At 67.3% G+C, this 43,385-nt stretch carries 51 protein-coding genes; 34 read left to right on the forward strand and 17 right to left on the reverse strand.

The window, feature by feature from the left end:
* Nucleotides 1-244: 244 nt before the first annotated feature.
* The 4 genes from ACLBYA_RS30520 to ACLBYA_RS30535 are packed head-to-tail and all read left to right on the forward strand — an operon-like array spanning nt 245 to nt 3,148.
* Nucleotides 245-1,864: a PucR family transcriptional regulator gene (locus tag ACLBYA_RS30520; protein ID WP_447713219.1), complete on the forward strand. Its 1,620-nt coding sequence runs from the start codon at nt 245-247 to the stop codon at nt 1,862-1,864.
* Between the two features lie 28 nt (nt 1,865-1,892).
* Nucleotides 1,893-2,087, forward strand: coding sequence for a hypothetical protein (locus ACLBYA_RS30525; RefSeq protein ID WP_447713220.1), 195 nt, complete (start codon nt 1,893-1,895; stop codon nt 2,085-2,087).
* 1 nt (nt 2,088) lies between these two features.
* Nucleotides 2,089-2,349 carry a hypothetical protein gene (locus ACLBYA_RS30530; RefSeq protein ID WP_447713221.1) on the forward strand — a complete coding sequence of 87 codons (261 nt, stop codon included), beginning with the start codon at nt 2,089-2,091 and terminating at the stop codon, nt 2,347-2,349.
* A complete protein-coding gene (locus ACLBYA_RS30535) occupies nt 2,339-3,148 on the forward strand; it encodes a dienelactone hydrolase family protein (RefSeq protein ID WP_447713222.1) in 810 nt (269 codons plus the stop codon). Before ACLBYA_RS30530 ends, ACLBYA_RS30535 begins: the two co-directional genes overlap by 11 nt.
* Before the next feature lies 1 nt (nt 3,149).
* Here ACLBYA_RS30535 and ACLBYA_RS30540 read toward each other — a convergent pair whose 3' ends face one another.
* Entirely contained in the window at nt 3,150-3,470 is a 321-nt protein-coding gene (locus ACLBYA_RS30540) for a DUF2218 domain-containing protein (RefSeq protein ID WP_447713223.1), read from the reverse strand.
* A gap of 163 nt (nt 3,471-3,633) precedes the next feature.
* On the opposite strand from ACLBYA_RS30540, the gene ACLBYA_RS30545 reads away from it, so the two are divergent.
* Together ACLBYA_RS30545 and ACLBYA_RS30550 are read left to right on the forward strand one after the other, a co-directional pair.
* Nucleotides 3,634-3,756, forward strand: coding sequence for a hypothetical protein (locus ACLBYA_RS30545; protein WP_447713224.1), 123 nt, complete (start codon nt 3,634-3,636; stop codon nt 3,754-3,756).
* A gap of 14 nt (nt 3,757-3,770) precedes the next feature.
* On the forward strand, nt 3,771-4,022 hold the full coding sequence (locus tag ACLBYA_RS30550) for a hypothetical protein (RefSeq protein ID WP_447713225.1): 252 nt from the start codon (nt 3,771-3,773) through the stop codon (nt 4,020-4,022).
* A 3-nt stretch (nt 4,023-4,025) separates the two neighbouring features.
* Here ACLBYA_RS30550 and ACLBYA_RS30555 read toward each other — a convergent pair whose 3' ends face one another.
* Nucleotides 4,026-5,099: a diguanylate cyclase gene (locus ACLBYA_RS30555; protein WP_447713226.1), complete on the reverse strand. Its 1,074-nt coding sequence runs from the start codon at nt 5,097-5,099 to the stop codon at nt 4,026-4,028.
* A gap of 115 nt (nt 5,100-5,214) precedes the next feature.
* Between ACLBYA_RS30555 and ACLBYA_RS30560 the strand changes: the two genes are divergently transcribed.
* The 11 genes from ACLBYA_RS30560 (at nt 5,215) to car (ending at nt 18,241) form a co-directional block, all read left to right on the forward strand.
* On the forward strand, nt 5,215-6,129 hold the full coding sequence (locus ACLBYA_RS30560; protein ID WP_447713227.1) for an SDR family NAD(P)-dependent oxidoreductase: 915 nt from the start codon (nt 5,215-5,217) through the stop codon (nt 6,127-6,129).
* A gap of 45 nt (nt 6,130-6,174) precedes the next feature.
* On the forward strand, nt 6,175-6,639 hold the full coding sequence (locus ACLBYA_RS30565) for a GtrA family protein (RefSeq protein ID WP_447713228.1): 465 nt from the start codon (nt 6,175-6,177) through the stop codon (nt 6,637-6,639).
* 97 nt (nt 6,640-6,736) lie between these two features.
* Nucleotides 6,737-7,147, forward strand: a complete 411-nt coding sequence (locus ACLBYA_RS30570; RefSeq protein ID WP_447713229.1) for a Rieske (2Fe-2S) protein — start codon at nt 6,737-6,739, stop codon at nt 7,145-7,147.
* A 22-nt stretch (nt 7,148-7,169) separates the two neighbouring features.
* Nucleotides 7,170-7,634, forward strand: coding sequence for a hypothetical protein (locus ACLBYA_RS30575; protein ID WP_447713230.1), 465 nt, complete (start codon nt 7,170-7,172; stop codon nt 7,632-7,634).
* A 188-nt stretch (nt 7,635-7,822) separates the two neighbouring features.
* Nucleotides 7,823-8,839 (forward strand): TerC family protein, encoded by a 1,017-nt coding sequence (locus ACLBYA_RS30580; RefSeq protein WP_447713231.1) that lies wholly within the window; start codon nt 7,823-7,825, stop codon nt 8,837-8,839.
* A 104-nt stretch (nt 8,840-8,943) separates the two neighbouring features.
* Nucleotides 8,944-10,266: an MFS transporter gene (locus ACLBYA_RS30585; RefSeq protein ID WP_447713232.1), complete on the forward strand. Its 1,323-nt coding sequence runs from the start codon at nt 8,944-8,946 to the stop codon at nt 10,264-10,266.
* A 60-nt stretch (nt 10,267-10,326) separates the two neighbouring features.
* Nucleotides 10,327-11,307 carry a LacI family DNA-binding transcriptional regulator gene (locus tag ACLBYA_RS30590; protein ID WP_447713233.1) on the forward strand — a complete coding sequence of 327 codons (981 nt, stop codon included), beginning with the start codon at nt 10,327-10,329 and terminating at the stop codon, nt 11,305-11,307.
* Between the two features lie 79 nt (nt 11,308-11,386).
* On the forward strand, nt 11,387-12,616 hold the full coding sequence (locus tag ACLBYA_RS30595) for a cytochrome P450 (protein ID WP_447713234.1): 1,230 nt from the start codon (nt 11,387-11,389) through the stop codon (nt 12,614-12,616).
* 50 nt (nt 12,617-12,666) lie between these two features.
* Complete coding sequence (locus ACLBYA_RS30600; RefSeq protein ID WP_447713268.1) at nt 12,667-13,701, forward strand: phosphotransferase family protein; 1,035 nt, start codon at nt 12,667-12,669, stop codon at nt 13,699-13,701.
* 29 nt (nt 13,702-13,730) lie between these two features.
* Nucleotides 13,731-14,618, forward strand: a complete 888-nt coding sequence (locus ACLBYA_RS30605) for a DMT family transporter (RefSeq protein ID WP_447713235.1) — start codon at nt 13,731-13,733, stop codon at nt 14,616-14,618.
* Between the two features lie 170 nt (nt 14,619-14,788).
* Complete coding sequence (car, locus tag ACLBYA_RS30610) at nt 14,789-18,241, forward strand: carboxylic acid reductase (RefSeq protein ID WP_447713236.1); 3,453 nt, start codon at nt 14,789-14,791, stop codon at nt 18,239-18,241.
* On the opposite strand, the gene ACLBYA_RS30615 is transcribed toward car, so the two are convergent.
* Nucleotides 18,242-18,643 carry a TIGR03668 family PPOX class F420-dependent oxidoreductase gene (locus tag ACLBYA_RS30615; RefSeq protein ID WP_447713237.1) on the reverse strand — a complete coding sequence of 134 codons (402 nt, stop codon included), beginning with the start codon at nt 18,641-18,643 and terminating at the stop codon, nt 18,242-18,244.
* Between the two features lie 94 nt (nt 18,644-18,737).
* On the opposite strand from ACLBYA_RS30615, the gene ACLBYA_RS30620 reads away from it, so the two are divergent.
* Genes ACLBYA_RS30620 through ACLBYA_RS30635 form a run of 4 tightly spaced genes read left to right on the forward strand, consistent with a single transcriptional unit; the run spans nt 18,738 to nt 22,481 of the window.
* Nucleotides 18,738-19,853 carry an ABC transporter substrate-binding protein gene (locus ACLBYA_RS30620; RefSeq protein ID WP_447713238.1) on the forward strand — a complete coding sequence of 372 codons (1,116 nt, stop codon included), beginning with the start codon at nt 18,738-18,740 and terminating at the stop codon, nt 19,851-19,853.
* 2 nt (nt 19,854-19,855) lie between these two features.
* Nucleotides 19,856-20,698 (forward strand): ABC transporter permease, encoded by an 843-nt coding sequence (locus ACLBYA_RS30625; RefSeq protein WP_447713239.1) that lies wholly within the window; start codon nt 19,856-19,858, stop codon nt 20,696-20,698.
* Nucleotides 20,695-21,453: an ABC transporter permease gene (locus ACLBYA_RS30630; RefSeq protein WP_447713240.1), complete on the forward strand. Its 759-nt coding sequence runs from the start codon at nt 20,695-20,697 to the stop codon at nt 21,451-21,453. The genes ACLBYA_RS30625 and ACLBYA_RS30630 overlap by 4 nt, the downstream gene beginning before the upstream one ends.
* On the forward strand, nt 21,450-22,481 hold the full coding sequence (locus ACLBYA_RS30635) for an ABC transporter ATP-binding protein (RefSeq protein WP_447713241.1): 1,032 nt from the start codon (nt 21,450-21,452) through the stop codon (nt 22,479-22,481). The genes ACLBYA_RS30630 and ACLBYA_RS30635 overlap by 4 nt, the downstream gene beginning before the upstream one ends.
* Nucleotides 22,482-22,553: 72 nt before the next feature.
* Here ACLBYA_RS30635 and ACLBYA_RS30640 read toward each other — a convergent pair whose 3' ends face one another.
* Together ACLBYA_RS30640 and ACLBYA_RS30645 are read right to left on the reverse strand one after the other, a co-directional pair.
* Complete coding sequence (locus tag ACLBYA_RS30640) at nt 22,554-23,120, reverse strand: orotate phosphoribosyltransferase (RefSeq protein WP_447713242.1); 567 nt, start codon at nt 23,118-23,120, stop codon at nt 22,554-22,556.
* 32 nt (nt 23,121-23,152) lie between these two features.
* Nucleotides 23,153-23,962 carry a HugZ family pyridoxamine 5'-phosphate oxidase gene (locus ACLBYA_RS30645; RefSeq protein WP_447713243.1) on the reverse strand — a complete coding sequence of 270 codons (810 nt, stop codon included), beginning with the start codon at nt 23,960-23,962 and terminating at the stop codon, nt 23,153-23,155.
* A 104-nt stretch (nt 23,963-24,066) separates the two neighbouring features.
* Here ACLBYA_RS30645 and ACLBYA_RS30650 point away from each other — a divergent pair, with 104 nt between their 5' ends.
* Nucleotides 24,067-25,329 (forward strand): maltokinase N-terminal cap-like domain-containing protein, encoded by a 1,263-nt coding sequence (locus ACLBYA_RS30650; RefSeq protein WP_447713244.1) that lies wholly within the window; start codon nt 24,067-24,069, stop codon nt 25,327-25,329.
* 15 nt (nt 25,330-25,344) lie between these two features.
* On the opposite strand, the gene ACLBYA_RS30655 is transcribed toward ACLBYA_RS30650, so the two are convergent.
* Genes ACLBYA_RS30655 through ACLBYA_RS30665 form a run of 3 tightly spaced genes read right to left on the reverse strand, consistent with a single transcriptional unit; the run spans nt 25,345 to nt 27,405 of the window.
* Nucleotides 25,345-26,142 carry an ABC transporter permease gene (locus tag ACLBYA_RS30655; protein ID WP_447713269.1) on the reverse strand — a complete coding sequence of 266 codons (798 nt, stop codon included), beginning with the start codon at nt 26,140-26,142 and terminating at the stop codon, nt 25,345-25,347.
* A 7-nt stretch (nt 26,143-26,149) separates the two neighbouring features.
* Nucleotides 26,150-26,956, reverse strand: a complete 807-nt coding sequence (locus tag ACLBYA_RS30660) for an ATP-binding cassette domain-containing protein (RefSeq protein ID WP_447713245.1) — start codon at nt 26,954-26,956, stop codon at nt 26,150-26,152.
* Complete coding sequence (locus tag ACLBYA_RS30665) at nt 26,953-27,405, reverse strand: MarR family winged helix-turn-helix transcriptional regulator (protein ID WP_447713246.1); 453 nt, start codon at nt 27,403-27,405, stop codon at nt 26,953-26,955. Before ACLBYA_RS30665 ends, ACLBYA_RS30660 begins: the two co-directional genes overlap by 4 nt.
* A 51-nt stretch (nt 27,406-27,456) precedes the next feature.
* Here ACLBYA_RS30665 and ACLBYA_RS30670 point away from each other — a divergent pair, with 51 nt between their 5' ends.
* The gene (locus ACLBYA_RS30670) at nt 27,457-28,254 is read left to right on the forward strand and encodes an enoyl-CoA hydratase/isomerase family protein (protein ID WP_447713247.1); all 798 of its coding nucleotides are present in this window, start codon (nt 27,457-27,459) and stop codon (nt 28,252-28,254) included.
* Nucleotides 28,255-28,321: 67 nt separating this feature from the next.
* Nucleotides 28,322-28,468: a hypothetical protein gene (locus tag ACLBYA_RS30675; protein WP_447713248.1), complete on the forward strand. Its 147-nt coding sequence runs from the start codon at nt 28,322-28,324 to the stop codon at nt 28,466-28,468.
* On the opposite strand, the gene ACLBYA_RS30680 is transcribed toward ACLBYA_RS30675, so the two are convergent.
* From ACLBYA_RS30680 to ACLBYA_RS30700, 5 genes are read right to left on the reverse strand one after another with little or no spacing between them, the layout of a single operon-like run.
* Nucleotides 28,458-29,009: an isochorismatase family protein gene (locus ACLBYA_RS30680; RefSeq protein WP_447713249.1), complete on the reverse strand. Its 552-nt coding sequence runs from the start codon at nt 29,007-29,009 to the stop codon at nt 28,458-28,460. The genes ACLBYA_RS30675 and ACLBYA_RS30680 overlap by 11 nt on opposite strands.
* An 18-nt stretch (nt 29,010-29,027) precedes the next feature.
* The gene (locus ACLBYA_RS30685; RefSeq protein ID WP_447713250.1) at nt 29,028-30,299 is read right to left on the reverse strand and encodes a hypothetical protein; all 1,272 of its coding nucleotides are present in this window, start codon (nt 30,297-30,299) and stop codon (nt 29,028-29,030) included.
* On the reverse strand, nt 30,296-30,685 hold the full coding sequence (locus ACLBYA_RS30690) for a hypothetical protein (protein ID WP_447713251.1): 390 nt from the start codon (nt 30,683-30,685) through the stop codon (nt 30,296-30,298). The genes ACLBYA_RS30685 and ACLBYA_RS30690 overlap by 4 nt, the downstream gene beginning before the upstream one ends.
* Nucleotides 30,682-30,831, reverse strand: coding sequence for a hypothetical protein (locus tag ACLBYA_RS30695; protein WP_447713252.1), 150 nt, complete (start codon nt 30,829-30,831; stop codon nt 30,682-30,684). The genes ACLBYA_RS30690 and ACLBYA_RS30695 overlap by 4 nt, the downstream gene beginning before the upstream one ends.
* Nucleotides 30,828-32,654: a hypothetical protein gene (locus tag ACLBYA_RS30700; RefSeq protein ID WP_447713253.1), complete on the reverse strand. Its 1,827-nt coding sequence runs from the start codon at nt 32,652-32,654 to the stop codon at nt 30,828-30,830. The genes ACLBYA_RS30695 and ACLBYA_RS30700 overlap by 4 nt, the downstream gene beginning before the upstream one ends.
* 107 nt (nt 32,655-32,761) lie before the next feature.
* Between ACLBYA_RS30700 and ACLBYA_RS30705 the strand changes: the two genes are divergently transcribed.
* The 4 genes from ACLBYA_RS30705 (at nt 32,762) to ACLBYA_RS30720 (ending at nt 36,413) form a co-directional block, all read left to right on the forward strand.
* Nucleotides 32,762-33,301, forward strand: coding sequence for a hypothetical protein (locus ACLBYA_RS30705; protein WP_447713254.1), 540 nt, complete (start codon nt 32,762-32,764; stop codon nt 33,299-33,301).
* Between the two features lie 67 nt (nt 33,302-33,368).
* A complete protein-coding gene (locus tag ACLBYA_RS30710) occupies nt 33,369-34,616 on the forward strand; it encodes a glycosyltransferase family 4 protein (RefSeq protein ID WP_447713255.1) in 1,248 nt (415 codons plus the stop codon).
* Nucleotides 34,610-35,344 carry a class I SAM-dependent methyltransferase gene (locus ACLBYA_RS30715; RefSeq protein ID WP_447713256.1) on the forward strand — a complete coding sequence of 245 codons (735 nt, stop codon included), beginning with the start codon at nt 34,610-34,612 and terminating at the stop codon, nt 35,342-35,344. The genes ACLBYA_RS30710 and ACLBYA_RS30715 overlap by 7 nt, the downstream gene beginning before the upstream one ends.
* A gap of 1 nt (nt 35,345) precedes the next feature.
* Nucleotides 35,346-36,413 (forward strand): prenyltransferase, encoded by a 1,068-nt coding sequence (locus tag ACLBYA_RS30720; RefSeq protein WP_447713257.1) that lies wholly within the window; start codon nt 35,346-35,348, stop codon nt 36,411-36,413.
* Here ACLBYA_RS30720 and ACLBYA_RS30725 read toward each other — a convergent pair.
* A complete protein-coding gene (locus tag ACLBYA_RS30725) occupies nt 36,410-37,057 on the reverse strand; it encodes a class I SAM-dependent methyltransferase (RefSeq protein ID WP_447713258.1) in 648 nt (215 codons plus the stop codon). The genes ACLBYA_RS30720 and ACLBYA_RS30725 overlap by 4 nt on opposite strands.
* Before the next feature lie 53 nt (nt 37,058-37,110).
* Between ACLBYA_RS30725 and ACLBYA_RS30730 the strand changes: the two genes are divergently transcribed.
* Complete coding sequence (locus tag ACLBYA_RS30730) at nt 37,111-37,680, forward strand: TetR/AcrR family transcriptional regulator (protein WP_447713259.1); 570 nt, start codon at nt 37,111-37,113, stop codon at nt 37,678-37,680.
* Here the strand turns inward: ACLBYA_RS30730 and ACLBYA_RS30735 are convergent.
* Nucleotides 37,648-38,253, reverse strand: coding sequence for a TetR/AcrR family transcriptional regulator (locus tag ACLBYA_RS30735; protein ID WP_447713260.1), 606 nt, complete (start codon nt 38,251-38,253; stop codon nt 37,648-37,650). The two genes, ACLBYA_RS30730 and ACLBYA_RS30735, sit on opposite strands and share 33 nt — an antisense overlap.
* A 105-nt stretch (nt 38,254-38,358) precedes the next feature.
* Here ACLBYA_RS30735 and ACLBYA_RS30740 point away from each other — a divergent pair, with 105 nt between their 5' ends.
* A complete protein-coding gene (locus tag ACLBYA_RS30740; protein ID WP_447713261.1) occupies nt 38,359-39,675 on the forward strand; it encodes a cytochrome P450 in 1,317 nt (438 codons plus the stop codon).
* Here ACLBYA_RS30740 and msrA read toward each other — a convergent pair.
* Entirely contained in the window at nt 39,672-40,181 is a 510-nt protein-coding gene (msrA, locus tag ACLBYA_RS30745) for a peptide-methionine (S)-S-oxide reductase MsrA (RefSeq protein ID WP_447713262.1), read from the reverse strand. The genes ACLBYA_RS30740 and msrA overlap by 4 nt on opposite strands.
* Nucleotides 40,182-40,335: 154 nt before the next feature.
* Here msrA and ACLBYA_RS30750 point away from each other — a divergent pair, with 154 nt between their 5' ends.
* From ACLBYA_RS30750 to ACLBYA_RS30765, 4 genes are read left to right on the forward strand one after another with little or no spacing between them, the layout of a single operon-like run.
* Nucleotides 40,336-40,710, forward strand: coding sequence for a hypothetical protein (locus ACLBYA_RS30750; protein WP_447713263.1), 375 nt, complete (start codon nt 40,336-40,338; stop codon nt 40,708-40,710).
* A gap of 20 nt (nt 40,711-40,730) precedes the next feature.
* Entirely contained in the window at nt 40,731-41,225 is a 495-nt protein-coding gene (locus ACLBYA_RS30755; protein ID WP_447713264.1) for a nuclear transport factor 2 family protein, read from the forward strand.
* Entirely contained in the window at nt 41,222-42,229 is a 1,008-nt protein-coding gene (locus ACLBYA_RS30760; protein WP_447713265.1) for an NAD-dependent epimerase/dehydratase family protein, read from the forward strand. The genes ACLBYA_RS30755 and ACLBYA_RS30760 overlap by 4 nt, the downstream gene beginning before the upstream one ends.
* Nucleotides 42,213-43,052, forward strand: a complete 840-nt coding sequence (locus tag ACLBYA_RS30765) for a class I SAM-dependent methyltransferase (protein WP_447713266.1) — start codon at nt 42,213-42,215, stop codon at nt 43,050-43,052. Before ACLBYA_RS30760 ends, ACLBYA_RS30765 begins: the two co-directional genes overlap by 17 nt.
* Here ACLBYA_RS30765 and ACLBYA_RS30770 read toward each other — a convergent pair.
* Nucleotides 43,034-43,385: HNH endonuclease signature motif containing protein (locus ACLBYA_RS30770; RefSeq protein WP_447713267.1), on the reverse strand; the 352-nt coding region annotated here is incomplete at its 5' end. The genes ACLBYA_RS30765 and ACLBYA_RS30770 overlap by 19 nt on opposite strands.

Raw genomic sequence — 43,385 nt, forward strand, 5'->3', positions numbered from 1 at the left:
CTTGGGCATCGTCGATCGAGGCCAGGGCGACCTGACCGGTCACCTGCCCGGAGGCCGGGTTGGTCACCGGCGCCGTCGAACCAGACGAACCCTCGAAGAAGGTGCCGTTGAGCCAGTGCTGAATGGTGGCCTGCATTGCGATGCGCTCGCTTTCTGTCGGAGTCGACTCTCAGCATGCGGCCCTTCAAGACCGGCAGTGGAGACAAAATGTCTCAGATATCGCGGTCATGCTTACAGTGTGTAAATGAAGCTCACCATCGCCGATGTGCTCGACCTGCCGGTGCTGCGGCGCGGTGAGCCCGAGGTGCTGAGCGCCCGCCGCTTCGACGAGGCGATCCGCTGGGTGCACGTCAGCGATATCGCCGACCTGTCTGCACTGGTGACCGGCGGCGAACTGGTGCTCACCACCGGCGCCGCACTGCGCGCCGACCCACGCCGTTATCTGCAGGGCATGGCAGCCGCCGGGGTGCTGGGTGTCGTCGTCGAACTCGGCGGGGCGGAGCTGCCGGACGGCACCGGCCGCTACGCCGAGCAGTTCGACCTGGCCCTGGTGGCGCTGTACCGCGAGGTGCGCTTCGTCGAGGTCACCGAGGCCGTGCACCGGCTGATCGTCACCGACCAGTTCGACCGGGTGGAGTTCGACCGCCGGGTGCACGAGACGTTCACAGACCTGTCCATGAAACGGGCCTCTGTCGGCGGCATCGTCGATGCCGCTGCCGCCATGCTCGACGAACCCGTGGTGTTGGAGGACCTGTCGCACCGGGTGCTGGCGGTGTCCGGACGCGGGCAGACCACCGAACTGCTGCGGGACTGGGAACGTCGCTCCCGGCGCACCGCCGGCACCGAACACTGGACGATGACGGCCGTCGGTCCGCGCACCCAGGAGTGGGGTCGGCTCATCGTCCCGTGCACCACCACTGACGCGTCGCGGACCCAGATGGTGCTGGAGCGTGCCGGGGTGGCACTGGCCCTGCACCGGATGATCGAACGCGACCGCTCCGGTCTGCAGCATCAGGCACAGGCCGGGCTGATCGACGATGTGCTGCGCAGCCGGATCACCGACGAGGGTGAGGTTGCCGCCCGGGCGCATGCGCTCGGGTTGCGGTCGTCGGCGCGCTATCTGCCGGCCGCCGTCCGCATAGACCGACCGGCGGACGCGGATCCAGTTGCCGGACAACGACACAACATATCGTTGCTGGACACCGTCACACACACGGTGAACAGCTCCGGGCACAGCGGACTGTTCTCGGTACGACGCGACGGTGAGATCGGGCTGGTGCTGTCACTGAGCGTGACCCGGCCCGACGATGCCGCGTTGAGCGCACTCGGTACCGAACTGCGCCGCGAGATCCGTCGCGTCGAAGGAGTGTCGGATGCCGTGCTGGCGGTGGGCCAGCCGGTGAGCCGGGTCATCGACGCGGTGCACGGACTGGGCGAAGCGGCACATATCGCCGAGGTGGCGGCGGCCATGGCCGACCAGACCTGCGCCTTCTACCGTGCGGCTGATGTCCGGCTGCGCGGGCTGATCGCGCTGCTGCGCTCCGACCATCGGGTGCAGGCCTTCGCGGAGAGCGAGCTCAAGGCGATGCTGGCCGGTGATTCCGCGAATATCGCAGTGCTGCAGGAGTATCTGCGATCAGCCGGGAACAAGGCTGCCGTCGCACAGACGCTGCACATGAGCCGACCCGCGCTGTACAAACGGCTGGCCGCGATCGAGAAGACGCTCGGTGTGGAACTCGACGACGGTGAGTCCCGCACCTCGCTGCACGTGGCACTGATGGTGCACGACGCGCAGCGGTTGCGCCGCCGGGCCGACGTCACCGCCGCACCGGTGCCGACCGAGATCATCGATCCCTACACCTGAGCCGCGCGCTGCGGTTAGGTTCGCAGATGTGACCATGCTGGACACGGCGCGCAGGATCATGGGCTACGAGATGCGAGTCGCGGAGTGGATCGGGTTGGCGGTGCTCCTGGGGATTCCGTACCTCGGCGTCGGATTGCTCTGGGCCGCCACACATCCCGGCCCGGTGGTCGGTTCCGTGCTGGCCTGGCCGCTGCTGCTGCTCTACAGCTTCTGCGGGATCTGACGTGTCGCGGTTGACGACGATCCTGAGCGCACCGGTCAAGGTCGAGGCGATGATCGAGATCCTGATGTGGCTCGCACTGCCCTACATCGTGATCGGGCTGGTGTTCACCATCGCGCACCCCGATGATGTGCGCACGTTGGAGAAGCAGGTTCGGACACAGCTGCCCGCGGGCGCAGATGTAGCGGCATTCGGGGCGACGACCCTACTGTGGCCGATGATGCTGATCACCGGGCCAGTCGAGGAGCACTGCCGTGTCGGATGACGACCTTTCAGATTTCGAACACACCGAGTTCACCCACGATGGCAAGACCCGCGCGGTCTTCCGTAAGGGCAGCGGTCCCGCCGTCATCGTGATCGCCGAGATCCCCGGCATCACCCCCAAGGTGCTCGACTTCGCCCGCAAGGTCAGCGATACCGGCTGCACCGCGGTGCTACCGCATCTGTTCGGGGTGCCCGGCCGCGAGCCGTACCCGAACTACCCGGTCGCCCTTCGCAACATGGCCACCTCGATGGTTCCGGCCTGTGTCAGCAAGGAATTCGTGGTGTTGGCGACCGGTCGGACCTCGCCGGTGATCGGGTGGCTGCGGGCGTTGGCGCGGGCCGAGCACGAACGCTGCGGCGGTCCCGGAGTGGGTGCCGTCGGTATGTGCTTCACCGGCGGTTACGCGTTGGCGATGGCCGCCGACGATGTGCTGCTGGCGCCGGTGCTGTCCCAGCCGTCGATGCCGGTGCCGCTGACGGCGGCGCAGAAGCGCTCGATCGACATCTCGCCTGCGGATCTGGAGATCGTCAAGGGCCGCTGTGCCCGCGGGTTGACGGTGCTCGGGTTGCGGTTTGATTCCGACAAACTGGTTCCGGCCGAGCGGTTCGACTTCCTGCGTGAACAACTCGGCGATGCCTTCGTCGCGGTGGAGCTCTCGGAGGCCGACGCCAATCCGGACGCTCTGCTGACCCCGCACTCGGTGCTGACCGAGCATCTGATCGACGAGCCCGGCCAGCCGACCCGCGCCGCCCTGGATCAGGTGCTGGACCTGTTCCGCAGCCGGCTGCTGGTCGCCTGAATCAGCTCGCCCGGGTCCAGGCGACACGCAGTTCGTCGCGGTCGCCGAACCGCTCCAGATGGCTGCCGACCACCTGTTCCAGCTGTGACAACTGCCCCACCGGTCCGGTGATGTCGAGTTCGAGGCTGCCGTCCGCGGCGGTCACCGAGGCGCGACCGTCGGCGCCGAGCTTGATCCAGCCCGCACCCTGCTCGGCCGACCACTCACCGCCGTACCGCCGGCCCATGTGGTGAACCAACTGCTTGCCGTACCGCTCGGGTCGGTCGGTGGGCACGCTGGCATGCGTCGACCCCTGTTTGACGGTCTTTCTCCAGAACGGCACGGACAGAGGCTAACCGGGCCGCGCCGACGACGGGAAGCCTCGGTGCGGGTCCGGTGTTGTCGTCGATGGAGCGCATACCGGCCGGGGTGTTCTCACTCACAAATCCCTTGCAACGAGCGGCGCCCAGGAGGATTATCTAGATATGCTAACAACAAGGCGATTGGTGCAATCGGTCGTCGTGTCGATGGCCGCGCTGACGGCCATCGCGATCCCGACCGTCGCACTCCTGCAGGACGGTCCGGTGCCGTTCCCCATCCAGATCACCATCGCCGACCCGCTGCCCTAGAGAAAGCCACCGCCATGTCCACCCTGCTGAAATCCGTCCGAGCACTGGTCATCGCCTGTGCTGCCGCCGTGGTGCTGATCGCGCCGGCACCGACCGCGCTGGCCTCGCCGGGCATCACCGGTCACGGCGGAGCGAACGGCGGTTGCAGCAGCGGACCCAACTGGCACGGCTGCGGCGGCTGGAACCCGATCCAGGGCGGTTTCGGCAGTGGCTGTGTCAACGGCATCTGCGGCGGCTGGGACGGCTCCCGGGCCTGGGTCGAATAACCGTCAGGCCGAACGCTCGTCGGGGTCGTCCCCCTCGGTGGTCGCCAACGCGGGTGACAGCAACAGCCGGAACTGATTGCCGCCGGCCTTGCGCGCCTCGTACATGGTGCCGGTGGCGATCGTCAGCAACTCGTCGAGCACGTCGTGGGATGCGTGTTCGGTCAACGGTTTGAGTGGTGTGCTCACCACACCGAGGCTGGCCGTCAGCTGGAACGGCGCCGACTTGATGGTGCCCAGGATGCGCTCGGCCAGCGGGGTCGGGTCCGGAGTGGTGAACACATCGGCCACCAGATACTCGGCGTCGCCCTGATGTCCGATCACCGCGTCGCCGCGCACGGTCTCGCGCAGTCGCTGTCCGATCGCCACCCGGGCCCGGTTACCGCCCGTCTTACCGGACATCGCGGTCAGCAACGAGAAGCTGTCCAGGTTCACCACGATGAGGATCAGGAAGCGGTCGTCATAGCGGCTACGTGATCCGATCAGGGTGGCCACGCTGTCGTAGAACGTCGCGCGGTTGAGCAACCCCGTCAGCGGTTCGATCTCGCCGTGCGGTTTCTCGGATCCGATGAGGCGCAACACCAGTTCGCACGCCAGGGCCATGAAACAGTTGATCAACGCCACGAACACCACGCTGGCCAGAGCCAGGGTGTAGCTGATGGCCACCAGCCGCCATGCCAGCACCGCCAGCGTCAGCACCTGCACCAACCAGATGGCGACAAGCCAGTTCCGGGAGTGGAACAGCACCGCATATCCGGTCGTCACGGTGAAGGCCGCCGATCCCAGCAGACCGAGCACCGGATCGGGATCGGTCGAACTGGTCGCGGCGATCAACGCCGTGCCCAGGACCAGGCACAGCTGGGATTGGCGCCGCGTCGGCCAGTCCGAACGTGACCAGATGACCACCATCGCGGCGCACAACACGAACAGCACCGCCGCCAGCGCCAGCCGGTACGGGTGCTGGTGGTCGAAGGACGCCGCCGTCACGACCACCGACACCGTGCCCAGGCTGGCGATGATCGCGGCGACCACGCGGGACGTGGCGATCTGCATATCGCGCGCGGCCAAAAACGCGGTCAACCACTCATAGTGATCGCCGCCTTGGTGCCACCCCCACCGCATTTGCGAACGGTACCAGTTCGGGCGGTCGCGGTACGGCCGAAATATGTTCCGGCGGTGGCGCTAGCCTGGGGCTATGGGAGCAAAGGCAACGCCATGGAACCCGGCCCGACTCGGAGACATGACCGGCAGGAGCGTGATCGTCACCGGCGCGACCAACGGTGTGGGACTGGCCACCGCCGGTGCGCTGGCCGGTGCCGGCGCGCATGTCGTGATGGCGGTGCGTAACACCGAGCTCGGCGCGCAGCGGGCGCGCGAGATCGGTGGGCACACCTCGGTGGTGGCGCTGGATCTGGCCGACCTGTCCTCGGTGCGTGGCTTCCCTGGCCGCCTCGACGCCGCCGGGATCGACACCGTGGACATCCTGATCAACAATGCCGGGACCCTCACCCAGGAGCGCACCGATACCACCGACGGTTTCGAGGCGACCATCGCCACCAACCTGCTCGGCCCCTTCGCGTTGACGAACCTGCTGTTGGACCGGGTGCGTTCACAGATCATCAATGTCGGCTCCCAGGCCCACGAATCGGCCAGCTTGCGGCTGTCCGATATGCACCTGCGCACCCACAAGTGGACCGTCATGGGCGCTTACGCGGCCTCCAAGTTGGCGGTCATGCTGTGGGGTCTGGAACTGGACCGCAGGCTGCGGGCCGCGGGTTCGCCGGTGATCAGCCAGCTCACCCATCCGGGTTGGGTCGACTCGAACCTGCCGCAGGCCTCGGACACCCCGTTGATGGGGGTGGTGTTACGCGGGGTGAAGCTGGTGGCCGGCGTGGTGGCCAATGATCCGGCCGCCGGTGCGGCGACCACGCTGTACTGCATCACCGAACCGATACCGCCGGGCAGTTATGTCGGCGTCGACGGGCGCTTCGGCCTGCGTGGGGGGCCGGTGCTGATCGGTCGATCGGCGGTCGCCTGTGACTACGACATCGCGGCACGGGTCGTGCAGTTCGCCGAACAGGAGACGGGTACAACACTTTCCATCCGTTAGCCGGCAGATAACGAAGCCTTCACCTGCCGATGGCACAGTGTGGGCGTGACGGTGGGATCGGCGAACGGCGTCATCGAACGCTTTCACCGATTCTGTGAGAATGTCGTCGCCCGGCTGCCGTTCGGGCTGAGTTCCCTTGTGGCGCCCACCTTTCTGGGCTTCGCACTGATCGCGGGCTTCACCTTCAGCATCGATATGGCGCTGCTGACCGTGCTGCACAGCGGCTTCGGGGTGGCGCTGCCGATCGCGCTGACCCTCGGCTACGTGTGCGCCTTCGCGCTGGCCTACTACCTGAACCGGACGCTGAACTTCCGATCGCACGCCACCGTCGGGCCGCAGCTGACCCTCTACATCGTGGTCGTCGCGATCAACTACGCGGCGTTCATCGTCGCGCTGCCGACCTCGCTGGCCGCCGCCGGCCTGCAATACCACCTGGCCCGACTGCTGGCGGGGTGCTGCGAGGCGGTCTACATGTACACCGCGCTGCGGCTCGTGGTCTTTCGCCGCTGAGTCTTTCGGCGCTGAGTCTTCCGGCGCTGAGTTTCCGGCCAAAGCGCACCACGGCGCCGCCTGCACGGCGAAGAATGGCCGCGTCTCCTCTTCAGATATGGAGATCGACATGGAGATCGGACGCAGGCAGGCACTCGCGGGTGCCGCTGTCGTGATGGGTGTCGGCGCGGGATGTGCCGGCAACGGTGCCGAACCCGCCGCGGCACCGGCGCCGGATTCCCCGGGTGAACCGGCAACTCTGGCCAAGACGACCGAGGTGCCGCTCGGCTCGGCGCTGGTGGTCGACGGCATCGTGTTGACCCAGGCCCAACCCGGCCAGATCAAGGGATTCTCCGCGGTGTGTCCGCATGCCGGTTGTGCAGTGTCCAAGGTTGACGGAGCAGAGGTCATCTGCCCCTGTCACGGCAGCACGTTCGCCCTCGACGGCGCCGTCGTCGGCGGCCCGGCCCGCAAGCCGCTGACGCCGGTGCCGGTCACAGTCCGGGGGGATTCGGTGGTGACCGGCTGAAACGCCGTTACCATCAGCGGCTGTGGCAGACGACGACACTCCGACTGACACCACGACACCGTGGTACGAGGAGTCCTGGGCCGTCGTCACCGCCGGTGTGGCCGGTGTGCTGGTGATCGGCGTGCTCATCTACGCGGTGTTGGAGACCTCGCAGAATGCCGTCGACCCGTCCCAGGGTCCGCAGTACTACACCAACTACCCGTCATCGTCGACGTCGACGACCACCACCTCGCGGACCATCAGGTCGTCCACCACCACGACCACCACCACGTCGTCGTCGGAGACCACCACGACCACCACGTCGGAGACCGCGACCACGACGGAGACCACCACGACGGAGACCACCACGACGGAGACCACCACGACCACTTCCGAGGACGCCACCACCGAGGACGAGTCGACCGCGACGACCGAGCCGACTCTCGACGATGACAATCCGTTCATCCTGGACCCGTTCGACACCACAACAACCGCCGACGAGGGCTAGCCAGACAGGGTTCGATTAGCTCAGGATGGGAACGTCTGACAGAATCGGCTACGAGGGGAGTACTCCTGCGCTGCGGTGTCGTCATCACGTTGTCCAATGTCGGATAACCGGTGCCGCGGGTCCGCGCTCGTGTTGCGCAGGCGGAAGAGACCTCGGCCGTTTGAACGACGACCGGAGGCTCTGTATCTATGAACGTGTCCACACTCGAGTGGGGCATCACCCTCGCCGTCACCCTGGGCATCCTGCTGGTGGATGTGCTGGTGTTCGGCAGAAGGCCGCATGAGCCTTCCACGAAGGAAACCTCGATAGCACTGACCTTCTACGTCAGTCTCGCCATCGCCTTCGGCATCTGGACCTGGACTTTCCACGGCAGCCAGTACGGTGTCGAATTCTTCGCAGGCTGGCTCACCGAGTACAGCCTGTCGGTGGACAACCTGTTCATCTTCTTGATCATCATGGCCAGCTTCAAGGTGCCGCGGATCTACCAGCAGCAGGCGCTGCTGGTCGGCATCATCCTGGCGCTGATCTTCCGTGGCATCTTCATCGCGCTCGGCGCGGTGGCCATCGAGCAGTTCTCCTGGGTGTTCTACATCTTCGGTGCCTTCCTCATCTACACCGCCTGGAAGCTGGCCAAGGACACCGACCACGACGACGACGGTGAGAACGGTGTCGTCCGGTTCGCCCGCAACTACCTGAACACCACCGACAGGTGGCACGGCCTGAAGCTCACCGTCAAAGAGGGCTCCAAACGGGTCATGACGCCGATGTTCCTGGTGATCGTCGCGCTGGGCACCACCGACCTGCTGTTCGCACTGGACTCCATCCCGGCCATCTACGGGCTGACCCAGGAGCCCTACCTGGTGTTCACCGCCAACGTGTTCGCCCTGATGGGTCTGCGCCAGCTGTACTTCCTGCTCGGTGACCTGCTCAAGCGGCTGGTCTACCTGTCCCAAGGGCTGTCATTCATCCTCGGCTTCATCGGTGTGAAGCTGGTGCTGCACGCGCTGCACGAGAACGAGCTGCCGTTCATCAACGGTGGTGAGCCGGTGCACGTGCCGACCATTCCGACGCTGGCCAGCCTGGGCGTCATCATCGTCACCCTGGTCATCACCACCGTCGCCAGCCTCTACAAGACCCGCGTGGTCGACAAGAAGGACGGCGATCCGGCCACCGACGAGCAGCAGCCGGCCAAGCCCGCCGAATAACAGGTCAAATCGAATCACCCCCGTCCGATGACGGGGGTGATTCGCCGTTAAGCGTGTTGCTCAAAGCCGTTATCCCGCTGGCTGATTCACTAACGTAGGTCGTCATGCCCGACGCTGAGCCATCTTCCCGTCGCTTCGCTCGCCCCGAAGCCGCCGCGCCCGCCGCTGTCCGCAAAGCCGTCGTCGGTGCGTCCATCGGTAATGCCGTGGAGTGGTTCGACTTCGCCATCTACGGATTCCTGGCCACCTACATCGCCGCGAACTTCTTCCCGTCGGGTGATGACACCGCGGCCCTGCTGAACACCTTCGCGATCTTCGCCGCGGCCTTCTTCATGCGCCCGCTGGGCGGTTTCGTCTTCGGTCCGCTCGGCGACCGGATCGGCCGGCAGAAGGTGCTGGCCCTGGTGATCCTGCTGATGTCGGCGGCGACGCTGCTGATCGGCCTGTTACCCACTTATACGGCGATCGGGGTGGCAGCCCCGCTGTTGCTGCTGATCCTGCGCTGCCTGCAGGGCTTCTCGGCTGGTGGCGAGTACGGCGGCGGTGCGGTGTACCTGGCCGAGTACGCCCCTGACAATCGGCGCGGGTTCGTGGTCACCTTCATGGTGTGGTCGGGGGTGCTGGGCTTTCTGCTCGGCTCGATCACGGTCACCGTGCTGCAGGCGGGGCTGTCCGCCGAGGCGATGGACAGCTACGGCTGGCGCATCCCGTTCCTGCTGGCAGCGCCGCTGGGGCTGGTGGGTCTCTACATCCGGTTGCGCCTCGACGACACCCCGGAGTTCACCGCACTCAGCCGCACCGACGATGTCGCGCAGCGTCCACTGCGCGAGGCGATCACCACCTCCTGGCAGCCTATCGTGCAGGTCATCGGGTTGTTCCTGATCTTCAACGTCGGCTACTACGTCGTCTTCACCTTCCTGCCGACCTACCTGATCAAGACCCTGGAGTTCTCCAAGACCGCATCATTTCTGTCCATCACGCTGGCCAGCCTGGTGGCCCTGGTGCTGACCCTGCCGTTCGCGGCGCTGTCGGACCGGATCGGCCGGCGGCCCATGCTGATCGCCGGGGCGGTGGCCTTCGCGGTGCTCAGCTACCCGTTGTTCCTGCTGCTGACCTCGGGATCGCTGGCGGCGGCCATCCTGGCGCACTGCCTGCTGGCGGCCATCGAATCGATCTACATCTCCACCGCGGTGACCGCGGGTGTCGAACTGTTCGCCACCCGGGTGCGCTACAGCGGTTTCGCCGTCGGTTACAACATCTGCGTCGCCGTCTTCGGCGGCACCACCCCGTACGCGGTCACCTGGCTGACCGCGCAGACCGGCAACCCCCGCGCCGCCGCGTTCTATCTGGCGATCGCCGCGGTGCTGTCGCTGGGGACGGTGCTGACGCTGCGCGAATCGGCAGGCAAACCGTTGGCGGCCACCTGACGGTCCCGGGCGGGGCGAGCGAAGCGACGGGAAAACAACAAAGCCTGCCATGATGTCGGGATGAACGCGCGCGGCGGACGAGCAACGAAAGCAGACGTCGCGCGGCTTGCCAACGTCTCCTCGGCGACCGTCAGCTATGTGCTGAACAACGTCAAGGGGCAGACCATCTCGGCGCAGACCCGCGCCGCCGTGCACGCCGCCGCCCGCGAACTCGGGTACCGGCCCAACCTGGCCGCCCGCAACCTGGCCCGCGGTGGCAGCGGGGTGGTGCTCTACGTGGTGCCGCGATTCTCGCTGGGCGAGTTGCTGCTGGAGGTCGGCAGCAGGTTGACCACCGAGCTGGGCCGCCACGGCATCGTGCTGTCACTGCAGTTCGAGACCGACGACGGCCGCAACGTCGTCGACGCCGTCGCCGACCTGAACCCGATCGCGGTCACCAGTGTGTTCCCGCTCAGTGGGGCCGCGCTGGATGCCGTTGCGGCAGCCGGTATTCCACAGATCCACCTGGGCAGCGCACAGCTGCACGCGATGGGGGCGCTGCACCTGAGCGTCGGCGAGATGCGGGTGGGCCACCTGGTCTCGCGGGGGCACCGCAGACTGGCATTCGCCTACGCCGAGGCCGCCGCGATGAGACCGCTGGGCGACTACTGGTTGGCCGGACTGCGGGTCGCCGCCGCCGACCTGCCCGAGATCGTCACCGCCGGGGTCGCCGCCGACGGCAGTGATGCGGCCGAGGTGGTGCGGGGATGGGTGGCCGACGGGGTGACGGCGGTCTGCGCACAGAGTGACGAGACGGCGCTGATCGTGTTGCACGGTATCCGCGAGGCCGGGTTGCGCTGCCCCCAGGACCTGGCGGTGATGGGCGTCGACGCGATCCCGCTGGGCACGGTCAGCGCACCGCCGCTGACCTCGGTGGGCTTTGATGCCAAGACCATCGTCGAGGTCTCGGCGGCGGCGATGATGTCCGAGCTGGGTTATCCCAGCGGGCAGGAACCCAGCAGCGCGAACGTCGCGCACCTGATCCAGCGCGCCTCGACCTAGATCATCCCGAGCTTGCCCAGAGGGCTGTGACACGCGTAACTTACGCGAGTAAGTAACAGCCCCGGAGAGGTGTGATCCAGTGACCGTCGACGCAAGCGCAGGACAGATTGACGGCACCGCCGTCGGCGACGTCTACTTCGACCCCTACAACGTCGAGATCAACGCTGACCCGTACCCGACGTTCGCCCGGCTGCGGGAGCACGCGCCGCTGTACTACAACGAACAGTTCGACTTCTACGCGCTGAGCCGCTTCGCCGATGTCAACAAGGCGCTCATCGACCACCAGACCTTCAGCTCTGCCCGTGGCGCCATCATCGAGCTGATCAAGGCGAACATCGAGATCCCCTCGGGTGCCCTGATTTTCGAGGATCCGCCGATCCACACCACGCACCGCAAGCTGCTGGCCCGGATGTTCACCCCGCGCAAGATCGCCGCGCTGGAACCCAAGATCCGCCAGTACTGCGCCGACGCGCTGGACCCGCTGGTGGGCAGCGGCAAGATCGACTTCATCACCGACTTCGGCGCCATCATGCCGATGCAGGTGATCAGCGCGCTGCTGGGCATTCCCGAGGACGACCAGGAGATGATCCGCGACCACGGCAACGACCAGATGCGCACCGAGGCCGGCCAACCGATGAAGGCCGCCAAGGAAGGCCTGATCGACGGTTCGATCTTCGAGACCTATATCGACTGGCGTAAGGACAATCCGTCCGACGACATCATGACCGACCTGCTCAACGTCGAGTTCACCGATGAGCACGGGGTGCACCGCAAGCTCACCCGTGAGGAACTGCTGATCTACATCAACGTCGTCGCGGGCGCCGGGAACGAGACCACGACCCGACTGATCGGATGGGCGGCCAAGGTGCTCGCCGAACATCCCGACCAGCGCCGCCAGCTCGTCGAGAACCCGGCGCTGATCCCGCGGGCCATCGAGGAACTACTGCGCTTCGAGCCGCCTGCCCCGCATGTGGCCCGCTACGTCACCCGCGATGTCGAGTTCTACGGCCAGACCGTGCCCGAGGGTGCCTCGATGATGATGCTGATCGGGTCGGCCGTCCGCGACAGCCGTCAGTTCCCGCCCGACGGCGAGGTCTTCGACATCCACCGGGTGCAGCGACCACACCTGGCCTTCAGTGTCGGCACACACTTCTGCCTGGGGTCGGCGCTGGCCCGGCTGGAGGGCCGGATCGCGCTGGAGGAGATCCTCAAACGATTCCCGGAGTGGACGCCGGATCTGGCCAATGCCGCGCTGTCGCCGACCTCGACGGTCCGCGGTTGGGACTCGATGCCAGCCTGCATTCCGTGACCGCCGCGCTGTCGGTCCCGGCGTCCTGGGAGGACGTCACCGCCGACTGGATGACCGCGGCGCTGGCGCGGGACTTTCCGGGTGCCGTGGTCGCCGGGGTGCGGGTCGCGATGCGTGACGACGGCACCAACCGTCGCGCCCGCCTGGAACTGAGCTACGCCCCCGGCCCGGCCGGGCCGGCGACCGTCTTCGCCAAGGCGGTCGACCCCGGGCACCGCGATCTGATCAAGCTGACCAGCGGGCTGCTGCACGAGCCCCGGCTGTTCACCGCTGTCCTCGAGGCAGGCGTCGACCTGCCGCTGGAGCACCCAAGGGTGTACGCCGCACCCGTCGACGAGGCGGCCGAGGATTTCCTGCTGGTCATGGAGGACCTGACCACGCGTGCTGCCGATCCCCGCGACGCCACCCGTCCGTTGACCGTCGATCAGGCGGCCGCTGGAGTCCGGGGGCTGGGCCGGTTGCACGGCGCGTTCTGGGGTGCGCGCATCGAGCGGCCCGGGCTGGACTGGCTGGAACCGTTCGTGGCCTGGGACGGCATGCAGTACGCCCCGCTGCCCGCCGCGCTGGAACGGCTCGGCGCCGATGCCCCCGCCTCGGTGCACGCGCTGACCATCGACGAGTTGGTCGAGGGCATCTGGAAACCGTTCATCCGGACGCTGACGGCGCCCGGTGTCACCCAGACGCTGCTGCACGGCGACCCGCATATCGGCAACACCTACCTGACCCCGGTCGGCGACCTGGGATTCCTGGACTGGCAGGTGGCCCGGCGCGGCAACTTCTCGGTCGATCTCGGGTACTTCCTGCAGGGTGCGTTGGTGACCGCGGACCGTCGGGCGGCCGAGCGGGACCTGCTGGCCGAGTACCGGGCTGCGCTGGGCCTCCCGGCCGATGAGCTGCCGTCGGCCGAGGAGATCTGGCTGCGCTACCGGGCGTCGGTCGCGCACGGACTGACCACCTGGCTGGCCACCGCCAGTGCGGGTGAGCTGTGGCAGCGGCCCGATATCGCGTTGGCACTGGCGCAGCGCTACAGCGCGGCCTACGAGGATCTCGAGACGGCGGAGGCGCTGGCGCAACTGAGCACCTAGGGTGGTGGCGTGACGAGGGGGCCGCGCCGTTGATCGACCAGGTGCTCGTCGTCGTGTTTGCGTTGTGCGCAGCCATTTTTGCCGCCATCGGCATCGTGGTGCGCCAGCGCGCGACGATGGATGTGCCCGAGGAACACGGTGTCAGTACCGTCATGTTCGCCACACTGTTGCGTCGGCCACTGTGGTGGGCCGGTACCGCCTCGGCGGTGGCCGGCTTCGTGTTCCAGGCGCTGGCGCTGGACAACGGTTCGCTGATCGTCGTGGCGCCGCTGCTGGTGTCGGCGCTGCTGTTCGCGCTACCGCTGAGCGCCCGACTGGCGCACCGCCGGGTCACCCGCGGGGCCTGGCTGTGGGCGCTGATGCTGACCGTCTCGTTGGCGGTCTTCATCTTCTTGGCGCATCCGCGGGCCAACGAACAGGTGGCCCCCGCACCGACCATCGCCGTCGTCGTCGCGGTCTGCACCGTGCTGGTGATCGGCTGCGTCGTCATCGCCGTGCGCAGCACCGGCTGGAAGCGCGCGGTGCCGTTGGCCGCCGCGGTCGGGGTGATGTTCGGGCTGATCGCGGTGCTGACGAAGATTCTGATGTTCATGCTCGACCGGGGCAGTGTGGCCGACGTCCTGGCCACCCCGGTGCCCTACGCACTGGTGTTTCTCGGAGTCACGGCGACGCTGCTGCAGCAGTCGTCGTTCCATGCCGGCTCGCTGCAGATGTCGGTGCCGACCATGGTCGTCGTCGAGCCGATGGCCGCGGTCCTGCTCGGGGTGTTCATCCTGGGCGAGACCCTGAATGCCAACACCTGGGAGGCGGTCGTGCTGACCGCGGCGGTGCTCGCGATGACGGCCGCCACCATCGCGCTCGGTCGCGACGAGGGCGCCTACGAGGAGCAGCTCGAAGCCCAGTCACACCGCGTCTGAGACAGCGATTCACAGTAAATCGGCAGGTCGCAGGCAGTGGGGCATATCTTTAGTTTTGCTAACGTTGTATCGGATGGCCGGTGCGGACAATGCAGTCCGCTGGGTAATTTCCCGTCGCTTCGCTCGCCCGGCCTATCTGAAACGTCGTCAGTAGAACCGAGGTAATTGTCATGTGTTCCGAAACTCGCGACGAGCAGCGTCTCGCCCACCTGTACGCCACCGATCCCGAGTTCGCCGCGGCCGCACCCGACCCGACCGTCGTCGACGCCGTCAACGCACCCGGGCTGCGGTTGCCCGCGATCGTGCGCACCGTGCTCACCGGTTATGCCGACCGTCCGGCGCTGGGCAGCCGGGCCATCGAGTTCGTCACCGATGCGAGCACCGGCCGCACCCGTGCCGAACTGCTCGGCCACTTCGACACCGTCACCCATGGCGCGCTGTGGGATCGGGTGGGCGCCGTCGCGGCGGCCTGGCAGAACAACCCGGTGCGACCCGGTGACCGGGTCGCCATCCTCGGTTTCGCCAGCATCGACTACACGGTCGTGGACATCGCCCTGACGCAGCTCGGCGCCGTTTCGGTACCGTTGCAGACCAGCGCGTCGGTGACCGCCCTGGCCCCGATCATCGCCGAGACCGAACCCGTACTGATCGCAGTCGGCGTCGACTACCTCGACGATGCGGTGGCACTGGCCCGCGAATCGACCGCCGCCACCGTGGTGGTGTTCGACCAGCATGACGAGGTCGATGAGCATCGCGAGGCGATCGCCGCCGCCCGGGCCGCGCTGGGTGATGGGTGCAACGTGCAGACCCTCGACGAGGTGATCAGCCGGGGGAGGGGCGTGGCCTTCACCGAACCCGCTGCGGGCGAGGATGATCCGCTGTCACTGCTGATCTACACCTCGGGCAGCACCGGCGCGCCCAAGGGTGCCATGTACCCCGAAGGCAAGGTCGCCGATATCTGGCGGCCCGCCGCCCACGCACACTGGGACGACACCGCAGGCCGGGTGCCCTCGATCGTGCTGAGCTTCATGCCGATGAGTCACGTGATGGGCCGTGGCATCCTGTACAGCGCGCTGGCCAGCGGCGGCACCGTCAATTTCGCCGCCCGCGCCGATCTGTCCACCCTGCTGGAGGATCTGGCGCTGACCCGGCCCACCCAGCTCAACTTCGTGCCCCGCATCTGGGACATGCTGTTCCAGGATTACCAGAGTCGGATCGCCCATGGCGCAAGCGAACTCGATGTGCTCGACGACATGCGGACCCATCTGCTCGGTGGCCGCTACATCAGCGCGCTGACCGGTTCGGCACCCATCTCGCCGGAACTCAAGGCCTGGGTGGAACGCCTGCTGGACATGCATCTGCTGGAGGGCTACGGCTCGACCGAGGCCGGTGCGGTGTTCGTCGACGGTCGCATCAGTCGGCCGCCGGTGCTGGAATACAAGCTGGTCGATGTCCCTGAATTGGGTTACCACCGCACCGATGTGCCACATCCGCGCGGCGAACTGCTGGTCCGCTCCGGGCAACTGTTCCCCGGGTACTACAAGCGGCCCGAGGTCACCGCGAGCGTGTTCGACGAGGACGGCTTCTACAAGACTGGCGATATCGTCGCCGAACTCGGACCCGATCAGGTCGTCTATATCGACCGGCGTAACAACGTGCTCAAGCTGTCGCAGGGCGAGTTCGTCACGGTGTCCAAGCTGGAGGCGGCGTTCAGCACCGCGCCGCTGATCCGGCAGATCTACATCTACGGCAACAGCGCCCGGCCCTACCTGCTGGCTGTGGTGGTGCCCACCGACCCGGCCGCCACCAAGGCCGAGCTCGCCGAATCGCTGAAGGCCACCGCGAAGTCGGCGGGGTTGCAGAGCTACGAGCTGCCGCGGGACTTCCTGGTGGAGACCACACCCTTCAGCGTCGAGAACGGTCTGCTGACCGGTATCCGGAAGTTGGCCTGGCCCAAGCTGAGAGAGCGTTACGGTGCCGAGCTGGAGCAGCTCTACACCGATCTGGCCGATGGTCAGGCCGACGAGCTGCAGGCACTGCGGGCCGACGGTGCGAAGGCCCTGGTGTTGGAGACCGTGGGCCGGGCCGCCTCGGCGCTGCTCGGCGCCGCCAGCGCCGATATCGCCCCCGACGTGCATTTCACCGATCTCGGTGGAGACTCGTTGTCGGCGTTGACGTTCGGTAACCTGCTGGCCGATATCTTCGGGGTGGAGGTGCCGGTCAGCGCGATCGTCAGCCCCGCCGCCGATCTCGCCTCGATCGCGGAGTTCATCGAGGCGCAGCGCTCCGGTGGCGGGCTGCGCCCAACCTTTGGGTCGGTGCACGGACGGGGCGCCACGGTCGCCCGGGCCGCCGACCTCACGCTGGACAAGTTCATCGACACCGCAACACTTTCCGCGGCGCACGAGCTGGCCGCGCCGGCGGCGAATGTCCGGACCGTGCTGCTGACCGGTGCCACCGGCTTCCTCGGCCGGTATCTGGCACTGGAATGGCTGGAGCGGATGGATCTGGTCGACGGCAAGGTGATCGCGTTGGTGCGCGCGCGCGACGATGCGCAGGCCCGCGCCCGGCTGGACGCCACCTTCGACACCGGAGACGCGAAACTGACCGCGCACTACCGGGATCTGGCGGCCAAGCATCTGGAGGTGCTGGCCGGTGACAAGGGTGACCACAACCTGGGCCTGGACGAACAGACCTGGCAGCGGCTGGCCGATACCGTCGACCTGATCGTGGATCCGGCCGCGCTCGTCAACCATGTGCTGCCCTACAACGAGTTGTTCGGCCCCAACGTGCTGGGCACCGCCGAGTTGCTGCGTGTCGCACTGGCCACACGCATCAAGCCGTTCGTCTACGTGTCGACCATCGGCGTCGGCTGGGGTATCGAACCGGGCCGCTTCGTCGAGGACGCCGATATCCGCGAGATCAGCGCCACCCGTGTGCTCGACGACAGCTACGCCAACGGTTACGGCGCCAGCAAGTGGGCCGGCGAGGTGCTGCTGCGTGAGGCGCATGAGCAGTTCGGGTTGCCGGTGTCGGTGTTCCGCTGCGACATGATCCTCGCCGACACCAGCTATGCCGGGCAGCTGAACCTGCCGGACATGTTCACCCGGATGGTGCTCAGCCTGGTGGCCACGGGAATCGCGCCGAAGTCGTTCAATCAGCTTGATGCCCAGGGTGATCGGCAGCGCAGCCACTATGACGGTCTGCCGGTGGAGTTCATCGCCGAGGCGATCTCGACACTCGGTGCGAATGTCACCGATGGTTTCGAGACCTACCACGTGATGAACCCGCACGATGACGGCCTGGGACTGGACGAGTTCGTGGACTGGCTGGTCGACGCCGGCTACCCGATCGGGCGGATCGATGATTACCAGCAGTGGTTCGACCGGTTCGGCACCGCGCTGCGAGCCCTGCCGGATCGTCAGCGGCAGGCCTCGCTGCTACCGCTGTTGCACAACTACACCGCCCCGGGCCTTCCGGTGAACGGTGCGATGGCCCCGACCGACGTGTTCCGTACCGCGGTGCAGGATGCCAAGATCGGGCCCGACAAGGACATCCCACATGTCAGCGCGGCGGTCATCGTCAAGTACGTCACCGATCTGGAGCTGCTCGGCCTGCTGTGATCAGGCGTGCCAGGAGGCCCAGTGGTGGACGGTGATCGCCACCACTGGGCCGTCCAGCGCGGTGCGTTCGTACTGGGTGTACTTGGCGCGTAACAGGCCATAGCCGATGGCCATCTGCTCACCGTCGTGGTGCACGCCGGCGGTGCCGTCGGCGCGCACCCACCACAGCTGCGACCAGTCCTCGGTGTAGTGATCGACCAGTAGGCTGACCCGGGGATTGACCGCGATGTTGGCCAGCCGCCGCAGCCGATGGGTGGACTTACGTTTCGCGTCGACGGCGGTGTAGATGGTGTCGCCTTCGACGGCGAACACCACCGGAACCAGATGCGGCACCGCGGAATCGTCCGCGGTGGACAGTGCGGCGACGGGTGCGTCGGCGAACAATCGGACGGGATCGGTCATCTTCTGATGGTAGAACCGGTAGCGTCGGACCCCGTTCACGAGGATGTCACCGTGCGGCCATGATCCGGTCGTCTGTCCATCGGAAGGTTCGCGCATGAAGATTTCGATGCTTGCCGCAGTGGCACTGCTGACCACCGGGTTGGTCGCCTGCGCGCCGCCGCAGGATTCCGAACCGGCCGCCAGCGAGGGTGGGGTCGACGCCCGCACCGCCACCTCGGCCGCCGACTTCGGCGGCATGGAAGGCCTGATCGAGGCCGCCAAGGCCGAAGGCGAACTCAACGTCATCGCGCTGCCCGACGACTGGGCCAACTACGGCGAGATCATCAAGACCTTCGGCGACAAGTACGGCATCAAGGTCAATTCGGCGCAGCCCACGGCCAGCAGCCAGGAGGAGATCAACGCCGCCGAGCAGCAGAAGGGTCGCAGCACCGCACCCGATGTGTTCGACCTCGGCCAGTCGGTCGCGCTGGCCAACACCGACAAGTTCGCGCCCTACAAGGTCGAGCACTTCGCCGAGATCTCGGATGCCTTCAAGGAGCCGGAGGGTCTGTGGGTCAACGACTACGGCGGCTACATGTCCATCGGGTACGACTCCACCAAGGTGCCGACCATCGCCGGCGTCGACGATCTGCTCAAGCCCGAGTTCGCCGGCAAGGTCACGCTCAACGGCGACCCGACCCAGGCCGGGGCGGCATTCTCCGGGGTGATGATGGTCGCCGTCGCACAGGGCGGGTCACCCGACGACATCGCCCCCGGGGTCGAGTTCTTCCAGAAGCTCAACGAGGCAGGCAATTTCCTGCCCGTCGACCCGACCCCGGCCACCATCGCTTCCGGACAGACGCCGGTGGTGATCGACTGGGATTACCTGAATGTCGAACAGGCCAAGAAGGTTCCGGGCTGGAAGGTCGTCATCCCGCCCAACGCCGCGGTGGCCGGGTACTACTACCAGGCCATCAACTCCGACGCCCCGCACCCGGCGGCGGCGCGGCTGTGGCAGGAGTTCCTGTACAGCGATGAGGGCCAGAACCTCTACCTGGCCGGCGGCGCCCGTCCGGTGCGGGCGGACTGGATGGTCACCCACGGCACCATCGACCGGGAGACCTACGGCACGCTGCCGCCGGTCGACGGGGCGGCCACCTTCGTCACCGTCGACCAGAACAAGGCAGCAACCGAATATCTGGAAGCCAACTGGGCCAAGGCCATCGGCTGAGCGTGCGGTATCTCCGGCAATCCCTGCCGCTGCTGCCGTTCCTGGCAGTGGTCACGATCTTCCTGCTCATCCCGACCGGCACCGTCATCGTCAACGCGTTTGTCGTCGACGGGCACTTCTCGCTGGAACTGATCGGCGCGCTGTTCAGCCAGGCACCGCTGAATGCCCTCTGGCGCAGCGTGCTGTTGTCGGCGGCCAGCGCGTTGATCGGGGCCGCGGCGGGTGCGGTGCTGGCCTGGCTGATCCTGAGCAGTCCACCGCAGTCCCTGCTGCGTCGGGCGGTACTGGCGCTGTGCAGTGTGCTGGCCCAGTTCGGCGGTGTGGCACTGGCATTCGCGTTCCTGGCGACCGTCGGGATGAACGGGGTGCTGACGCTGTGGCTGCAGCATCTGCTGAGCATCGATATCGCCCCCGGCGGCTGGCTGTACAGCCTGCCGGGGCTGATCCTGGTGTACACCTACTTCCAGATCCCGCTCATGGTCATCGTGTTCCTGCCCGCGTTGGAGGGGCTGCGTCAGCAGTGGCGCGAGGCCGCGGTGAGCCTCGGGGCCAGCACCTGGCAGTACTGGCGCGGAGTCGCCGTGCCACTGCTGACCCCGGCCTTCCTGGGATCGTTTCTGCTGTTGTTCGCCAACGCCTTTGCCGCGTATGCCACCGCGGCCGCGCTGGTGAGCCAGGGCAGTCCGATTGTCCCGCTGCTGATCCGGGCCGCGCTGACCAGTGAAGTGGTGCTCGGTCAGGCCGGGCTGGCCTACGCCCTGGCGCTGGAGATGATCGTCGTCGTCGCGGTGGTGATGGTGGCCTACAACCTGCTGGTGCGGCGCACCGCGCGGTGGATGCGATGAAACGTCTCAGCCGTGCCTTGCTGTGGCTGGCATTCGGTGCCTTCTTCCTGTTCCCGCTGTACGCGATGGCCGATTTCGCGACCCGCGACCCGTTCGGCGGTGGCCGCACCATGGCCGCCTGGGCGAATCTGTTCACCGACGATGCGCTGTTGACCGCGATCGTGACCTCGCTGCTACTGGCGGTGCTGACGGTGTCGGCCATGCTGGCACTGCTGGTGCCGACGATGATCTGGGTGCGGTTACGGGCCCCGTGGGCGAACCGGCTGGTGGAGTTTCTGTGTCTGCTGCCCTTGACGATTCCGGCACTCGTGGTCGTCGTCGGGCTGCGCAATGTGTACCTGTGGGTGACCTACCTGCTCGGTGAATCCGCGTTGACACTGACCTTCGTCTACATCGTGCTGGTGCTGCCGTTTGCCTACCGCGCCATCGATTCCGCGCTGTCGGCGATCGACCTGAAGACGTTGTCGGAGGCGGCGCGCTCGCTCGGTGCGGGGTGGACGTCGACGATCGTGCGGGTCATCGTCCCCAATATCGGCACCGGCATCCTGTCGGCGGCCTTCATCTCGATCGCCGTTGTCCTCGGCGAGTACACCGTCGCCTCGCTGTCCGGATTCCAGACGCTGCCGGTGCAGATCGTCGCACTCGGCAGAAGTGACGGCCCGACATCGGTGGCGGCTTCGCTGGCCACCCTGATCTTCGGCTTCGCGCTGCTGTTGGGGCTGGCCGTGTTGACCGGACGGAGGCGACGCAGGTGAGCGTAGCTGTTGAATTACAGGATCTGACACGCACTTTCGGTTCGGTGCACGCGCTGGACGGACTGAACCTGCGCATCGAGCCGGGAGAGCTGGTCGCGCTGCTGGGCCCGTCGGGCTGCGGCAAGACCACCGCGATGCGCATCCTGGCCGGGCTGGAGGAGGCCACCTCGGGGTCGGTGCTCGTCGATGGCCACGACGTGAGCACGGTGCCGGCGAACAAGCGGGATATGGGCATGGTGTTCCAGGCCTACAGCCTGTTCCCCCATCTGACGGTGCTCGACAATGTCGCGTTCGGGTTGAAGATGCGTGGGGTCGGCGCCAAGGAACGCGGTACGCGGGCCGCCGAGATGTTGGATCTGGTCGGGCTGTCCGCCCAATCCGGTCGCTACGCGACCGAGCTTTCCGGCGGCCAACAGCAACGGGTGGCGTTGGCCCGGGCGTTGGCGATCCGGCCGCGGGTGCTGCTGCTCGACGAGCCGCTCTCGGCCCTGGACGCCAAGGTGCGCACCCAGCTGCGGGACGAGATCCGCCGGGTGCAGCTGGAGGTCGGGACGACGACGCTGTTCGTCACCCATGATCAGGAGGAGGCGTTGGCCGTCGCCGACCGGGTCGGGGTGATGAACGCCGGACGGTTGGAGCAGTTGGCGGCACCGACCGAGTTGTACGCGAACCCGGCGACCCCGTTCGTCGCGGATTTTGTGGGGCTCAGCAACAAGGTGGCGGCCCGGGTGTCCGGCGGCACGGCGGAGTTGCTGGGCACCTCGGCGCCCGCCCTGCCGGGGTCGGTCGACGGGGCCGGGGTGGCGATGGTCCGACCGGAGTCGGTGACCGTGCGTGCCGATCGGTCCGGGCACGCCACCGTGGCCTCGGTGGCCTTCCTGGGCGCGATCTCGCGGGTCAACGTGGCGTTGGCCGACGGTTCGGCGCTTTATGCCCAGATGAACAGTTCGGCGGCGCGGACGTTCGCACCGGGCGACCCGGTGACCGTGGGGCTGGAGCCGGGCGGGGTGCTCGTCGTCGCCGGGTGAGTACTCGCCGAGGTTGACGTTTGGGCGGACTTCACTCGCACTTTCTGGCCCAAATGTTCGTTTGGGCGGTAGTTAGACGGCCTTCACGGGGTCGATGCCGAGGTCCTTGTAGGTGACCAGCGCGACGAACGGCACGCCCAGACCGGCGAACAACTCGGTGGCGACATCGCCGCGGTCGACCATCGGGATGACACCGGTGACCGTCACACCGACGTCGAGCACCCGGTCATAGGCCTTCTTCGTGGAGCCGCCGGTGCTGATCACATCGTCGACCAGCAGGACCCGGTCACCGGCGGACAGCCGGGTGCCCTCGATCCACTGCTCGCGGCCGCGCGACTTCTGCTCTTTACGCACCGAGAACCAGGCCGAGCCGGTCACCATGGCGATACCGTGCGCCAGCGGGTCGGCACCCATGGTCAGACCGCCGACGGCGTCGAACTCGATACCCGCCGCGGCGGCCAGGTCGGCGACCGCCCGGCTGACGGTGGTCAGCCGCTCACCGTTGTCGATGGCGTACTTGCCGTCGATGTAATCGTGGCTGAGTTGCCCGCTGACCAGCTTGAACGGCTCCTGGCGACGTTCGTGGGCGCGGGTGCGAATCAGATCGAAGGCGGCCTGCCAGCTGTCCGGACGTTGCATACCGCGATCGTATTGCACACCGGACAGGCGGTTCAGCCCTGGCGGGCCCGTCGGGTCAATTCCACTGAGGCCGAACGCAGTTCGCCGATCGAGTTGATGGGTGCCAGATAACCGGCCCGCGTGTAGGCGATGCCGCGCGGGGTGCTCACCCGCAGGTCCAGGCCATAGCGGTCGGCGCCGGTGCAGGTGGCGGCGGTGGCGTCCGGGAAGCCGCCGAGAGCCTGGGCCATCGCGGTCAGCGCGTCGGCGTGGTCGGCATTGAGGTGTGCGATCGCGCCGGCGGCGTGCGGGGACACCGGATCGGGGGAGGCCGCCGTGTAGTCGGCGCCCGAGGTGGAATCCATCCGGCCGTAGCCGCCGACCCAGCGAACCCGCTGCACCTGCAGCACCCACAGGGTGAAATCGCTGTAGTCGATGTAGTACTTGGCGGCGGGCACCGCATCCAGGTGCGCCTGCCGGGCGGTCTCGAGGTCCGCACCGGTCGGCCGGGTGACCACGCCGGCCAATGTGATGCGTCCGGAGGCCAGCGGGTCGTCCGGCTGTTCGGGCGCCACGATGGCGATACTCGCGCGCTGGTCACCGGCCAGGTTGCGGCCGTGCTCGGCCATGTTCGACACACACAGCACCGGGGCGCCCTCGAGCAGACCGAAGGTGACGAAGGACGCCCACGGATCGCCGTCGGCGGTCAGGCTGGCCAGCGTCCCGGTGTTGGTGGACCCGGCGATGGTACGGGCTTCCTCGGCGGCCGACGGGCGGGTCGCATTGCTGATCGGGGCCAGCGGCGGCGGCACCGACGGGGCGTCGCCGGGATCGCCGTGATCACGCAGTGCGGAGTCAGACATGAGCCGAACAGTACCTAACAGACGGATACCCAACCTGATCTCGGGCTGCGGGTGTACAAGAGCGCACACTCGGGTACGAGGGTGGCAGAGAAGGGAGAGTGCACATGACGCTGCCGTTCGAGCAGTGGCTGCCTCAGCAGCGATGGTTCGCCGGCCGCAACCGGCAGCTGACCGGGGTGCGCCCCACCGCGGTGCAACTGGCGCCGGACCTGGAGCTGACGTTGCTGGATGTGGAGTACGCCGATGCCGCGCCGGAGCGCTACCAGGTGCTGGTGCGCTGGGATACCGGTGCCGAGCACACGGCGATCGGTACCGACGGCGGCCGCACCGGATACGACGCCATCACCGATCCCGAGGTGGCGGGCCGGATGCACGGCCTGATCGCCGAGTCGGCGACCGTCGGGCCGGTGACCTTCCACGCCGAACCCGACGCCGCGCTGGGCCCGAACAGCCCGGTGCGCACCATGGGCGCCGAACAATCCAACACCAGCGTGGTGTTCGGCGAACAGACCATCCTCAAGGCGTTCCGGCGGCTGACCCCCGGGATCAACCCCGATATCGAGTTGAACCGCGCGCTGGCCGGCAACCCGCACATCACCGCGCTGTTGGGGTCGTGGGAGATCGCCGCCGACGGTGAGCAGTACACGTTGGGCATGGTCAGCGAGTTCGCCAAGGGCTCCGCCGACGGCTGGTCGGTGGCCGAGGACAGGACGCGTGATCTGCTTTCGGCGGCGGCCGATTTCACCGAGGAGTCGGTGCGCCTCGGCGAGGCGGTCGCGTCGGTGCACCTGTCGCTCGCCGAACAGCTCGGCAGCCGGGAGTCGGCCTTCCCGGCGCAGACCCTGATCGACCGGGCGCACGCCATCGCCGAACTGATACCACAAGTGCGCGAACGCCTTCCGCAGATCGAGCAGCGCTACCGGGCGGTGGCCGACGAGCCCACCTCGCAGCAGCGGGTGCACGGTGATCTGCACCTGGGTCAGGTGCTGCACACCCAGAGTGGATGGCTGGTCATCGATTTCGAGGGCGAACCCGGCCAGCCGTTGGCCGAGCGGCGCCGGCCGGATTCACCGCTGCGCGATGTCGCGGGCATGCTGCGCTCGTATGACTACGTCGCCTCGCAGCGGCTGCTGGCCCAGCACGGGGCCGATCTGACCGACGCGGCACGCGACTGGGTGCAGGCCAACCGCAAGGCGTTCTGCGACGGTTATGCCTCCGTCGGCGGGCTGAACCCATGGGACAGCGCCGGGGTGCTGCTGGCCTACGAACTGGACAAGGCGATCTACGAGGTCGGCTATGAGGCGCGCTACCGGCCGACCTGGTTGCCGATCCCGCTGGGCGCGGTCGACCGACTGTTGGGTGGCTGATCTGTCGGGTGGTGATCAGCGCACCAGGCGGCGCAGCAGCGCCGAGGCGGTCACCACCCCGAGTACGGCGGCGACGATCAGGACGGTGAGATCGAGCGCCATGTTGGTGGGTGTGCCGATCAGCAGTCCACGTAGGGCGTTCACCTCATAGCTCAGCGGATTCACCGCGGACAGCCAGCGCAGCCACTGCGGCATCACCTCGACGGGGTACAGCGCATTCGAGGCAAAGAACAGCGGCATGGTGATCGCCTGCCCGATACCCATCAGGCGGTCGCGGTTGCGCACCAGACCGGCCAGTGACATCGACAGGCAGGCGAAGAACGCCGACCCGAGCACCACCACGGCCATCGCGCCCAGGATGCGCAGCGGGTTCACCGTCATCGCGACGCCGAGCAGATAGGCCAGCGCCACCACACCGATCACCTGCACCACCGAACGCACCCCGGCGGCGAAGGCCTTGCCGGTGATCAGCGCCGACGGTGGTGCCGGGGTGACCATGAGCTTGGCCAGGATGCCGGCATCGCGGTCCCAGATGATCTGGATGCCATAGAAGATCGAGATGAACAGCGCCGACTGCGCGATGATGCCCGGCGCCAGGAAAGCCAGGTACGGCACACCACCGGTATCGATGACATCGAGGCGGCTGAACGTCTGCCCGAAGATCAGCAGCCACAGCGCCGGTTGCACCATCCTGGTGAACAACTCGGTGCGATCGTGGCGCAGCTTCTGGATCTCGACGAGCGAGAAAGCCCCGACGCGGGAACCGATCCCGGTGAGTCGGCGCCAACCGCGGGGGGCGCGGACCAGGGTCACGGTGGGATCAGCCGACACGGCGGGCCGTCCTTCGGGCGGCGCGCACCTCGCGCAGGCCGGTCGGTGCCGCGTCGGCCAGGTCGGACCCGGCGTAGTGCCGGAAGACGTCCTCCAGGGTGGCCTCGGGCCCGACCCCACGCTTGAGTTCGTCCGGAGTGCCTGCGGCCTGCAGCCGGCCGTGGTGCATCAGCACCACCCGGTCACACAGCGCGTCCGCCTCACCCATGTAGTGGGTGGTCAGCAGTACGGCCATGCCGAATTCGGTCTGCATGCGGTCCACCTGATCCCACACGCTGTCGCGGGCGATCGGATCGAGCCCGACCGTCGGTTCGTCGAGCAGCAGCAGGGACGGCCGATTGACCAGTGCCTGAGCCAGTTCCAAACGACGGACCATCCCGCCGGAGTAACTGCCGGCCTGTTTGTCGGCGACATCGGCCAGGCCCATCGCGTCGAGCGCCTGGCCCACCCGATCGGCACGCTCGCGGCGGCCCACGTCGTACAGGCGGGCGAACAGTTCCACATTCTGCCGCCCGGTCAGCGCCGCCTCGATGGAAAGTTGTTGCGGCACATAGCCGATGTTGTAGCGGATGTCCATGGTGTCGCGGCGGGCGTCGAGGCCGAAGATGCGGACCTCACCCTGTTGGACCGGGGTCAGGGTGGTCAGTACCCGGATGGCGGTGGTCTTGCCTGCGCCGTTGGGTCCCAGCAAGCCGACGGTTTCTCCGGGGGCCACCTGCAGATCGAGCTCGTCGACGGCGGTGAATTTGCCGTAGCGGTGGGTCAGGCCGCGGCAGTCGATGGCGGGCGGGGTCATGTCATGCGCTCCTGGAGTAGCCGGGTAAGCTCGGTCATGACATCCAGACCCGCTGTCAGTGAAGCGATCTGGGTGTCGTCGAGCTGGTCCAGTGCCGCCGCGAGTGCGGTGCGCCGGGCCTGGCGGGACTGGTCGGCGATGGTCTGGGCGGCCGGGGTGAGGCGCAGGCGGCCGATCCGCCGATCGCTCGTGTCGACGGATCGGATCAACAGGTCATCCGCGGCCAGCCGGGACACCAGGGTGGACGCGGTGTTGGCGGCCAACCCGAGTTCGGCGGCGGCCTCGCGTACCGAGATGTCGGGACGACGCCCGACCAGCCGCAGCAGTTCGGTCTGGGCCTGGGACAGGCCGTTGCGATCGAATCCGCCACCGGCCGATCTGCGTACCTGCCTTCGGAACCGGCCGACGACGCCGAACAGCTCGGCGGCGAGATCGGTGCGGGTACGCATGGCAGACACATTACCTCTGTTACAGAGTTATCTCCATGTCATGATGAGGCCATGCCGGAGTACCGCACGCTGCTGACAGATCTGGCCGGCGGGGTCGCCACGATCACCCTGAACCGCCCGGACCGGCGCAACGCCGTCGACGACGGGATGCGCACCGAACTCGCGGATGCCTTGCGGCGCTACGAGGCCGATGACGACGCCCGGGTGATCGTGCTGACCGGCACCCCGCCGGCCTTCTGCGCCGGGGCCGATCTGGTCGCCGGCGAACGGACCTTCACCGCGCCGGGTGAGGGGTTCAGCGCCGCGGGTTTTGCGGTGCCGGCCTGGACACTGTCCAAGCCCGTGATCGCCGCGGTGAACGGACACGCCATCGGCCTGGGGCTGACGCTCGCCCTGCAGTGCGATATCCGGATCTTTGCCGCCGATGCCCGCTACGGGGTGGTGCAGGTGCGCCGCGGGGTGGTGGGCGACGCGTACTCGCACTGGGTGCTGCCACGACTGGTCGGGATCGCGAATGCCGCCGAGATCCTCTTGAACGGAGCGACTTTCGACGGTCACCGCGCGATCGCGCTGGGGCTGGGCAGCCGGGTGCTGCCGGCCGCCGAGGTGCTGCCCGCGGCGCTGGAGGTGGCCGCCGATATTGCGGCGAACACCGCGCCGATGTCGGTCGCGGCCAGCAAGCGCCTGCTGTGGGAGTCCTTCGACCTGACCCGCGAACAGGTGGGCGAGCGGGAGACCGCGATCCATCTGGCGCTGATGGCCCACGATGACGCGGCCGAGGGCGTGCGGGCCCAACTGGCCGGTCGGCCGCCCCGCTGGACCGGGCGGCCGGTCGATCCCACACGGTGACACCCGCCGATTTCGCGGCAACTTTCCCCTACGGGTAGAGCTGCCGTACTCGTGAACGCCCCGATGAATGTGGCGTTCGGTCAACCTTTTTCCCGATGACGGATGCCACGAGCGGGCCGAGCAGGCCTGCGTGAAGTTGACCCGCCAACTCGGTTATGCGCAGGAACTCACCGAGCAGTTGGCCGACTATCGGTCGCCGGAACCTACTCCTTGACCTCGACACCGCGGGCCCGCAGCAGGGCTATCGCCTCGGTGGTCGAATCGGGGGCGACCCCGGCGCACAGCGGCAACAGCACCCGGGTACGTAACCCGGCGGCCGCGGCATCCAGCGCGGTGGCGCGGACGCAGTAGTCGGTGGCGATGCCGACCACGTCGACCGCATCGACCCGGCGCTGCGCCAGCCAGTCCGTCAGCGACGTGCCGTCGGCGTCGGTGCCCTCGAAACCGCTGTAGGCGGCCGAGAACTCACCCTTGGTGAACACCGCCTCCACGGCCGCCGGATCGAGATTCTCGTGGAAGTCCACGCCCGGGGTGCCCACCACACAGTGCCGCGGCCAGGATACCCGGTAGTCGGGGGTATCGGAGAAGTGCTCACCCGGATCGATGTGGAAGTCCATGGTCGCGACGATGTGGTCATAGTCGTGACCGTCGAGCAGTCCGGTGATCGCCGAAGCGACGGCCGCACCGCCGTCGACCGCCAGCGAACCTCCTTCGCAGAAGTCCTTCTGAACATCGACCACGATCAGCGCGCGCATACCTCAACCGTAGTCGTATCAGCCCCCGAAGAGCAGATAGAGCCCCAGGAAGGTGTATCCGACCATGACCAGCATCATCGCCAACTGTCCGGTCATCTGATGCCCCTTGGGGAGCACCCGCAGCGCCCGGTCGTGCGCGGCCACCACACCGGCGACGTGCCCGGCGAGCACAAAACCCACCTTGATCGACGCCAGCAGCGACGGATGGCTGGACAGCAGGTAATACACCTGGGCGTGGTCGAGCCACAGCAGCGCGTGTACGGTCTGTTGGCCCTTCTCGACCAGATAGGTCAGGTAGTGCGCGAACACATAGCCGATGACGATCGGGATGAGCGAATGCGCCATCAGGCCGGGCAGTTCGCGGCGCCGCCGGCGATCCACCCCGCCGGTGGCGGCCGCCGCGAGACTGAACGTCACCCCGACGGCGGTGACGAACACCAGCAGTCCGACTGTCTTGAGGACGCTGGCCGCCCAGACGGTCTCGGCGTGCTCGTCGACGAATCCTCGCCATCCCGGGATCGCCGAGAAACTGTCGAATGCGGTGGATCCCAACAGGATCGCGAGCACGGCCACGGTTCCGGGGCGCACCGGCAGCGACAGCAATCGGTTGAACGGGTTGCCGATCGCGATCCGCCCGTCCGGATTGCGCTGCCAGGGTGCGCAGCGTGAGGCGACCATGCTGTACACCTCGAACGGGTCGGCCCGCGCGCACCAGCGCGGACCGCACACCCAGGCGCCGGCCACGGTGACGGCCAGATACGTCAGCAACCAGATCTTCACGGCCGTCAGCGATCCCGGGTCGGGACTCGCCAGCTCCAGCCAGACGAAGGCGAAAAGTCCGGCGGCAGCCGGCCAATACCCGAGGCGCTGCGGATAGGAATTCTGTTTGGTCCGCACCACCGCCCGGATCGGGGACACTGCCCGCCACACCGGGCCGAACAATACCGAAACGGCCACCAGTCCCACCCACAGCAGTACGTAGAAAACCCCGGGCAGGGCGTTGGACGAATCCTGCGGGCCGAGTACCGCCGCAGCGGCGACCCAGATGGTGAAGGCGACCCCGGCGGCCGCGGCCACCCACCGGGTGGCGCGGGCATCAAGGCACCGGGTCACCCAGGCGGGAAGCGGCCTGCCCGGGGAGTCGGCGTCGAATCGTGGTGTGCGCCAGGCCAGGGCAACCAGCGCGAAGGTGAAGGTGAGTGTCCAGGCCGCGCCGACCACCGCGTAACTGAACGGGATCGGCAGGTCGGTGGACCCGCCGAGTCCGTGCGCCAGCAGGGTCGCGGTCACTGCACCGTGATGGTGGCGACGACGCGGTGCGCCCCGTGCAACTCGACGTCGACCTTGCCGGGCACCTCGACGGCGAACTGAAATGACTGCAGCGGTTCGGCTTTGACCTCGAAGGTGTGCTCGGGTGTGGCGTGCACATGCAACTCGTCAACGGCGTCACTGTTGACCCGGATCAGGATCGGCTGGTTGACACTCGCCTGCATCTGCTGATTGGTCGGGGTGACCTTCCCGTCGGCGATGGTGACGTCGATGACGACCCGTTCCGGCGGTGCCTGCTGATCGGTCATCGCGGGTACACCAGCCGGGGTGGATGACTGCGTGGTCGAGTCGGTGCCGCAGGCGGTCGCCAGCAGTGCCGTCGCAGCCAGGATCATCAGTGCTCTCAAGGGTTTTCCTCGCCTGTGTCGTCGTTGCCGTCGTCTGAGTTACGTCGATCCTTGATGGCCACCCAGGCGACCACCGCGGCGACGACGACCGCAGGCGCGAATGCCGGCAGCGCCAGCAGCAGCGAATGGTCGGCCTGCAGGGTCACGCCGTGGGTACCGGACTCTCCGAGGTTGCCTCGGCCCGCATCTCGCGGTCGTTGATCCGGCCGGCGCCCCAGCTCAGGGCGGCGATCAGGACCAGCGAGCAGAACAGCACCACAAACGATGCCGCGGTGAACAGCCAACTCGGCACGTCGAGATTACGTTCCCGTTGCAGCACACTGATTTCCGCGGCGAACGGTCGGTCGATGGCCGCCTCGGCGGGAACCTCCACGGCGCCGATCCCCGGGTCGGCGGCCAGGAAGATCGGGACCGCGGTCATGGTCCGGCCGTCCTGTACCCGCAACACCGTCTTCCAGGTGCCCCACACCGGCATCGGGCGGGTGGTCCGGTAGTGGCCCGGGCCGATGCGTTCCAGCTTGTCCACCACCAGTCCGCGGTCGTTGTCGGTGCCGCCCTGCCAGGCCAGTATGGACACCCATTCGGGGTCCTCGCCGACCAGATCCGCCGGGGTGATCCGGATATCGGCCGCAACCAGCCGCTGCCCGGCGGGGCTCGGCAGATCGGTGATGGTGACCTGTGCGCGGGCGTTCTCGGGCACCGTGATGGACAGTCCGTTGCCCACCGCGATACCGACGGTCAGCACCGCCGCGATGACCAGGCCGATCCCGACGGGACGGGCAGGCAGTCGCCGTCCGGTCAGCACGATCGCCAGCAGTGCACCGCACATGCCCATGGTGACGGCCACCGGGACCGTCGTGAGCAGCGTCTCGACCCACATGCTCGCCGGCCAGGAGTACATGAACACCGCGTCGATCCAGAACGATTCCAGCCACAGCCCGACCGAGCCGACACCGACACCGGCGACCGCCCCGAACAGGATGGGCCGCTTGGTAAGTGGGGTCAGCGCCAGTAGTTCGATGACGACGGCCGGGCCGAGATACAGCGCGAACCAACTCAGCGGAGCACCCAGCACCGGGCCGACCGCCACCGCCACGATGCCGCGGATCAGCAGTGCGAAAGCGATCGCAGCCAAGGCGGCACCGCGACCCAGCGTGAGCCGGGCCGCCACCAGCGCCGGCGCCGCCGCGGCGGCTACCAGCATCGGGTGCAGCACCAGCCGGAACTGTTCGACACCGAAATCGTATTCGACCGGGAACACCGACAACCCGATCACCAGGCCGCCGAACGCGAAGTAGCGCAGGATCATTCGGGGGGCCAGTTCGGCCTCGCGCCCCATCGCGAGCCGGCCCTCGTGTTCCAGCAGCAACACCGCCACCAGCGACAGCCCGGCCCCGCCGATCAACATCAGGTGGGTGGGTCCCCACAGCGTGACGTCCTGGCCGAAGATGCGATGCCAGATGTCGTCGAGCGGGAAACCGATCAGCGCGTAGAGGCCACACGCCGCCATCAGCACCCCGCCCACCGGTGCGTACCAGGTCTTGGTGATCCGGATGGCGGCCGGTCCGGGTTTGCCATACGGCAGGATCATCGCCAGCGATCCGGCGATGAACAGCAGGAACAACCCCAGCAGGATGAAATAGTGCGCCGGGTTGGCCAGCGGACCCGAATCGCGGCCCTTGCCGATGTGCAGTCCGACATCCCAGATGAAGCCGAACATCGCGCAGATGATCGTCGAGGTGAACAGCAGGGTCGGCAGCGCCACCCAGGGCGGCCGCTTCATCTTGTGGCCGACCTTGTTGGCCAGGGTGTCCAGCCAGGTGATGCGCCGCATCCGGTGCAGATAACCGATCCACAGCAGTCCCGCGGTGACGATGCCGGTGGCCACCGACAGCCCGAGCACCTGATCGAGCGCCGCTCCGCCGCCCTCGGTTCCCTCGACCGCCAGCACCGCTGCTGTGCCTGTCATGTCCACCCCCGGTCGACTCGTCGGCCCTGTTTCTTACTGGTCGGTAATGTTGCCAGAATCATTTATCCGAAACCAGGGGTACCGCAGCGTGACTAGCCTGGGCTGCGATGAAGCTGGCCGGTTATGCCCTGCGACAGCGGGACGGGATCAGCTGTGGCCCCACCGTCGCGGTGGTCGCGGCTGCGTTGCTGGACGATGGGTATAGACGCCGGCTCGACGACGGGCCGCAGTGGTTCGCCGCCGAACAGGGCCGGGTGCACCGTGAGGTGAACCGGGTGTGGCCACGTCGGCTCGGGATGACACCGCGGGGTCTGGCGGCCGCGGTCACCGCCCGAAGCGGGGTGCGCTACCGCTGGCGGCTGTGCCGCGGGCTGCTACCGATGCGGGTGGACATGATGTCCGATGTGCTGGCCGCGGTGCGGGCCGGCCACCCGGCGGCGATGCTCGTCGGCCGGTTCATTCCGCGGCACTGGGTGCTGATCGTCGCGGTCACCGGAGATCGGTTGCGCTGCTTCGATCCGGCGTCGGGTCAGATCCGCGAGGTGACGGTGTCGGCAGTCGCCGACGCGCGGCTGACCGGCCTCGGATTCCCGCGGCCGTTCGCGTTCGTACGGGCGGTGCAAGCCGGGACGCGTTGCGTCCCCTAGTTCGTCAAACTATAGTCTGGACACATGTCCAGTGAGCTTTTACCGCAGTTCAGCGGATTGAGCTGAAGTGCGTATCGCCTTACTGTCCTATCGCAGCAAGACCCATTGCGGTGGTCAGGGTGTCTACGTGCGGCATCTGTCCCGCGGTCTGGCCGAGCTCGGCCACGATGTGGAGGTCTTCTCCGGCCAGCCCTATCCCGACGGCCTGGACCCCCGCGTCCGGCTGACCAAGGTGCCCAGTCTGGACCTGTACCGCGAGCCCGATCCGTTCCGCGTCCCGCACCCGCGCGAGATCCGCGACCGCATCGACCTGGTGGAACTCCTGACCATGTGGTCGGCCGGTTTCCCGGAGCCCAAGACCTTCTGCATGCGGGTCAAGCGGATCATGGCGCAGCGCGGCGACGAGTTCGATGTCGTGCACGACAACCAGAGCCTGGGGGCCGCGCTGCTGGGCATCGCGGACCTGGGGCTGCCGGTGGTGGCCACCGTGCACCATCCGATCACCCGTGACCGGGTGCTGGAGGTGGCGGCCGCCAAATGGTGGCGCAAGCCGCTGGTGCGGCGCTGGTACGCCTTCGCCGAGACGCAGAAGAAGGTGGCCCGGGCCATCCCCGAGTTGCTCACGGTGTCCTCCACCTCGGCGGCGGATATCGCCGAGGACTTCGGGGTGAGTGCCGACCAGTTGCACGTCGTACCGCTCGGCGTCGACACCGAGTTGTTCACACCCGCTCAGACGCGGGTGCCGGGTCGCATCATCGCGATCGCCAGCGCCGATGTCCCGCTCAAAGGTGTCGGGAATCTGCTGCACGCGGTGGCCCGGTTGCGGGCCCATCACAATCTGGACGTGCAGCTGGTGTCCAAGCTCGAGCCCAACGGCCCGACCGAGAAGTTGATCGCCGAGTTGGGTATCTCCGATATCGTGCACATCTCCAGCGGGCTGTCCGACGAGGATCTGGCCGGTCTGCTGGCATCGGCCGAGATCGCCTGCATCCCTTCCCTTTATGAGGGCTTCTCGCTGCCCGCAGTGGAGGCGATGGCCAGTGGGACGCCGATCGTGGCCAGCCGGGCCGGGGCGCTGCCGGAGGTGCTGGGCGCCGAGGGCGAATGTGCCCGATTGGTGCGGCCCGCCGATGTCGACGAGCTGACCGGGGTGTTGGGCGAACTGCTGGACTCGCCCGCCGAGCGGCACCGGCTCGGGGCCGCGGGGCGGCGTCGTGCCGTCGAGGTGTTCAGCTGGGAATCCGTTGCGGCGCAGACCGTTGCCGTTTATGAACGGGCCGCCGAAAGATCTGCGAAAGGACGCGCTGCGTGCTGACCGTCGACTATGACCGACTCGGAATCGGACCTGGCATATCGGTGATCGATGTCGGCTGCGGCGCGGGCAGGCACTCCTTCGAGGCCTACCGCCGTGGCGCCGACGTGATCGCGTTCGATCAGAGCGTCGAGGACCTCAACGATGTCGACGCCATCTTGGCCGCGATGAAGGAACAGGGCGAGGCGCCGGCGGCGGCGAAGGCCGAAGCGGTCAAGGGTGATGCCCTGGACCTGCCGTACGCCGACGGCACCTTCGACTGTGTGATCGCCTCGGAGATCCTGGAGCACGTGCCCTCCGACGACGCAGCCATCGCCGAGTTGGTCCGGGTGCTCAAACCCGGTGGTGCCCTTGCGGTGACGGTGCCGCGGTGGTTGCCGGAAAAGGTATGCTGGCTGCTCTCGGACGAGTACCACGCAAACGAGGGCGGGCATATCCGCATCTACAAGGCCGACGAGTTGCGCGACAAGATCGTCGGCCGTGGGATGCGCTTCACCCACGTTGAGCACGCGCACGCATTGCATGCGCCGTTCTGGTGGCTCAAATGTGCCGTCGGAGTGGACAAGCCGAACCATCCGCTGGTGGCGGGCTATCACAAGCTGTTGGTGTGGGACATGATGAGCCGGCCGTGGTTGACCAAGCAGGCCGAGACCGCCCTGAACCCGCTGATCGGTAAGAGCGTCGCTTTGTATTTTGAAAAGCCAGCCAATTCCAGAACCCCATCGGTGTGAGATGGCGGCCCACGAGATTCCCGGTGTGCCCGGCGTTCTGACACCGCAGCAGTGTCGTCAGACGGCGGTGTCCATCGCGGACACCCAGGAATCGTCGGGCGCCATCCCGTGGTCGGTGGGCGGGCATACCGACCCGTGGGATCACGTGGAGAACGCGATGGCGCTGTCGGTTGCCGGGTTGATCGAACCGGCCCGGGCCGCATTCGACTGGTGTCGCACCGCCCAGCGCGCCGACGGGTCCTGGCCGATCCAACTGCGTAACGGCGTCATCGAGGATGCCAACACCGACAGCAACTTCTGCGCCTATATCGCCACCGGCGTCTGGCATCACGTGCTGATCACCGGTGATCGGCGCTTCGCCGAGCGGATGTGGCCGACGGTGACCCGGGCGATCGACCTGGTGCTGACGATGCAGCTGCCCGGCGGTGAGATCGGCTGGGCCCGCAGCGATGCGGGGTTGATCGAGGAGGCGCTGCTGACCGGCTGCGCCAGCATCTATCACAGCATCCGGTGCGCGCTGGCGCTGGCGAACTACCTGGACGACCCGCAGCCCGAATGGGAGGTGGCGCTCGGGCAGCTGGGCCACGCCATCGCCGAGCATCCGCAATCGTTCAGCGCCAAGGACACCCACGCCATGGAGTGGTACTACCCGGTGCTCGGCGGTGCGCTGCGCGGCGCGGCCGCGCACGCCAGGATCGCGGAACGCTGGGACGATTTTGTGGTGGACGGGCTGGGGATCCGATGTGTCGACCACCGTCCGTGGGTCACCGGCGCCGAGACCTGCGAGCTGGTGATGGCCCTGGACGCCATCGGTGACCGTGTTCGTGCGCGGGAGCAGTTCGCGGCGATGCAACACCTGCGTGAGGTCGACGGATCCTATTGGACCGGACTGGTGTTCGCCGACGGCAAGCGCTGGCCCGAGGAGCGCACGACCTGGACCGGTGCGGCGATGATCCTGGCCGCCGATGCGCTGTCGAGCACCACCCCTGCCGCCGGCATCTTCCGCGCCGACCTGCCGCGCGGCCTGGAGGGCGAGTTCGACTGCGCCTGCGCGACGTCGGGACGCTAGCGGCGTTCCAGCAGGCGCAGCGAGCCGGTCGCCGACACCTCGCGGAAATCGCCGGAATCCAGTGCCCGGCGGTAGATGTGGAACGGGGCCTGGCCGCCGTCGTTCGGGTCGGGGAACACATCGTGGATGACCATGCCGCCGCCAGGGGCCACCCACTTGGCCCAGCCGTCGTAATCGCGCTGCGCGGCCTCCTCGGTGTGTCCGCCGTCGATGAACAGGAACTGCACCGGCGTCGCCCAGACTCGCGCCACCACAGGTGATTTGCCGACGATGGCGACCACATGGTCGTCCAGTCCGGCCAGGTCGAGGGTATGCCGCGCGGTGGGCAGCGTGTCGAAACGCCCGGTGACCGGGTCGACCAGGCTGGTGTCGTGGTATTCCCAACCCGGTTGGTGCTCCTCGGAGCCGTGGTGGTGATCGACGGTGTAGATGACAGCGTCGACCTGTGCAGCGGCCGCCCCGAGCAGCACCGTCGACTTGCCGCAGTAGGTACCGATCTCGACGCCGACACCACCGGGCAGGTAGTGCACCGCCGCGTCGTAGAGCGCGCGCCCCTCGTCGGCGGGCATGAATCCGGTGACCTGCTCGGCGAAGGCGAACAGGCGGGCGGCCTCGGACGGCAGGGCGGTCTCGGCGGTGCTCATGACCGATAACCTACCGTTGCTGGTGACCGTGGGGTGCAGTAGTGTCTGGACACGTGTCCGATGCGACTCTGGAGTCGACTCGCCGACGGTTGAGCGCCAAACAAGCCGATACCGTCGACCGCCTCGGTAAGGCCGCGCTCGATCTGCTGAGCCGGGAGGGTTTCGGCGCGCTGACCGTCCGCCGGGTGGCCGCCCAGGCCGGTGTCGGCGCCGCGACGGCGTACACCTATTTCTCCTCCAAGGAACATCTTGTCGCCGAGGTGTTCTGGCGTCGGCTGGCCGAATCACCCTTGGCCGCACACGAAACCGATGATCCGGCGACACGGGTGCTGGAGGTACTCGAGCACATCGCCTCATTGGTCGCCGGTGAGCCGGAGTTCGCCGGGGCGGTCACCAACGCGCTGCTGGGCAAGGATCCCGATGTCGACGTGTTGCGCGGCCGGATCGGTGCCGATATCCGGGCCCGGCTGGTCGCGGCGTTGGGGGCGGCGGTGGATCCCGATGTGATCGAAGCGCTGGAGCTGCTCTACACCGGGACCCTGGTCTGGGCCGGGATGGGTTACGAGGACTATCCGGAGATCTCGGTACGACTATTGAAGTCGGCGCGCCTGATCCTGCGGTAGGCCGGCGCCCAGCATCGCGACCGACGCGGTGATGGCGGGCTCGGTGATGGTGTCGACGGAGCGGCCGTCCTCGACGGTCAGCGCCGTCAGTTCACGTAGGCCACCGAGCAGGATCACCGCCAGTTCACGGCTGACCGGGGCGAGCCCGGCCCGTCGGAATCCCGGACTGCTGGACAGCTCGACAAGCATGTCGGTCAGGCCGGTGATGGCCGAGCGCTGGATGGAACGCACGGTCGTTCCCAGCGCTGGGAGCTCGCGGATCCAACTCAGCGTGATCGCCGGCCTGGCCCCGATATGGCCCACATAGGCTCGCACGGCCTGGTCGATCTGTCGGTCCCAGTCCGTGTCGGGGTCGACCGCAGCGCGGATCTCGGCGATCAGCTGCTCGTGGTCGGCCCGCAGGAGTTCCACGAAGGACTCTTCCTTGTCGGTGAACTCGCTGTAGAAGGTGCGCTTGGAGGTGCGGGCGTGGCGGACGATATCGGCGACGGTGCTGGCCCGATATCCACGTTCGGCGATGGACTCGGCCAGCCCGTCGAGCAGCCGGGCTCGAAACGACGTGTCGACCTGCATGCCCATTTCCTCGAAACACCTCTTGCCCGCCATCGGTACCACGGAGTACCGTAACTCACACACCCGTGGTACAGCGCAGTACCAACAACGGTCTGGAGAGTGTTCATGAGCGAAGCAACCGTCGAAACGGTCGAGTTCCCCGCCCCGCATCTGCCGCCGGGGCCGACCTTCAACCGCGCCCTGCTAGGGGTGGGATTGGCCTTGTTCCGGCGCCCCGTCGTCGCCCGTCTGGCCGACCGGTACGGCCCGGCGTTCACGATGGCCTTGCCGGTGTTCGGGCCGACGGTGATCGTCACCGATTCGCAGCTGGCCAAGCAGCTGTTCGCGGCCAACACCGACGATGTCGGCAATATCCAGCCCAACCTGTCCCGGATTCTGGGGGCCGGCTCGGTGTTTGCGCTCGACCGCACCGAGCATCGGCGTCGGCGCAAGTTGCTCACCCCGCCGTTCCACGGCAAGAGCATCAAGAACTACGAGCAGATCTTCGAAGAGGAGACTTTGCGCGAGTCCGCGAATTGGCCTGTCGGAAAAGAGTTTCCGACGCTGGAACCGATGATGCGGATCACTCTCAATGCCATTCTGCGCGCGGTGTTCGGTGCCGACGGCGCGCATCTGGACGAGCTGCGCCGGATCATCCCGCCCTGGGTGACCCTGGGCTCACGGTGCGCGACCCTGCCGACACCCAAGCGCGAGTACGGGCGCTGGCATCCGTGGGGGAGGCTGGCCGATTACCGTCGCCGCTACGACGAGGTGGTCGGTCGCCTGATCGACGATGTCGCGGCCGACCCGCGACTCGACGAGCGTGACGATGTGTTGGCACTGCTGCTGCGCAGCACCTACGAGGACGGTAGCGCGATGTCGCGGCAGGATGTCGCCGACGAGCTGCTGACCCTGCTGGCCGCCGGGCACGAGACGACGGCGTCGACGTTGGCCTGGGTTTTCGAGCGGATCAGCCGGCATCCCGAGGTGTTGGCTCGATTGGTCGACGAAGCCGACAGTGACCAGAACGAGTACCGGCAGGCCGTCATCCTGGAGACCCAACGGGCCCGCACCGTCATCGACTTCTCCGGCAGACATGTGTATGCGCCGGCCTTCGAACTCGGGGAATGGGTTGTCCCGCAGGGGCATTCGATCGTGGTCAGTCTGTCGCAGCTACACGAGCGCGAGTTCGACGATGCGGCGCGTTTCGACCCGCAGCGGTTCATCGGTAACCGGCCGCCGCTGGCCTGGGTGCCCTACGGCGGCGGCACCCGACGCTGTGTGGGTGCGGTCTTCGCCAATGTCGAGATGGACGTCGTATTACGCACCGTGCTGCGGCATTTCACCGTCGCCACCACCACCGCGCCGGACGAGAAGGTCCACTCGCGTGGAGTGGCCTTCACGCCCAAGCGCGGTGGACGGGTGGTCGTGCACCGGCGCTAAACTTCAGCGCGCTTGGGCAGCTTCCAGCCCGGCCGTGGGAAGTGGCAGGTGTACCCGGTGGGGTAGCGCACCAGGTAGTCCTGATGCTCGGGCTCGGCCTCCCAGAAGTCGGCCTCCGGGACCACCTCGGTGACCACCTTGCCCGGCCACAGTCCGGAGGCATCCACGTCGGCGATGGTGTCGAGCGCGACCGACTTCTGGTCGTCGTCGACATAGAAAATCGCCGACCGGTAGCTGGAGCCCACATCGTTGCCCTGACGGTTCTTCGTCGACGGGTCGTGGATCTGGAAGAAGAACTCCAGCAAAGCCCGGTAGTCGGTCTTCGCGGGATCGAAGATGATCTCGATGGCCTCGGCATGGCCCGGGTGATTGCGGTAGGTGGCGTGCTCGTTCTGCCCGCCGGTGTAGCCGACCCGGGTGGACACCACGCCGGGCTGCTTACGGATCAGATCCTGCATTCCCCAGAAGCAGCCGCCGGCCAGAATCGCCTTCTGGAAGTCGCTCATGACGACATCCCTCCTCTATCTCGTCGAAATATGGGCTACTCACGTCGAGCCTCCATTGTGCTCCGCCGTTACGGTGGAACCCATGCGTAGAGCTGTAACAACAGCACTCCTCTGCCTAATCCATGCGAGTGTCCTGCTGGCGGCCGGTTTTCCGGTGGCATCGGCCGAACCTCTCGATCCCGCCGAGCCACCGCCGGAGGTGCCTGCCGACCCGGCGCGCTCGGTCTTCACCGACAATCCGCAGATCCTCAATCCACACGCCACCCTCGTCGAGTCCTGGAGTCGTGACGGTGACGGCCTGGTGGTCAACTTCGCCTCCGGCGCTCCCGACTGCTTCGGGGTGCATGTGCTGGTGCAGGAGACGCCCGAGTCGGTGACCGTGGACCTCAACGGCGGGATGCCGCCGGCCTCCATCGGGCGGATGTGCATTGCGCAGGCGGTGCCCGGCAGCGTCGTGGTACCGCTCGACGGGCCGTTGGGTGATCGCCAGGTGCTCGCCGTTGCCGACGCCCTCGACAAACCGAGCTAGAACGTGTTCTAGTTCATGATGTGACGTTGTTCACCCCTGACGAGCTGACCGAGGCCTACGCCACCTTCGAGGCAACCGTGGCGCGTGCCGCGCTCACCCGGGACTGGGATCCGTGGGTGGACCAGTACACACCCGACGTCGAATACGTCGAACACGCGGCCGGCACGATGCGTGGCCGGGAAGAGGTCCGGCCGTGGATCTGGAAGACCATGGAGTCGTTTCCCGGCAACCACATGACGGCGTTCCCGTCGCTGTGGTCGGTGATCGACGAGACCACCTCGCGCATCATCTGCGAGCTCGACAACCCGATGCGCGACCCGGGCGACGGCACCATCATCAGCGCCACCAACATCTCGATCCTGACCTATGCCGGTGACGGTCTGTGGCGGCGTCAGGAGGACATCTACAACCCGCTGAGGTTCGTGTCGGCGGCGATGAAGTGGTGCAAGAAAGCCAAGGAGTTGGGCTCCCTGGACGACGAGGCCGCCGCGTGGATGCAGAGCATGGCCCGATGAGCGTCGCATTGGTCATCGGTGCCAACGGTTACCTCGGTTCGCACCTGACCCGTCAACTGGTCGCCGACGGTCACGAGGTCCGGGTGATGGTGCGCGATGGTGCCAACACCATCGGCATCGACGATCTGGATGTCCAGCGATATGTCGGCGACATCTGGGACAACGATGTGCTGCGCAAGGCGATGACGGGCGCCGAGGTCGTCTACTACTGCGTGGTCGACACCCGCGGTTGGCTGCGCGACCCGTCGCCGCTGTTCCGGACCAATATCGAGGGCACCCGCAATGTGCTGGACATCGCGGTGGAACCCGAGATCGCATCCGGCCTGCAGAAGTTCGTGTTCACCAGCAGCTACGCGACGGTCGGTCGGCGCCGCGGCCGGGTGGCCACCGAGGAAGACGTCATCGGTGAACGCGGGCTGACACCGTATGTGCGCTCCCGTGTGCAGGCCGAGAAGCTGGTGCTGTCCTATGCCCGCGAACGTGGGTTGCCCGCGGTGGCCATGTGCGTGTCCACCACCTATGGCGGCAAGGACTGGGGTCGCACGCCGCACGGTGCGATCATCGCCGGTGCCGCGTTCGGGAAGCTGCCGTTCGTGATGAGCGGTATCGAGTTGGAGGCCGTCGGCGTCGACGATGCTGCCCGCGCTATGATCTTGGCCGCCGAAAAAGGCAGGGTCGGCGAGCGTTACCTGATCTCGGAGAAGATGATCAGCAACGCAGAGGTGGCGCGCATCGCCGCCGAGACCGCCGGGGTGCCCGCGCCGTCGCGTTCGATCCCGTTGCCGTTGACCTACCTGTTGGCCACCATGGGCACCGTGAAGGGCCGGTTGCGCAAGACCGACGAACGCCTGTCGCTGGCCTCGTTGCGGTTGATGCGAGCCGAGGCCCCGGTGGACTGCAGCAAGGCCCATCGCGAATTCGGTTGGCAGCCCAACCCGGTAGAGGATTCGATCGCCGACGCGGCCCGGTTCTGGGTGGGACTGCGGAATGCCCGAAAGAAGTGAGCCGGTGCGGGTCGATCTGACCGGCGCGCCGCAGACCATGTTGGCCACGCTGTACGCGAAGGCCCTCGATGCCGCACTGCCGCAGCCGATTCTGGGTGATCACTGGGCTGCCGAACTCGTCGACCGTATCGACTACGACTGGGCGCAGACGACCATCGATGCCCGGCGGTCGCCGGCGGTGACGACACGATCTGCGCAGTTCGACCGTTGGGTGCGCCAGTTCCTGGCGGTGCATCCCAAAGCCGTTGTGCTGCATCTCGGGTGCGGGCTGGACAGTCGGTATCTGCGGTTGGCGCCGGGGCTCGATGTGCAGTGGTTCGACATCGACTATCCCGAGGTGACCGGACTGCGCAGAAGCCTGCTGCCGGCCGGTGGGCACAGCTACCACACCATCGCGGCATCGGTCACCGATCCCGCGTGGCTGCAGGATATTCCGACCGACGTGCCGCTGCTGGCACTCGGCGAGGGTCTGACCATGTACCTGACCGCGACAGACGGGCTGGACCTGCTGAACCGGATCGTCGGCCACGGTGCCGCCGGCGGCGAACTGCAATTCGATGCCTTCAATCGGATGGGCATCCGGGCCCAGTGGAGCAATACCGTGGTGCGCCGGTCCGGAGCGACGCTGCACTGGGGTATCGACGGTCCCGAAACCATCTTGACCGCCGTCCCCAGCACCCGGCTGCTGGCCCGGGTGGGAGCGTTCGACGCCCCGGGCTTCGACCGGGTGCCCTTCGGGTACCGCGCGTTGGCACGGGCTATGTCGATGGTCCCGGCGCTGCGCTATATGGCGTCGTTTCATCGTTATGCCTTCGGCGGTTGATCCGAGTCATCCTCGCGCTCGGGTTCTTCGGGCCGGCTGAGTAATTCTTCCGGGTGGAAGTGGTGGTTGATGGTGTCTTGTCCGGTGTCCATGAGTGGTGGTGGGTACCAGTGGGCGCGGCCGGTGGTGGGGTCGATCTTGGTGGTCCAGCCCAGTTCGGCCAGCAGGTTGTCCGGTCCGCAACCCAAGGCCAGGGTCGGGGCATCGGTGTAGCCGCCGTGAGCCCAGCTGGGATCGGCGTGATGAGCCTGGGTGAGGTTGGCACAGCGGGTGCAGCCCGGCCGGGTACAGCCGCGGTCACGGTTGTAGAGCAGCAGCCGTTGAGCCTTGGTG

It is taken from the genome of Mycobacterium sp. C31M (assembly GCF_053345865.1).

Bases quoted from the DNA above. Each gene is read 5' to 3' on its own strand.
- ACLBYA_RS30520 (WP_447713219.1), top strand. From the start codon at position 245: ATGAAGCTCACCATCGCCGATGTGCTCGACCTGCCGGTGCTGCGGCGC.
- ACLBYA_RS30550 (WP_447713225.1), top strand. From the start codon at position 3,771: ATGTCCACCCTGCTGAAATCCGTCCGAGCACTGGTCATCGCCTGTGCT.
- ACLBYA_RS30560 (WP_447713227.1), top strand. From the start codon at position 5,215: ATGGGAGCAAAGGCAACGCCATGGAACCCGGCCCGACTCGGAGACATG.
- ACLBYA_RS30570 (WP_447713229.1), top strand. From the start codon at position 6,737: ATGGAGATCGACATGGAGATCGGACGCAGGCAGGCACTCGCGGGTGCC.
- ACLBYA_RS30580 (WP_447713231.1), top strand. From the start codon at position 7,823: ATGAACGTGTCCACACTCGAGTGGGGCATCACCCTCGCCGTCACCCTG.
- ACLBYA_RS30585 (WP_447713232.1), top strand. From the start codon at position 8,944: ATGCCCGACGCTGAGCCATCTTCCCGTCGCTTCGCTCGCCCCGAAGCC.
- ACLBYA_RS30590 (WP_447713233.1), top strand. From the start codon at position 10,327: ATGAACGCGCGCGGCGGACGAGCAACGAAAGCAGACGTCGCGCGGCTT.
- ACLBYA_RS30600 (WP_447713268.1), top strand. From the start codon at position 12,667: ATGACCGCGGCGCTGGCGCGGGACTTTCCGGGTGCCGTGGTCGCCGGG.
- car (WP_447713236.1), top strand. From the start codon at position 14,789: ATGTGTTCCGAAACTCGCGACGAGCAGCGTCTCGCCCACCTGTACGCC.
- ACLBYA_RS30615 (WP_447713237.1), bottom strand. From the start codon at position 18,643: ATGACCGATCCCGTCCGATTGTTCGCCGACGCACCCGTCGCCGCACTG.
- ACLBYA_RS30620 (WP_447713238.1), top strand. From the start codon at position 18,738: ATGAAGATTTCGATGCTTGCCGCAGTGGCACTGCTGACCACCGGGTTG.
- ACLBYA_RS30630 (WP_447713240.1), top strand. From the start codon at position 20,695: ATGAAACGTCTCAGCCGTGCCTTGCTGTGGCTGGCATTCGGTGCCTTC.
- ACLBYA_RS30640 (WP_447713242.1), bottom strand. From the start codon at position 23,120: ATGCAACGTCCGGACAGCTGGCAGGCCGCCTTCGATCTGATTCGCACC.
- ACLBYA_RS30645 (WP_447713243.1), bottom strand. From the start codon at position 23,962: ATGTCTGACTCCGCACTGCGTGATCACGGCGATCCCGGCGACGCCCCG.
- ACLBYA_RS30650 (WP_447713244.1), top strand. From the start codon at position 24,067: ATGACGCTGCCGTTCGAGCAGTGGCTGCCTCAGCAGCGATGGTTCGCC.
- ACLBYA_RS30660 (WP_447713245.1), bottom strand. From the start codon at position 26,956: ATGACCCCGCCCGCCATCGACTGCCGCGGCCTGACCCACCGCTACGGC.
- ACLBYA_RS30665 (WP_447713246.1), bottom strand. From the start codon at position 27,405: ATGCGTACCCGCACCGATCTCGCCGCCGAGCTGTTCGGCGTCGTCGGC.
- ACLBYA_RS30670 (WP_447713247.1), top strand. From the start codon at position 27,457: ATGCCGGAGTACCGCACGCTGCTGACAGATCTGGCCGGCGGGGTCGCC.
- ACLBYA_RS30675 (WP_447713248.1), top strand. From the start codon at position 28,322: ATGTGGCGTTCGGTCAACCTTTTTCCCGATGACGGATGCCACGAGCGG.
- ACLBYA_RS30680 (WP_447713249.1), bottom strand. From the start codon at position 29,009: ATGCGCGCGCTGATCGTGGTCGATGTTCAGAAGGACTTCTGCGAAGGA.
- ACLBYA_RS30700 (WP_447713253.1), bottom strand. From the start codon at position 32,654: ATGACAGGCACAGCAGCGGTGCTGGCGGTCGAGGGAACCGAGGGCGGC.
- ACLBYA_RS30705 (WP_447713254.1), top strand. From the start codon at position 32,762: ATGAAGCTGGCCGGTTATGCCCTGCGACAGCGGGACGGGATCAGCTGT.
- ACLBYA_RS30720 (WP_447713257.1), top strand. From the start codon at position 35,346: ATGGCGGCCCACGAGATTCCCGGTGTGCCCGGCGTTCTGACACCGCAG.
- ACLBYA_RS30725 (WP_447713258.1), bottom strand. From the start codon at position 37,057: ATGAGCACCGCCGAGACCGCCCTGCCGTCCGAGGCCGCCCGCCTGTTC.
- ACLBYA_RS30735 (WP_447713260.1), bottom strand. From the start codon at position 38,253: ATGCAGGTCGACACGTCGTTTCGAGCCCGGCTGCTCGACGGGCTGGCC.
- ACLBYA_RS30740 (WP_447713261.1), top strand. From the start codon at position 38,359: ATGAGCGAAGCAACCGTCGAAACGGTCGAGTTCCCCGCCCCGCATCTG.
- msrA (WP_447713262.1), bottom strand. From the start codon at position 40,181: ATGAGCGACTTCCAGAAGGCGATTCTGGCCGGCGGCTGCTTCTGGGGA.
- ACLBYA_RS30760 (WP_447713265.1), top strand. From the start codon at position 41,222: ATGAGCGTCGCATTGGTCATCGGTGCCAACGGTTACCTCGGTTCGCAC.
- ACLBYA_RS30765 (WP_447713266.1), top strand. From the start codon at position 42,213: ATGCCCGAAAGAAGTGAGCCGGTGCGGGTCGATCTGACCGGCGCGCCG.